A 56,115-nucleotide genomic window follows, 5' to 3' on the forward strand; every position below is an offset into this window, starting at 1 on the left:
GTGTCCGGTCCGGGAGCAACGGCTCGATCCGCGCCCACTGCGCATCAGTCAACGGCACACCCAGACCAACGACCAACCGATCCAAACGAAACTGCCTAGGGCGCCAGGATGTCCAGTTCCTGGAGGGCGCCCACGGTGATCTGCCGGGTCAGTTCCTCCGCGCGGGACGCGTCGCCCGCGCGGACCGCCTCGGCCACCCGCACGTGCAGGGTGACGGCCGCCGGGTCGGGGTCCTCGAACATGACCTCGTGATGGGTGCGGCCGGCCAGCACCTCCGCGACGACGTCGCCGAGACGGGCGAACATCTCGTTGCCCGAGGCGGTGAGGACGACCCGGTGGAAGGCGATGTCGTGGACCAGGTACTCCTCCAGCTTGTGGCCGCGTGAGTGGGCCACCATGCCGAGCGCGCACTCGGTGAGTTCGGCGCACTGCTCGGCCGTGGCGTGCTGTGCGGCGAGGCCGGCGGCGACGGGTTCGATCGCGGAGCGCAGCACGGTGAGGGAGCGCAGTTGGTGCGGGCGGTCGGCCCCGGCCAGGCGCCAGCGGATGACCTGTGGGTCGTAGACGTTCCACTCGGCCTTGGGGCGGACCGTGACGCCCACCCGGCGGCGGGACTCGACCAGATGCATGGATTCGAGCACGCGGACCGCCTCGCGCATCACGGAGCGCGACACCTCGAAGTGCTGTGCCAGCTCATCGGTGCGCAGGACGCTGCCCGGCGGGTACTCGCCCGCAGTGATCGCGGGGCCGAGGGTGTCCAGTACACGGCCGTGCAGCCCCCGGCCCGGTGTGGTCATGCACTCAGCGTACGGCGTGGATCACAGGCGCAAAAAGTCAGACTTATATGTCACAGACTCTTGAATTCGTCGTACCTAATGGGTTTCAGTGTGGCGACGCCGCAGTGGCGTCGATGTCGAGGAAGACAGCGAGGCAGTGATGCGAACCCCCCAGGTCGTCGTCGTGATGGGCGTCGCGGGGACGGGCAAGACCACGATCGGTCCCTTGCTCGCCGCGCGGCTGGGCGTCCCGTACGCCGAGGGCGACGACTTCCACCCCCAGGCCAACATCGACAAGATGTCGGCCGGGATCCCGCTCGACGACGCCGACCGGTGGCCGTGGCTGGAGGCCATCGGGCACTGGGCGCACGGCCGGGCCGGACTGGGCGGGGTGGTCAGCAGCTCGGCGCTGAAGCGGTCGTACCGCGACCGGCTTCGGGCCGTGGCCCCCGGGATCGTGTTCCTGCACCTCACGGGCGACCGGAAGCTGATCGAGGAACGGATGTCGCAGCGTCAGGGGCACTTCATGCCCACCGCGCTGCTGGACTCCCAGTTCGCCACGCTCCAGCCCCTGGAGCCGGACGAGGCGGGAGTCGCCGTGGACGTCAGCGGCAGCCCTCAGGAGATCACCGAGCGCGCCGTACAGGCCCTCGACGTGCTTCCCGACACCGCGGGCAGCGCTCAGTAGCGCCCGTCAGAACACCCCCGTCACCGCAAGGGAACCCCCGTGACCAGACTCAGCGTCGAGATGCTGGCAGCGGACGCGCCTCCGCCGATCACCTCCGCCGGACACGCCCAGTTGGGCATAGCCGTCCTGGTGGGCATCGCGGTCATCGTCCTGCTCATCACCAAGTTCAAGCTCCATGCCTTCCTGGCGCTGACCATCGGGTCGCTGGCGCTCGGGGCGGTCGCCGGCGCGCCGCTCGACAAGGCCATCATCAGCTTCACCACCGGGCTCGGCTCCACCGTGGCCGGCGTCGGCGTCCTGATCGCGCTCGGGGCGATCCTGGGCAAGCTGCTCGCCGACTCCGGCGGCGCGGACGAGATCGTGGACACGATCCTCGCCAAGGCCGGCGGGCGCGCCATGCCCTGGGCGATGGTGCTGATCGCGTCCGTGATCGGCCTGCCGCTGTTCTTCGAGGTCGGCATCGTGCTGCTGATCCCGGTCGTGCTGATGGTCGCCAAGCGGGGCAACTACTCCCTGATGCGCATCGGCATCCCGGCGCTCGCCGGTCTGTCCGTGATGCACGGTCTGATCCCGCCGCACCCCGGCCCGCTGGTCGCCATCGACGCGGTCAAGGCCAACCTGGGCGTGACCCTGGCGCTCGGCATCCTGGTCGCCATCCCGACGGTGATCATCGCCGGTCCGCTGTTCTCGAAGGTCGCCGCCCGCTGGGTGGACGTGCCGGCGCCCGACCGGATGCTGCCGCAGCGCGCCTCGGAGGAGCTCCAGCGCCGTCCGGGCTTCGGCGCGACGCTCGCCACCGTGCTGCTGCCGGTGGTGCTGATGCTGGCCAAGGCGCTGGTGGACATCGTCATCGACGACCCCGCGAACACGACCCAGCGTGTCTTCGACGTCGTCGGCTCCCCGCTGATCGCGCTGCTCGCCGCCGTGATCGTCGGCTTCTTCACGCTGGGCCGGCCCGCCGGGTTCACCAAGGACCGGCTCCAGCAGACCGTCGAGAAGGGCCTCATGCCCATCGCCGGCATCCTGCTGATCGTGGGCGCGGGCGGCGGCTTCAAGCAGACGCTGATCGACTCGGGCGTCGGCCAGATGGTCCTGGACGTCTCCAAGGACTGGTCGATCCCGGCGCTGCTGCTGGCCTGGCTGATCGCGGTGGCGATCCGGCTGGCGACCGGCTCGGCGACGGTGGCGACGGTCTCGGCGGCCGGTCTGGTCGCGCCGCTCGCGGCCGACATGTCGACCACCCACGCGGCCCTGCTCGTCCTGGCCGTCGGCGCGGGCTCGCTGTTCTTCAGCCATGTCAACGACGCCGGTTTCTGGCTGGTGAAGGAGTACTTCGGGCTGAGCGTCGGGCAGACCGTGAAGACCTGGTCGGTGATGGAGACGATCATCTCGGTGGTCGCCGGCGGCCTGGTCCTGCTCCTCTCCCTGGTCATCTAGGGGTACGACGGTGACGGCCCATCCCCTCTTCGACATCAGCGGCCGTACGGCGCTGGTCACCGGGTCCAGCCGGGGCATCGGCCTCGCGCTGGCCCGGGGCCTGGCCGAGGCCGGCTGCACGGTGGTCCTCAACGGGCGCGACGCCGGCCGGCTGGCCGAGGCCGCGGCGGACCTTCCCGGTGAAGTGCGTACGGCGGTGTTCGACGTGACCGACGGTCCGGCCGTGGCCGCCGGGATCGCCGACGTCGAGGAGCGGGTGGGCCCGCTCGACATCCTGGTGAACAACGCGGGCATGCAACTGCGCGCCCCCCTGCTGGAGTTCGCCGACGCCGACTGGCACCGCATCCTGGACACCAACCTCACCAGCGCGTTTCTCGTCGGCCGGGAGGCCGCCCGGCGGATGACGGCACGCGGCCACGGAAAGATCGTCAACATCTGCTCGTTGCAGAGCGAGGTCGTCCGGCCCGGCATCGCGCCGTACGCGGCGACCAAGGGCGCGCTGAAGATGCTCACCAAGGGCATGTGCGCCGACTGGGGGCCGTACGGCGTCCAGGTCAACGGCCTCGGGCCGGGCTACATCGAGACCGAGTTGACCCGGCCCCTGGTGGAGGACGAGGAGTTCAGCGCGTGGGTGCGCCGCCGCACCCCGGCCGGGCGCTGGGGCCGTACCGAGGACCTGGTGGGCGGGCTGCTCTTCCTGGCCTCGCCCGCGGCGGACTTCGTCGGCGGGCAGGTGCTGTACGTCGACGGCGGCATGACGAGCGTGCTGTGAAGGGGGCGGCGGGCGTGCTGGGATGCGTGATCCACGGGGCCGGCGATCTGCGGGTGGAGGAACTGGCATCCCCTCAGCCGGGGCCCGGCGAGGCGCTGGTGGCCGTCCGGTACGGCGGGGTGTGCGGGTCCGACCTGCACTACTGGCGGCACGGCGGGGTCGGGGACTTCCGGCTCCGCGAGCCGATGGTGCTCGGGCACGAGGTGGTCGGCACGGTGGTGTCCTACGGCCCCGGGGCCACCGGTCCCGCCCCGGGTACGGCGGTCGCCGTGCACCCGGCCACGCCGTGCGGGGTGTGCCCGGAGTGCGCCGGCGGACGGGCGAACGTGTGCCGCGACACGCGGTACCTGGGCAGTGCGGCGCGCTTTCCGCACGTGCAGGGCGGGTTCGCGGGTCGAGTGGTGGTTCCTTCCGCTCAGGTGCGGGCGTTGCCGGACGGGCTCGGGCTGCGCCGGGCCGCGCTGGCCGAGCCGCTGTCGGTGGCGCTGCACGCGGTGCGGCGGGCCGGGGCGGTGGCCGGGCGGCATGTCCTGGTCACCGGGGCCGGGCCGATCGGGTGCCTGGTCGTCGCGGCGGCGAAGGCTGCGGGCGCGGCACGGGTGACATCGACCGACCTGGTGCCCGAGGCACTGGGCTACGCGGCCGTCGCCGGCGCCGACACGCTTCTGCGGGCCGACGATCCGGACGATCCCGGGTGGCCGGCCGAGGTGGACGTGGCCGTGGAGGCGTCGGGGGTGGCCGCCGGTCTGGACACCTGTCTGCGGCTGGTGCGGCGCGGCGGTGTGGTCGTCCAGCTCGGGATGCTGCCGGCCGGACGGACGCCGTTCGCCGGGAACCTGGTGGTGAGCCGGGAGATCGAACTGCGGGGCGCGTTCCGGTTCGACGCCGAGTTCGACGACGCGCTGGAACTGCTGGCGGCCCGTGGGGAGTTCGACGGACTGGTCAGCGCGGTGGTCCCGGTACGGGAGGCCGAATCTGCGTTCGCGCTGGCCTCCGACCGGGAGCGGTCGTGCAAGGTGCTGCTGGAGTTCTGAGGGCGCCGGAGCGTCGCCGGCGGGTTGTGCGCGGTCGACGAAGGCCGGCGGGAAGGTGAGCGGGCGTCACGGGCGCCACAGTGGGTGTTCCCTCTCCGCCCACTCTCTCGCCACCGTTCCCGTCCGCAGCCCCCGCCTCGCCTCCGGGTCGCCCAGGGCCATCCCGATGTGGCCGGCCAGGACCACGCCGATCGTCAGGGCCAGCCAGTCGTGGACGAAGGTCGCCGAGGTGCGCCACATCAGCGGGGTGAGATGGGTGAACCACATCATCAGGCCGGTGCCGAGCATGACCAGGGTCGCGCCGCCGATCCACGCGGCGTAGATCTTCTGGCCGGCGTTGAACTTCCCGGCGGGGCGCGAGTCGTGGCGTCGGTCGCGGCGCAGCGCGGCGTGCAGCCAGACCCGGTCGTGCGGGCCGAAGCGGTTCAGGAAGCGCAGGTCGGCGCGGAAGGCGCGGGAGGCCAGGCCCAGCAGGACGGGCACCGGCAGCGCGAGTCCCGCGCACTCGTGCACCCGGACGACCAGTTCCCGGCGGCCGACCAGTACCGCCAGTTGCGGGATGTAGAGAACGGCCGCGGTCAGCACGCACACGCCCATCAGCGCGGCCGTGGTGCGGTGCACCCAGCGCTCGGCGCGGGTGAAGCGGTGGACGCGGGCGCGCGGCGGGGCGGGGGTCTCAGCTCGTAGGCTCATCGTCGCGTCCGTTCGAGCGGCCGACCCAGGCGTCGACGTCGTAGCCGAGGTTCTCCCAGTAGCCCGGCCTCACCCGGTCGGTGACGGTGATGCCGGAGAGCCACTTGGCGGACTTGTAGAAGTACATGGGGGCGACGTAGAGGCGGACCGGGCCGCCGTGGTCGTGGCCGATGTCCTTGTCCTGCATGCGCAGGGCGACCAGCACGTCCGGGCGGCGCGCCTGGCCGAGGGTGAGGCTCTCGGTGTAGGTGCCGTCGAAGCAGGTGAAGCGGAGGGCCTTGGCGGAGGAGCGGACGCCCGCCGCGTCGAGCAGGTGGGACAGGCGTACGCCCTCGAAGGGGGTGCCGGGGACCCGCCAGCCGGTGACGCACTGGACGTCCTTGACCAGCCGGGTCTGCGGCAGGGCGCGCAGCTCGTCGAGGGTGTAGGCGCGCGGGTGGTCGACCAGGCCGTCGATGGTGAGGCGGTAGTCGGCCGCGGTCTTGTGCGGGACGGACGCGGCGACGGAGTAGTAGCGGAAGCCGCCGCCGTTGGGCAGCAGACCGGTGAGGCCGGTGGGGTCCTTGCCGGCGACGTCGCCGAGGAGGCCTTCGACGCCGCGTTGCAGCGCGGGTGCCGCGATCACGCCGAGCGCGCCCAGGCCGAGGGTGCCGAGGAAGAGGCGGCGGCCGATGGGCCGGCCGTCCTGCTCGTACGCGTGTTCCTCGGATTGTTCGGAGTTCACCTGTTCATTCGAGCACTCGGGGCCACACGGGGCCAGACGATCGGGCCCCTGGTCAGATTTCCGTAATCACTTCTTACGGTCACGGCTCACGGCCACTTCCTACGATCACTTCTTGCGCATGACGTCCGGGCCGGCGCGTCTCAGTGACCGAGCGCGCGGGCGCGGGCCGCGCGGAAGGCCGCCAGGGGGTCGGGGTGCGCGTACGACCAGGGCGCCGGGGTGGCGTGTGCGCCGATGCGCCGGAAGAGGGCCGCCGCCTCGGCCGGGCGGCCTGCGCTGGACAGGGCGAACGCGAGATGGTTGAGGTCGATGTGACGGCGCGGGTGTTCGTCGTGCTCCCACTCCAGCCACCAGTCGAAGCAGGCGCGCAGGATGCGCCGGGCCCGCGGACCGGACCAGTGCCCGGAGGCGGCCGGGTCGGCGGGGGCGAGGCCGGTGGCGGCGAGGACCCGGTACCGCTCGGCGTAGGCGACGACCGGCAGGACGGCCAGCGGCGAGTCGGCGGGGGCCTCGGCGGCGGCCAGCTCGGCGAGGTCGTACACCTCGTGGGCCTCGGCCCGGCCGCCCGCGGGCCGTTCGGCGAGGCGGGCGATCAGCAGGTGGTGGGCGTGGTGGTGTTCGGGGTGGCGGCGGCGCAGCTCGGCGAAGGCTGCGAGCACCTCGCGCTCCGGGCCGAGGGCGCGGGCGAGCAGCAGCCGGCCCAGCCAGGGGGTGGGGTCGGCGGGGGCGAGCGCGGCGGCCGTGTCACAGGCCTCGCGGGCCCGGCCGGGTTCCCCCTCGCCGCGTAAGGCGCGGTGCACCAGGGCGAGGGCGAGCAGCGCGGTGGCGTCGGCGGAACCGGGCTCGGCGGCCAGCCAGTCGGTCGCCCAGGCGGCGGCGCGGGGATCCCGGGCGAGCGCGGTGAGGCGGTGGCCGCGGCGGTCCCAGTCGTCGCCGGTGTGCACCAGCAGGGAGCGGGCGGCCTGCCGCCGGCCCTGGGCCAACGCGGTCCGGGCGGTGCGGAGTTCCGCGTCGTCGAGGGCGGCGTCGAAGGCCCCGGAGACGTCCTCGGCGGTTTCACCGGACGGTTCCGTGGGGGCCCGGCGAGCGCCGAGCAGAGGCGGGAGAGGGGGCACCGCGGGACTTCCTGTTTCTCGGGCTGCCATCGACCGATCACGCACAGCAAACCCTCAGCCAAGAGTTGCGTCAAGCGGAACGGCGGTGATACGAGCTTCAACTTCCTTGCGCGAAACGGAACTTGATCGTTCCGGTGCAGGTGGGCCGGGCCGTGACCGCCCGGGCCCGGGAACGCTCCTGTGGCGTATGCCATCACGTTTTCGGGGCGTACGCCCCGGCTTCTGTGGCGTACGCCATGGCGCCGCGCGTCCCGGCCCCCGACCATGGCCAGTCAGGCCCCGGACCATGGTGACTCAATCGCCCGGTTCCGGGTACTTCCGGGGCAATGCCGTCCTGGGAGCGCTAAGGTCGGCCACTACCGCCCGTGGTACGGCCGGACGATCGAGGTACACAGCGTGTCGGTTCTGGTTCTCCTTCTCGCCGTGAGCGCGGCTTGCTGTCTGGGTTTCGGATTCGTGCTCCAGCAGAACGCGGCGCAGAAGGCACCGCTCAGCGACTTCCTCTCCTTCCGCCTGCTGCTCGACCTGATGCGGATACCACGCTGGCTGGGCGGCCTCGGGCTGATGGTGGCCGGCATGGTGCTGGGCGCGATCGCCCTCGGCAAGGGCGAGATCTCCCTGGTGGAGCCACTGCTCGCGACCAATCTGCTGTTCGCCCTCGCCCTCTCCCGGCACCAGACCGGGCAACCGCTCGGCCGCCAGGGCTGGGCCGGGCTGCTGCTGCTCGCGGGCGGGGTGAGCGCGTTCATCGTCGCGGGCGAGCCGCGCGGCGGCACGGCGGTCACCGATCCGCTGCGGCACTGGCTGATCATCGGAGCGGTGGTGGGCGTGGCCCTGGTACTGACGACGTACGCCAAGCGCTCGCGGCTGAGCTGGGGTCCGGTGCTGCTGGCCCTGGCGGCCGGGCTGCTCTACGGCGTCCAGGACGCGCTGACCCGGGTGAGCGGCACCCGCTTCTCCGACGGCGGCCTCACCGAACTGTTCTCCGGCTGGCAGCCGTACGGCGTGGTGGCCTGCGGGGTCACCGGTCTCGTCCTGGTGCAGAGCGCGTTCGAGACGGCCCCGCTGCGCATGTCGCTGCCCGCGCTCACGGCGGCCGAGCCGCTCGCCGGGATCCTGTGCGGCGTGGGCTTCATGGGCGACCGGCTGCGCACCGACACCGGGGCGCTGGCCGGGGAGGCGGCCGGGCTCGCGGCGGTGGTGGCGGGCATCGTGCTGCTCGGACTGCATCCGGCGATGCCGTGCGGCACGGCGGAGACGGAGCCGGGAGCCCGGGACCTCCAGCGCCGCTGAGCCGGCCCCTGCCTGGACGGGGGCCCTGAGCACGGGCGGGGGTGAGGCGACCGTGAGCACGGGCGAGGCAGCCCTCGCCCACATGTGACAACCCCGCTTGGACGGGGACAGGGCCGCCCCCATCAGGCGGCCCTTGCCCGCATGAGGCAGCCCCGCTCAAACGGGAACAGGCCCGCCCGCATGAGGCAACCCCGCTCGGACGGGAACAGCCCCCACCCACATCAGGCAGCCCTCGCCCACATCAGGCATCCCCGCTCGGACGGGAACAGGCCCGACCCCATGGGGCAGCCCCGCTCAATGGGGGGAGCCCCGCCCGCATGAGGCGGCCCTGCTTGGATGACGGGCATGAATCCTGCTGACGAGATCCTCGACATCGTCGACGAGCACGACCGGGTCGTCGCCCAGTACCCGCGGGGCGAGGCCTACGCGCGCGGGCTGCGCCACCGCTGTGTGTTCATCGAGGCCCGGGACGCGGCCGGCCGGCTCTTCGTGCACCGGCGCACGGCGACCAAGCTGGTGTTCCCCTCCCTGTACGACCTGTTCGTCGGCGGGGTCGTCGGCGCGGGCGAGTCCTACGACGAGGCGGCGCTGCGGGAGGCCGAGGAGGAGCTGGGTGTGACCGGGCTGCCCCGGCCGGAGTTCCTCTTCAAGTTCCTCTACGAAGACGCCGCCGGGAACAGCTGGTGGTCGGCGGTGTACGAGGTCCGCTGCGAGCTGCCCGTGCGACCGCAGGCGGAGGAGGTCCAGTGGCACGCCTTCCTGCCCGAGGAGGAGGTCGAGCGGCGGCTCGGCGAGTGGGAGTGGGTGCCGGACGGACTGGCGGCGTACGAGCGGCTTCGGGCGTTCCGGGCGGGCCGGTGACCGCCGGGTAGGGTCGGCCGCGTGAGCGAATTCGTACGGAACATCCGGCTGTGGTTCGCGCCGGAGCGGGTGCGGGACGAGGGCGGGACGCCCGACTACCGGTTCTCGCTGGCCAACGAGCGCACCTTCCTCGCCTGGCTGCGGACCGCGCTGGCGCTGATCGGCGGCGGATTCGCGGTGGACCAGTTCCTCCCGGACCTGCGCTGGGCCTGGCGGGTCGGTCTCGCGCTCGCCCTGCTCGCGGCCGGTGTCCTCTGCTCCCTGCGCGCGGTGAACCACTGGGTGCGCTGCGAGCGGGCGATGCGCCGCGGCGAGGACCTGCCCGCGTCCCGCTTCCCCGCGCTGCTGAGCCTGGTCGTGGCGGTGGTGGCCGTCGCGATGGTGGTGGTCGTCCTCGTCGGGTGGGAGGGGTGAGCGCCGGGGAGGCGGACGCCGGGCGGGATCCCGGGCTCCAGCCCGAGCGGACCCGGCTGGCCTGGCGGCGTACGACCCTGTCGGCGACCGTGGCCACCGTGCTCGCGGTGAAGACGGCGCTGCACGACCGGCCGCCGGCCGCCGGGATCGTCGCGTGCGCGGTCTGCGCCGTGCTCTGGCTGGGCTTCCTCCGGGTGGCCCACCACCGGATCCGCGCCCTGACGGCCGGCCCCCGCCCACCCGCGCTCGCGCCCCGGCTCGCGACGGCGGCGGCGCTGTGCGCGGTGGCGCTGGCGGTGTGCGCGGCCGTGCTGGTGACCTAGAGGGCTTTCGCCTTCGTGCCGGACTGCTCGGCCACCGCCTCAATCCCGCCGCGTCGTACGAAGTGGCGGTCAGGCGCCGCCGCCCCCGACCTCCCGGTCCACCGTCACCACGATTTTCCCCCGGACGTGACCCTCCTGGCTCAGACGGTGGGCGTCCGCCGTTCGTTCCAGGGGGAAGGTGTGCTGGACGTGGACGGAGACGACGCCCTGTTCGGCCAGGTCCGACAGGCGGCGCAGGTCCTCGGGGTCCGGGCGGACGAAGCAGTACCGGCCGCCGTGGTCCAGGACCTCGTGGTCGGCGATCGACGCCAGCCGGCCCTCCGGGGCGAGCAGGTGGGCCGAGGTCCGCAGGGTGTCGCCGCCGATGGTGTCGAAGACCGCGTCCACACCCTCGGGGGCGAGCCCGCGCACCCGTTCCGCCAGGCCCTCGCCGTAACGCACCGGCTCGCCGCCCAGGGTGCGGACGTAGTCGTGGTTCGACTCGCCCGCGGTGCCGATGACCCGGGCACCGAGGTGGGCGGCGATCTGGACGGCCAGCGAGCCGACCCCGCCGGCCGCCGCGTGCACCAGCACGGTCTCGCCCCGCTTCACCTCCAGTGCCTTGACCAGCACCTGATAGGCGGTGAGCCCGGCGAGCGGGAGCCCGGCAGCCTCCTCGAAGGACAGGTTGCGCGGCTTGCGGGCCAGGGCGCGGACGGGCGCGGCCACGTACTCGGCGAAGGTGCCGCGGGAGAGGAAATCCTCGCGGGCGTAGCCGATGACCTCGTCGCCGGCCTCGAACTCGGTGACGGCGGCACCGGGCCGTACGACCACCCCGCTGACGTCCCACCCGGGGATCACCGGGAAGACGGCGTCGAGGGCCGGGTCGAGGTAGCCCTCGCGGCACTTCCAGTCCACCGGGTTGACGGCCGCCGCGCGCACCTCGACCAGGACCTGGTCGGGACCGACCTTGGGGTCGCGCAGCTCGCCGTACTCCAGCACCTCCGGCCCGCCGTAGCGGCGGTAGCTGATGCCCTTCATGCCGTCGACCCTCCGGGGTACTCGTGCGCCACGCAACCGGGATGTCCTGATACACGGCTTTCGCGTGGCAGTCTTCCGACGTCAGGCATCCCGTACCCCCCGAAGGTGAGCACCATGACCACCCTTCACCAGGAACACACCGAGCACACGGCACACCGCCACGGACCGGACTGCGGGCACAACGCCGTACCGCACGGCGACCACGTCGACTACGTCCACGACGGACATCTGCACCGGGAGCACGAGGGTCACTGGGACGAGTGCGAGCCGGCCGGGCACGCCGTCCACGAGGGTCATGAGCACGTGCACCACGACGAGTGCGGGCACGCGCAGGTGCCGCACGGCGACCACGTGGACTATCTGCACGACGGGCACCGGCACGCCGAGCACGGGGACCACTGGGACGACCACTGATCCGCCGGACACGAAGACCGACGGCTCCCCGGACAGCGCACCGGGGGGCCGTCGGCCTATCGTGGCCCGGGTCACGTTCCGCCTGATCTTCACCGCGCGCACTGGACGGCATACCGACCGGTCGGCATCATGAGTCCAGACTTGTTCGCCCGTTCGTAGGAGTGATGTATGAGCGCCGACCACCCGCCCGGTCTCGACCTGGACCGGCTGAGCGCCCTGCTCGACCGCGAGCGCCCCGGTCTGGTGAACGGCCCGCTGACCGGACGGCTGATCGAGGGCGGACGGTCGAACCTCACCTACGCGCTCTCGGACGGCACCTCGAAGTGGGTCGTCCGCCGGCCGCCGCTCGGCCATGTGCTGGCCACCGCACACGACATGAAGCGCGAGCACCGGGTGATCAGCGCGCTGCACCCGACCCGGGTGCCGGTCCCGCGCCCGCTGCTGCTGTGCGAGGACGAGGAGGTGCTCGGGGCGCCCTTCTACGTCATGGAGTTCGTGGAGGGCACGCCGTACCGCACCGCCGACCAGCTCGCCCCGCTCGGCGCGGAGCGCACGCGGAACGCGGTCCTGTCCCTGGTGGACACGCTGGTCGAGCTGCACGCCGTGGACCCCGCCGAGGTGGGCCTCGCCGACTTCGGCCGCCCGGAGGGCTTCCTGGACCGGCAGCTGCGCCGCTGGGGGAAGCAGCTGGACGCCTCCCGCAACCGCGAACTGGCGGGCATCGACGAGCTGCACGCGGCCCTCGGCCGAGAGCTGCCCGCCTCCCCCGCCCCGGCGGTCGTCCACGGCGACTACCGCCTGGACAACGTCCTGATCGGGGACGACGACACGATCAAGGCGATCCTCGACTGGGAGATGTCCACGCTCGGCGACCCGCTCACCGACCTGGGTCTGCTGGTCATGTACAGCCTGCCGCTCGGCATGCCGGACTCCCCCGTCTCCACCACCGCCGAGGCGCCGGGGCACCCCGACCCGCGGGAGCTGGTCGAGCGGTACGCCGCCCGCTCCGGCCGGGACGTCTCGGCCGTCTCCTGGTACACGGCGTTCGCCTGGTTCAAGCTCGCCGTGATCCTGGAGGGCATCCACTACCGGTACACGCTCGGCCAGACGGTCGGCCGCGGCTTCGACCGCATCGGCGACCTCGTGCCCGTCTTCATCGACCACGGACTGACCACTCTTCAGGAAGGCTGACCGGCATGGACTTCGCGTTCGACGCGCGCACCGAGGAGCTGCGCGACAGGCTCCTCGCCTTCATGGACGAGCACGTCTACCCGGCCGAGGCGGTCGCCGAGGAGCAGCGGGCGCGGCTGGCGTCCCCCTGGGACACGCCGGCCGTGGTCGAGGAGCTGAAGGCCGAGGCCCGCGCTCAGGGCCTGTGGAACCTGTTCCTGCCCGACGCCGGGTACGGCGCCGGGCTGACCAACCTCCAGTACGCGCCGCTCGCCGAGATCACCGGCCGTTCCCCGCACCTCGCGCCGACCGCGACCAACTGCGCCGCGCCCGACACCGGGAACATGGAGGTGCTGGCGCAGTTCGGCACCGAGGAGCAGAAGAAGCAGTGGCTGGAGCCGCTGCTGGCCGGTGAGATCCGCTCGGCGTTCGCGATGACGGAGCCGGAGGTGGCGTCCTCGGACGCCACGAACATCACCACGCACATGGAGCGGGACGGCGACGAGTACGTCGTCACCGGCCGCAAGTGGTACATCTCCGGGGCGATGAACCCGGACTGCAAGATCTTCATCGTGATGGGCAAGACGGACCCGGACGGGGCGGACATCCGCCGCCAGCAGTCCATGGTCCTGGTCCCGCGCGACACGCCCGGTGTCACGGTCGAGCGCGCGATGCGGGTCTTCGGCTACGAGGACCACTCGCACGGCGGCCACGCCGAAGTGGTCTTCGACCACGCGCGCGTGCCCGTGTCGAACCTCGTCGGCGAGGAGGGCGGCGGCTTCGCCATCGCCCAGGCCCGGCTCGGGCCCGGCCGGATCCACCACTGCATGCGGCTGATCGGGATGGCCGAGCGGGCGATCGAGCTGATGTGCCGGCGGGCCGTGAGCCGTACCGCGTTCGGCAAGGCGCTGGCCCAGCAAGGAGTGGTCCAGAACTGGATCGCCGACGCCCGGGTCACCGTCGAGCAGCTGCGGCTGCTGGTGCTGAAGACGGCCTGGCTGATGGACACCGTCGGCAACAAGGGCGCCCACACCGAGATCCAGGCCATCAAGATCGCCACCCCGCGCGCGGTGGTCGGCATCCTGGACCGGGCGATCCAGCTCCACGGCGCGGGCGGGGTGAGCCAGGACTTCCCGCTGGCCGAGCTGTACGCGAGCGCCCGGACGCTGATGCTCGCCGACGGCCCGGACGAGGTCCACCAGCGGTCGCTGGCCCGCCGGGAGCTGAAGAAGTATCTCTGACGTCCCCGGCCCCCGCACCCCTCGGGTGCTTCCGGGGTCCTTACGGCCGCAGGGCCCGCAGGAGCAGGTCGGCCAGGTGGTCGGCCACCTCCTGCGGGCTCATCGGGCCGTCCGGCCGGTACCACGTCGACAGATGGTGGACCGAGCCGAAGTGGTAGTCCACGACCAGGTCGGCCGGGGTCGCCGTGGAGAAGACGCCCGCCTTCTGGCCCTCCTCCACGAGCGCGCGGAAACGCTCGTGGTAGCGCCGGCGCTCGGCGCGGACCTGCTTGTTCTTCTCCGGGCTCAGGTGGTGCATGGACCGGAAGAAGATCATCGCGTCGTCGAGGTTCTCGATCGTCGTGACGACGACGTCCGCCGCCGCGTCCCTGAGCCGCTTCTCCACCGGCTCGTCGGCGTTCGCGAACGTGTCCAGCCGCTCCTGCTGGAGGCGCAGCACACGCGCGTACACCTCGTGCAGCAGGTCGTCCTTGGAGCCGAAGTAGTGGTACAGCGCCCCCTTGGTGACGCCGGCCGCCTCCACGATCTCCTGCACGGAGGTGCGGTCGTAACCCTGCTCGGCGAAGAGCCGGGTGGCGGCGGCCAGCAGCCGCTGCGGGACGGGCGTCCCGTCTCCGTCCGTCGTCCTGGGCACTGCCGCCACCTGCCTTTCCGTGAGGTCACTCGCTGCTGCGGGAACGCAGTTCCCGCCGGAGGATCTTCCCACTCGCCGTCTTGGGCAAGTCGGGCAGGATCTCCACCTGCCGCGGGTACTTGTAGGCGGCCAGTCTCTCCTTGCAGTACACCGCGAATTCATCCGGGTCCGCCTCGGCCCCCGGACGGAGGCTGACGTAGGCCTTGACGGTCTCGCCACGGTACCCGTCGGGGACGCCGACGACGGCCGCCTCGCGCACCGCCGGGTGGGTGTACAGGACGTCCTCGACCTCGCGCGGCCACACCTTGAAGCCGGACGCGTTGATCATGTCCTTCTTGCGGTCCACGACGTACAGCCACCCCTGCTCGTCCATGAACCCGATGTCGCCGGTGCGCAGCTCGCCGTCCGGGAAGGTCTCGGCGGTGGCGTCCGGCCGCCGCCAGTACCCCGGCACCACCTGCGGCCCGCGTACGACGATCTCGCCCTGCTCCCCGAGGGGCACCTCGGCGCCGTACTCGTCCACGATCCGCACGACCGTGTCGGCGCCCGGCAGGCCGACGGACAGCGTCCCGGAGACCGGGTCCACGGGCGCCTCCAGGTGGGGCGGGACGGAGGCGCAGGGGGCGGTGCACTCGGTGAGGCCGTAGCCGACGCGGATGTACGGCCCGAAGCGCTCCCGGAACGTCTCCACCAGGGCCGGCGGCACGGGGGCGCCGCCGGACGACAGGTTCACGAAGGAGGCGAAGTGCTCACGGGTGACGTCCGGGTGGGCGGCGAGCGCCATGTAGGCGGTGGAGGGGCCGACGGTGTAGTGCGGGCGGTGCTCGGCGAACGCGTCCAGGACGACGCCGGACTCGAAGCGGTAGGTGAGCACGAGGGTGCCGGCGCCGACCAGGCAGGCGCCGAACTGGCAGACCATGCCGGTGATGTGGAACAGCGGCGCGAGCGCGTAGTACACGGGCGCCTCGGGCAGGCCGAGCCCGGCGGCCTGCCGCTCGGCGTTGTGCATGACGTTCGCGTGCGTGTTGGTGGCGCCCTTGGGCGTGCCGCTGGTGCCGGAGGTGTAGCTGATCAGCGCGATGTCGTCCGGGCGCGGCGAGCGGCCCTCGGGGGCCCGGCCGCCCTGCCGGGCGACGGCCACCAGGTCGTCGGCGTCCGGGGCCTGGGGCAGCCGCTCGAAGGCCAGCACGCGCGGGTCGTCGCGGGTCTGGAAGTCCCGTTCGCAGGCGGTGAGCACGATCCGGACCGGCGAGCCGGCGGCCGTCTCCCTCAGATACGCCTCCCAGGCCCGGTCTGAGCAGATCAGCGCGGCCACCTCGCCGTCCCGCAGGACGTGCGCCACCTCCCCCGCCTTGTACATCGGGTTGACCGGGACGACGGTCGCGCCCGCCTTCCAGGCGCCGAGCACGGCGAGCACGAAGTGCGGGGAGTTCTGCAGCAGGACGGCCACCCGGTCGCCGCGCTCCAGGCCGCGCGCGGCGAGGTGGGCGGCGACGGCGTCCGTCAGCTCGTCGACCTCCCGGTAGCCGAGCCGGGCGTCGAAGTAGGCGAGGAAGGTGCGGTCGGGGGCCTGGGCGACGGCCTCGCGCAGGGCGTGCACGAGCGAGTCGGCGGGGTCGAGCGGGGCGCGCTGGGCCTCGGTCAGCAGTGCCAGCCAGGGGCGGGCCGCGTACGGGGAGGCGGTCACCGGGCGGCCTCCCACTTCTGCTGGAGGTGGTTCATGTTCGTGAGCCAGCGGTCGGGCTCGCCGGCCCGCGCCTGGTAGAAGGCGGCGACCTCGGGGTGCGGCAGGATCAGGAAGCGGTCCTCGGCGATGCCCTGGAACAGGGCGTCGGCGACGGCCTCCGGCGCGATCGCGGTCGGCTGGAGCACCAGGTCGCCCGCGCTGCCGGTGGCGGCCAGCATGTCGGTGCGGACGCCCTGCGGACAGATGGCGTGGACCTTGATCCCCCGGTGCCGGTACGTCAGGGACAGCCACTCGGCGAAGGCGTGGGCGCCGTGCTTGGTCACGCTGTAGGAGGGCGCGCCGATCATGGTGAGCAGTCCGGCGGCGGAGACGGTGGAGACGAACCGCCCGCCGCCCCGCTCCAGCCAGTCGGGCAGCAGCGCGTGCGCGGCCCGGACGTGGGCCATCAGGTTGACGTCCCAGGAGGTGGCCCAGGTCTTCTCGTCCAGGCTCCCGTCGAGGTCACCGTCCTCGAAGGCGACGCCCGCGTTGGCGCAGTAGACGTCCACCGTGCCGCCGAGCGCGTCGCGGGCCTCGGCGACGATCGCGGAGGCGTCACCGGGCACGGCGGTCCCGCCGATCTCCTCGGCCACCGCCTCGGCCTTCGCGGCGTCCAGGTCGTTCACCACGACCCGCGCCCCCTCGGCGGCGAACCGCCGGGCCAGCGCCGCCCCGATCCCCCCGCCGGCTCCGGTGACGACTACTCCCGCATCCTGCACGGCTTCCACCATCGGTCTCCTTCGACACGGTGCGACTCGGCTCAGCGATCGTCAGACTAACCGGTCGGTATGTGTAAAAGAAAGGGTGACTGCACCAACCTCTAGGGGCGCGGTGCGTTGCCGATCCGGCTCCGCCGCGCGTGCGCGAAAACCCCGAACGGTCCGCACGTGCCCACTCACCGGAGGACCCCATGCACCTGTCCCGACGGACCCTTCTCGCCTCGGCGACGACAGCAGCCCTTCCAGCCACGCCCCCGCACCAGGAACATCTCCGGACCGGCTTCGAAAGACTCGCGGCCGACGGTTACTCACTCCTCTCCGGCCAAAAAGTGGGTGTCGTCACCAACCCCACCGGCATCACCCGGGACGCGCAGCACATCGTCGACGTCATGCACCGGGACCCCCGCGTCGAGCTGACGGCGGTCTTCGGCCCCGAACACGGCTTCCGGGGCACCGCGCAGGCGGGCGGCTCCGAGGGACGCTACGACGACCCCGCGACCGGCCTCCCGGTGTACGACACGTACCTGAAGAGCGGACGCCCGCTCGCCGACGTCTTCACCGCCTCCGGCGTCGACACCGTCGTCTTCGACATCCAGGACGCCGGCGCCCGCTTCTACACGTACATCTGGACCCTCTACGACTGCATGGAGGCGGCCCAGCTCGCCCGCAAGCGGTTCGTCGTGCTGGACCGCCCGAACCCGGTGACCGGCCGCGAGGCGCAGGGCCCGGTGCTGCACAAGGAGTTCGCCACCTTCGTCGGCCGGCAGCCGATCGCCCAGGCGCACGGGATGACCGTGGCGGAGCTGGCCCGCCTGTTCAACGGGGAGTTCCTGGCCACACCCGTCCCGCTGGAGACCGTCCGCATGTCGGGCTGGAAGCGCTCAGCGTTCTACGACGCCTCCGGACTGCCCTGGGTGCCGCCGAGCCCCAACATGCCGACGCCGGACACCGCGTTGGTGTACTCGGGCACCTGCATGTTCGAGGGCACCAACCTCTCCGAGGGGCGCGGCACGACCCGGCCCTTCGAACTCCTCGGCGCCGAGGGCGTCGACGGCCGCTGGGCCGCCGCGGCGAACGAGGCGGGCCTGCCGGGTGTGCGGTTCAGGGAGGCGTACTTCTCGCCCACGTTCTCCAAGTTCCAGGGCAAGACCGTCGGCGGGGTGCAGATCCACGTGACCGACCGGGCCGCCTACGACCCCGTACGCACCGGGATCGCGCTGCTGGTGACCGCCAGGAAGGCGTGGAGCGGATTCGCGTGGCGGTCCGACAACTGGATCGACAAGCTCACCGGTTCCGCCCGGGTGCGCACGATGATCGACGCGGGCGCCGGCACCGACGAGGTGGCGGGCGCCTGGCAGGAGGAGCTGGCCGCGTTCCGGCGGGTCCGGAAGGGGTATCTCCTGTACAAATAGCGCTCCTTACGGGGATGTGGGGGTCTGGCATGGCGGATCCTGGGACGGGTGTGGCTCCCTACTGGGAGCTGACCTTCGACGCGGACGGGGACGCCGACGGCCCCGAACGCGACCGGCTGCTGACGCAGGTCACGGAGCACGGCGTCCGTGACCTGATCGTCTTCTCGCACGGCTGGAACAACGACCGCTCGGGCGCGACCGCGCTGTACCGCCGCTTCTTCGCGCCGGTCCCGAAGCTGGCGCCGAAGGCCCGGCTGGGGTACGTCGGCGTGATCTGGCCGTCGATGCGGTTCAGCGACGAGCCGATCCCCGACTTCCCGAGGTCCGTGGCGGCCGTCGAGGCGGGGGCGGCACCGCGCCCGGCGCTGGACAAGGACACCCGGCGCGCCCTGCTGGAGGCGTTTCCGGGCCGCACGACCGTGCTGGACCAGTTGGCCCGGATGCTGGACGACCGGCCGGGCGGCACGGAGGGGCTTACCGAGTTCGGGCGGCTGGTGCGGCTGCTGCTGGACGACGACCGGCCGGGGGTGGTGGCCGACACGGACGAGGACGGCGAACCCGCCGTGTTCGGCGACGACCCGGTGACCGCGTGCGAGCAGTTCGCCGAGGCCCTGGCCGCGCTCGACGCGTCCGGCGGCGCCGCCCGGTTCTCCCTCCCGAACCCGTGGGACGGCGCGAAGGAGTTGCTGCGGCAGGCGACGTACCACCAGATGAAACGGCGGGCCGGGACGGTCGGCGAGCGGGGACTCGGACCGCTGCTGGGGCGGTTGGCGGGGGCGGCGCCCGGGGTGCGGGTGCATCTGGTCGGGCACAGCTTCGGCAGCCGGCTGGTGGCGTTCGCGCTGCGCGGGCTGCCCGGCGGGGTGCGCACGGTGAAGTCGGTGACCCTGCTCCAGGGTGCCTTCTCGCACTACGCGTTCACGGCCCGGCTGCCGCACGCCCCGGACCGGTCGGGCGCGCTCAAGGACCTCCAGCGGCGCGTCGACGGCCCGCTGGTGTGCTGCTACTCGCACTTCGACACGGCCCTCGGCACGTTCTATCCGCTGGCCTCCCGGCTTGCCGGGGACGACCGCGGCTGCGCGGGCAACGAGATCGCCGCGGTGCTCGGACCCCGGTGGGGCGCCATGGGGCACGACGGGGTGCAGGCGGTTCCGGGCACCGCCCGGCTCGACCTGGCGGCGGCCCTCGCCGGCCGGCTGCCCGCGTCGGGGTGCGTGAACGTGGACGCGGCGGCCGTGGTCCGGCGCGGGGGCGCGCCGTCCGGGGCGCACAGCGACATCGTGCACCCCGAACTGGCGCGGGTGGTGCTGGCGGCGGGCCGTATCGCCTGACCCGCCGCCCGTGGCACCTCAGCGGTGCGAGCTGTACTCCACGACCTGCTGGAAGGTCGGCCGGTTCTGCCAGCTGATCCTGCCGTGCTTGATGCCGCCCAGCGTGCGCTGGACGATCGAGTCGGCACACCACTGGTCGCCCGCCGAGCACTGGTCGTCGCCCGGGTAGACCTGGGCGGCGGTCAGGCCGGCGGCCTGCTTCAGGGTGCTGATCAGGGTGTCCCGGCAGGCGGTGAGGGTGCCGCCGCCGCAGTACTTCCGGGCGAGGCCGCCCTGCACGGACTCCCCGAGCACCGCCCGGATGTCCTTGTCGACGTAGGACCACCAGCCGTACTGGAAGGAGCTGCCGGCGTGCGAGCCGGTCGGGCCGTGACCGGCGGAGGGTGCCTCGTCGACCGGCAGGTTCCCGGTGATGGCGGTGTAGAGGTCGCTGCCGAGACCGGGCTCGAACTCGGCCTTGACCAGCAGCGGCCACCAGGCGTCCAGGATGCGGATCGCGTCGGCGTCGGCGTACTTCCTGGAACCGGCCGACGTCTCGGTGCGCTTGGCACCGGCGGTCACCCACGCCTGGAGCTTGCTCACCGCCGCGGCGGCCGTGGAGTCGGTCACCGGTGAGGAGGTGACCACCTTCAGCAGCTTGGGCAGCACGTCCTCGGCACGCAGGTCGGCGAGGCCCGCGTCCGCCATGGCCTGCACCAGCTTGGTCCGGGTCACCCCGCCGGCCGCGACCAGCTTCTTCACCCGGTCGTCCAGCAGGTTCCCGCGGTGCACGGAGCCATTGCCCCAGGGGGCGGCCGTGTAGTCCTTGGCCTGCTTGTTGTTCCAGGAGATGTAGTAGTCCTGGTCGACGGAGTTGGGGTGCGCGGAGGGCGGGGTGTAGTCGGCGGTGTTGGTGGCCGGGTCCCAGTTCCGCCACTCGTACGCCGGCTGCGCCCACACCGGGAACTCGCTGTCGACACCGCTCGCCCGGACGGGGTTGTCACCGCTGTTGTAGTAGGCGGTGTGCCGGGAGTCGGCGTAGAACCAGTTGAAGGTGAAGTTGATGTGCTGCGCCGCGCTCTGGAAGTCCTCCGGCCCCTTGACGTAGTCGGGGTCGTTGAGCATCTGGAAGCCGATGATCGAGTCGGCCTCGTGCAGGTAGGAGGAGCGCAGGGTGGTGTAGGCGACCTTCTTGCCGCCGACGGTCGCCCGGTACTCCACCGGACCGTACTTGGTCCGCCACGCGCGCATGGTGTACGACCCCGCGGCCGTGCCGTCGGCCGTGGTCGGCTTCCAGGCGTTCTTCTGCTCGATCTTCTCCATGGCCGTGCAGGTGCCGTGGTACAGGTAGTGGTAGTCGTCCTGGCACAGCTCGACGGCGTAGGTGTCGATGATGTCCTGGCCGGAGGTGGTGGCGCTCCAGGAGTAGTCCTGGCCGCGGCCGAGTTCGACGTACATGCTCAGGCCGGCGAAGGAGGCGCCGCGGGCGCTGATGCCCGGGCCCTGGATCTCCTGGAGCATGAGCAGCTGCGGGGCGAAGTAGCCGGTCTGCGGCCCGAAGACGGCGATGGGGTGGCCGCTGGCGGTGTGCTTGCCGCTGACCACGAGGGCATTGGACATGCCGCGCCGGGCGGAGCCGAGGGCGGACTTGGCGGCGGAGGCCGAGGCGCCGGTGGCGCCGGCGGTGGCCGCGCTGCCGGTACGGTCGTAGACCAGCGGTTCCTGGGTCACCGAGCCGGCGTCCGGCAGGGCCTCGCCCTGGGCGTCGGCGGGCTTGGCGCCGTAGGGGAAGCTCTGGCCGTCGTGGACGGTGAGGACGGCCTCGGGGTCGTTGCGTTCGCGGAAGGACTCCCAGACCTTGGTGCCCTCCTCCACGCCGTACTTGGCCTGGGCGGCGAGCAGGGAGAGGGCGTTGTTGACCTCCCCGCCACCGCCGGAGCCGAACAGCGAGCCGATCACGGAGGCGAGCGCCACGAGGTCCGTGACCTTGAAGTGTTCTATGGTGCCGGCGTTGGTGATCGAGTCCTTGTGACCGGTCAGCACGTATTCGCCGGGGAAGTAACGGCCGCTGTCGGAGGCGTCGATGTAGGCGTTGACGCCGTCCAGGTAGGCCTTGACGTCGGCGAGGGCCTGCTGGCCGCGGGCGCCGTTCTTCGCGATCGCGTTGTCGATCTGCGCCTGGAGGTCGGCCTCGGTGTAGGGCGCGTTGCGGTAGAACTGCTGCTCGAGGCCCTGGTTGGCGGGGGCGCCGCCGGCGAAGGAGGTGAGCTGGCCGCGGCCCACGTGCCGGAAGACGTCCATCAGCCACAGCCGGTCCTGGGCCGCCGCGTATCCGGCGCCGAACTCGGTGCCGTAGCGGGTGGTGCCCGTGATGTGCGGCACACCGGTCTTCTTGTCGCGGACGATGGTCACGTCGCCGCGGCCGGCCGGCTTCTCGGTGGAGGCGACCTGGTCGGCGGGGACGCCGAACGAGGCGTCGTTGAAGAAGGTGTTGATCGTGGCGTCGCTCAGGCCCTTGTAGCCGGTGGCCAGGTTGGCGTACGGGCCGAGCTGGTCCTCGGCGTGCGCGGGCTGGGTGCCGAAGGCCTGGTTGAGCAGGATCTGGGCGAGCGTGGCGTTGCCGTTCTCGCCGGGCGGCAGGATGTCCGAACACCGGCCGCCGCAGTAGTCGTTGGCGGCCGTGGTGTCGGCCGCCGCCACCCCCGCCTGGGTGAGGGGGGAGAGAAGACCTGCGACGAGGACGCATACGGACGCGGTCTTCAGGAACCCGGGGAGTCGGCGGGACGTTCTCAGTCTGTCAAGGGCGGTACGTGGGGTTCGCCGTGGCATGGCAGCTCCTAGCGACAGAGGTGGCCGAACGTTACCGCCGGTATCCCCAGCTTTAAAGATGAACATGCGTCACTTTCTGGAGTCTGGAAGCAGATCCCGAGAAGAGATGGAGCCGAATCGCCTGTCGATACGTCTATTCGACGACGTCCGTGCGACGACGCCGAAGTGACCGAAGTACAGGTGCAGGTGTGACGGAGGTGCAGGGCGATGGCAGGTTTCCGGAGTCTGGCGAGACAGGTACGCGATCCGGGCTGTGATCTGGCGCTGCGGCGGTACTCGCTGCGCAAGTGCCTGGAGAAGTTCGCCCCTTACGGGCATCGGGCGACCTGGGACCATCTGTGCTCCCGGGCGGGGTTCGGACCCGAGGACCGCTCCCCCGATCCGGCGCGGCTCGTGGCCGCGCTGGAGGAGCTGGAGGAGGCCCGTGACGTCTGGCTCGCCTACGAGACCGACTTCACCGAACGACGCAGGAAGGAGAAGCACGACGGGCTGCGCCGGCCGGGCAGCGTGGACGACTGGCACCGGCTGACCTGGGGCGGCTTCGGGGTCGCCTGGTGCGACGACCCGCGGGTGCACCCCGACGAGCCGCTGGCGGTGGTGCTGCGCCGGCTGATCGCCGCGCTGGAGCGGGAACCGGGCTCGTCGTGCCCGGTGTGCGACGGCGAGCGCCTGGTGTGGAAGTACGGCCTGGACCACGAGCCGTCGTCCGGCCCCGTCTGCACGGACTGCGGGATCCTGGTGCCGCGTCCGGTCCTCAGTCCGCGGGCTCTTGAGCACGCCCGCCGGGGACGCGTGCTGATGTCGGCCTGAGCGGTGGTGTTCCCAGGGGCGTGGTGACGGGGGCGCGCAGGGGATGCCGCGCCCTCCGCTGCGGGGTGTGCGGCACCATTGAGGCATGGTGCAGGTGTGTCTCAACGGGCGTCGTACGGCCTGCGACGGTGTCGCGGTGCCGATGTCCCCGCAGGATCTGGCGCGTTCCGCCGCCGAAGCGGTGGCGGCCGGCGCCACCTCGGTCCACGTCCACCCGAAGACGCCCTGCGGCCACGACAGTCTCTCCCCGCGCGTCCTGGCCCCGGCCCTGGAGGCGATCCGGGCGCGGGTGCCGGTGCCGGTCGGCGTGAGCACCGGTGCCTGGGCGGAGCCCGATCCGTCCGCGCGGCTCGCCCGGGTGCGGTCCTGGTCGGTGCTGCCCGACTTCGCCTCGGTCAACTGGCATGAGCCGGGCGCCGAGGAGGTCGCCGAAGCACTCCTGTCGATGGGTGTGGCCGTGGAGGCGGGCATCTGGTCCGGCACCGAGGGCGCGCACCGGTTCGCGGTCTCGTCGCTCGGTCCAAGGGTGCTGCGGGTGCTGGCCGAGGTGACCGACCCGGACCCGGCGACGGCCGAGGCGTCGGCGCGGGCGCTGCTGGCCGAGCTGGGCACGGCACACGGCCGCCCGGTGCTGCTGCACGGCGAGGAGGGCGGGACCTGGCCGGTGCTCCGGCTGGCGGGCCGGCTGGGCCTCGCCACCCGGATCGGCCTGGAGGACACCCTGTTCCTGCCGGACGGCCGACGGGCCGTGTCCAACGCCCGGTTGGTGGCGGAGGCGCGGGCACGGTACGCAGCCGGTGAACACGGTGCCGACGCGGGTGAGGTCGGCGACAACAGCGCTGGAGCGCAAGGGGGTTAGCCCCGCCCAGACTCCTGGTGCGAGGCATCGCCCCCGCCCGGCCCGGGCTGGTCCGCCACGGCCGCGGTGAAGAGCGCCCCCAGCTCCGCCACCGCGGCGCGCAGTTCCTCCCCGCCCTCGACGCGGAAGGCGAACGGCACGCGCGCCAGCCATTCCCGCGCGTACGCGGCCGGGTTGCGCGTGCTGCCGACGAGCACGCAGCCGTCCCCCGAGGATTCGAGCCGTCCCATGGGCGGCTGGATCCAGGGGGCCACCTCGGTGAGGGGGGCGGCGAACACCACGCGGGTGGGGAAGACCCATCCCAGGCCCAGGTTCTCCTCCAGCACCGCCACCGGGTCGAGGTCCTCGGGCGGTGCGAATCCGTGCGCGGTCGGCCGGACCGCACGGACCCGGTCGACCCGGTAGGTGCGGATCGCCCCCGCGCGGTGGGAGTGGCACAGCAGGTACCAGCGTCCGTGGCGGACGACGACGGACCAGGGATCCACCTCCGCCTCCCACTCGTCACCGGCCTCGGCGCGATAGGCGACCGACACCCGGCGCCGGGCCGCGACGGCGGCGACGAGTTCGCTGGTGACGGCCGGATCCGGGCGGACCGCGTACGGGTCGGGTGCGGCCGCCGCGTACTCCCGCAGCAGGGCCGCCTGCCGGCCGACGCCCTCCGGCAGCGCCTTGACGACCTTGCCCAGGGCGGTGCCGACCAGGTCCTCGGCGTCGGCCGCGGCCGGCCGGCCGCCGAGGACCGCCATCACCAGTCCGAGGGCCTCGGACTGCGTGAAGTGCACGGGCGGCAGCCGCGTCCCGCGCCCCAGCCGGTACCCGCCGTACGGCCCCCGGGCCGACTCCACGGGGATGCCGGCCTCGCGGAGGATGCCGACGTACCGGCGGGCGGCCCGCTCCGTGACGCCCAGCCGCACGGCGAGTTCACCGGCCGTCGTACCGGGGCGGGCCTGGAGGATCTCCAGGGCGCGCAGCGCTCGCGCGGTGGGGCTGAGATCGTTCGGCACCCGTGCAGGCTAGTCCGCTGCGCCGGTGTCACGGTGGTCGCGGGACAAACCGGCAGCGGATCGTCCGGAACTGCTCCTACGGTGACGTCCACGACCTGGAAGAAGTCCTGGAAGAAGGGGAACCCACCATGGACATCCTGCTCATCGGCGGCCTGTGGCTGAACGGATCCGTGTGGGACCGCGTGGCGTCCACGCTGGAGTCGCTCGGCCACCGCCCGGTACCGCTCACCCTGCCGGGCCAGGGGGACGGCTCCGCGTCCGCCACGCTGGAGGACCAGGTGGCGGCGGTGCTCGCCGCGGTGGACGCTGCGCCGGAGGGGCCCATGGTGGTGGGGCACTCGGCCGCGTGCACGCTGGCCTGGCTGGCCGCCGACCGGCGGCCCGAGCGGCTGGCCAAGGTCGCCCTCATCGGTGGCTTCCCGTTCTCCGACGGCCACACGTACGCCGACTTCTTCGAGGTGCGCGACGGCGTCGTGCCCTTCCCCGGCTGGGGCCCCTTCGAAGGTCCGGAGATCGCCGACCTCGACGACGAGGCGAGGGACGAGGTGGCGGCCGCCGCGATCCCCGTGCCCGCGGCCGTGGCCAAGGGCGTGGTCCGGCTGGCGGACGAACGGCGCTTCGACGTCCCGGTCGTGGTCGTGTGCCCCGAGTTCACACCCGCACAGGCCGTGGCCAAGGGCGTGGTCCGGCTGGCGGACGAACGGCGCTTCGACGTCCCGGTCGTGGTCGTGTGCCCCGAGTTCACACCCGCACAGGCCGGAGCTCGCCCGGGCCAAGCACGTCGACCTCGCCGACATCGACGCGGGCCACTGGCCGATGGTCTCCAGGCCCGCCGAACTGGCCCGGATCCTGGCCGCGGCGGCCGACGCGACCTGACGGGCACACCGCCGGGCCCGGGCAGGATCGTCCGGGTTGGACAGCACGCACGTCTCCATCGACAGGCAGCCGCATCCGATGCAGTCGGTGAGATGGTCGCGCAGGCGGTTCAGCTGCTGGATGCGCTCGTCCAGTTCCGAGCGCCACTTCTCGGACAGGCGCGCCCAGTCCTCCCTGGTCGGCGTCCGTTCCTCCGGCAGTTCGGCCAGGGCCTCCCGGATCGTGGCGAGCGGGATGCCCACCCGCTGGGCCGCCCGGACGAAGGCGACCCGGCGCAGCGTGTCCCGGCTGTACCGGCGCTGGTTGCCGGGGGTGCGCCGGCTGGAGATCAGTCCCTTGGACTCGTAGAAGTGCAGGGCGGACACCGCGGCTCCGCTGCGGGCGGACAACTGGCCGACGGTCAGCTCGTGGATCTTCTCGGGAATCTGGGGCACTCCTCAGAGATTACCCACCCGGCCGGTCCGCGGTCCGTTGACATCGCTCCCCCACCCGACCATGCTAAGCAGTTGCTTAGAGACGCGAGCGAGAGGCCGGGAACATGGCGGAACCGAGGACCTTCACCTCCCCCGACGAGCTGCGGGCGGCCGTCGGCGAGGAGCTGGGCCCCACCGACTGGGTGGAGATCGACCAGAAGCGGATCGACCTGTTCGCCGAGGCGACCGGGGACCACCAGTGGATCCACGTGGACCCGGAGAAGGCCGCGGCCGGACCGTTCGGGACCACCATCGCCCACGGCTACCTCACCCTGTCCCTGCTCCCGCTGTTCGGGCCGCGGCTCATCCGGGTCGAAGGCGTGAAGATGGGCGTCAACTACGGGACGAACAAGGTCCGTTTCCCCGCTCCCGTCCCCGTCGGCTCCCGGCTGCGCGCCACCGGGAAGATCACGGGCGTCGAGGACGTCACCGGCGGTGTGCAGGTGACGGTCGCGTTCACCGTGGAGCGCGAGGGCGGCGACAAGCCGGTGTGCGTCGCCGAGTCGGTGTCCCGCTACTACCTGTAGACCCGGGGGTCACCCGGCCCCGACCATGCGCAGCACGAGGTCGGCGTAGAGCGCGCCGACCTCCTCGGGGGTGCGCGGGCCGTTCACGTTGAACCAGCGGGCCACGTCGATGCACAGCGACAGCACGGCGAGCGTGGTGCCCTGCACGTCCAGCACGTGGAACTCGCCCGAGGCCACGCCGTCCTCGATGATCCCGCGCACCTCCGCGTCGACCTGGCGGCGCAGCGCGACGATCTCCGCGCGGGCCTCGGGGCCGAGGGCGTCGAGTTCGTACTGCACGACCCGCGCGGTGGTGCGCCGGCCCGCGTGCCAGCGGACGAAGGAGCCGACCGCGTCGGCCAGCCGCTCGGCCGCGGTGCCCTCCCGCCGGGCCGCGGTGCGCAGGATGTCGAGGGCCTTGTCGTGGCCGATGCGGCTGATCCGGTGGAGCAGCTCTTCCTTGGTCTTGTAGTGGATGTAGAGCGCGGCCGGGCTCATGCCGGCGCGGCCCGCGATGTCACGGGTCGTCGTCGCGTGGTAGCCACGCTCGGCGAAGGCCTCCACGGCCGCGACGAGCAGCCGCCGGGCCGCGTCAGGGGTGACCTCTTCCCACGGCTCCACTTCGCCGCCGGTCGTCTCCTGCGCCGTACTCATCGCTCGCTCGCCCCTCTCGGTGACAGGAGCACCACCATACCGCCGACGGTGAGCGGGCGCTTAGCGGAGCCGCTCAGAGCTTTTCGAAGGGGTCGTGCTCGGCGAGCAGCTTCTCCAGCCGGGCCTGGTCGACACGGCTGACGATCTGCCCGGCCTCCTGCCGGTCCCGGATCACCTTGGCGAGGGTGAAGGCGGAGGTGACGAGGTACAGGACGGCGATCGCCAGGAAGCCGCGGACCCAGGCGCTGGCCTCGAGCCGGGCGATGCCGATGGCGGTGGCCGCCATGGCGACCGTGAAGGAGGCGACGGCCTGGCCGTAGAACGCGGCCGTGCTCTGCTGCTTGACCGGTGTGTCACTCATGGCCCCAGCATCGGCGGACGTGGCCCGCGCCACATCCGCCGGGATACTCAGAAACGGGTGCGGCACGTACTCAGAAGGCCGAGACCCCGGTCAGCGAGCGGCCGATGAGCAGCTTCTGGATCTGGCTGGTGCCCTCGTAGAGGGTCATCACACGGGCGTCGCGCAGGAGCTTGCCGGCCGGGTACTCGTCGATGTAGCCGTAACCGCCGAAGACCTGGAGGGCGTTGTTGGCGGCGCGCACCGCGGCCTCGGAGGCGAACAGCTTGGCCTTGGAGGACTCCACGGCGAACGGCTCGCCGCGGTCGACGAGGTCGGCGACCCGCCAGGTCAGCAGCCGGGCCGCGTCCACGTCGACGGCGATGTCGCTGATCAGCTCCTGCACGAGCTGGTGGCGGGCGATCGGCTTGCCGAACTGCTCCCGCTCGCCGGCGTACTTCACGGCCGCGTCCAGCGCGGCCTGGGCTATCCCCACGCAGCCGGCGGCCACCGACATCCGCCCCTTGGCGAGCGCGGACATGGCGACGGAGAAGCCCTTGCCCTCCGCGCCGAGCATCGCCGAGGCGGGCACGCGCACGTCCTCCAGGACGAGTTCGGCGGTGGCCTGGCCGCGCAGGCCGAGCTTGCCGTGAACGGCACGGCGGGTCAGGCCGGGGGTGTCGGTGGGCACGAGGAACGCGGACACGCCCTTGTGACCGGGGGCGTCGGTGGAGCGGGCGAAGAGCAGGACGACGTCGGCCCAGGTGCCGTTGGTGATGAACATCTTGGTGCCGTTCACGACGTAGTCGTCGCCGTCGCGCACCGCCCGGGTGGTGAGGTTGCCCGCGTCGGAGCCGGTGCCCGGCTCGGTGAGGCCGAAGCAGCCGACGTACTCGCCCGCGGTCAGGCCAGGCAGCCAGCGTCGCTTCTGCTCCTCGCTCCCCCAGGCGGCGATCGTCTTGGCGACGAGCCCCAGGGAGACGGAGACGATCCCGCGGACCGAGGAGTCGCCGCGTCCCAGTTCCTCGGTGACCAGGCAGTAGGAGAGGTGGTCGCCGCCGGAGCCGCCGTACTCCTCGGGCACGGTCAGGCCGAGGAAGCCGACCTCGCCGAGCTTCTTCACGATGCCCCGGTCGACCTCCTCGGCGCGGTCCCAGGCGACCACGTGCGGGGCGATCTCGCGCTCCACGAAGTCCCGGGCGAGTCGCCGTACGGCCGTCTGCTCCTCGCTGAGCCCCAGGTTCACCACGAGATCACCTCTCACACCGATGGATCTTGAAAGCCGTACATTTAAATTAGCACTGCTAGTTTCCGGTCGCAGCCCTACTATGTGCGCCATGGCCCGACCGCGCAAGCCCCTCCTCAGCCCCGACCGGATCGTCGAGACGGCCCGGGACCTCGTGGACCGGGAGGGTCTGGCGGCCGTCTCCACGCGCCGGCTCGCCGCCGAGCTGGGAGTGAGCGGACCCTCGCTCTACAACCACTTCCGCACCAAGGACGAGATCCTGGAGGCGGTCGCGGACTCGGTGAGCGCACAGGTCGACCTGTCGATGTTCGAGGACGGCCGGGACTGGCGGACCGCGCTGCACGACTGGGCCGTCTCCTACCGGGCCGCCCTGCGCGACCACCCGAACATCGTCCCGGTCCTCGCCCGGGGCCCCGGCCGCCGCCCGGCCGCGCTCCGGCTGGCCGACGCGGTCTACGGCGCGATGGTCGACGCGGGCTGGCCGCCGGCGCAGGCCACCTCCATCGGCGCGCTGATGCGGTATTTCATCATGGGCTCCGCGCTCGGTTCCTTCGCCGGCGGCTTCGTGGACGACGCGAGCGCGTACGACCCCGCCGACTACCCCCACCTCGGACAGGCCCATCTGCTCGCCGAGCAGCAGGAGAAGATCGACGAGCGGGCCTTCGAGGCGGGGCTCACCGCGCTGCTGGACGGGCTGGCGCACCAGTACGAGCACGTACGGGTGTGAGGACGCTTCGGCCACTGCCGAACCGACGGTCCCGCATGCTGGAGGCATGAGCACCGAGAACCCCCAGGCGGCGGCGCTGGCGGCGCTGGCCGGGCTGATCGCCGACCGGACCCGGGCCGCGTGCCTGCTGGCGCTGCTGGACGGGCGGGCGTGGACGGCCGGCGAGCTGGCCCGGCACGCCGGGGTGGCGGCCTCCACCCTGAGCGAGCACCTCGGCAAGCTGGTGGCCGGCGGGCTGCTCGCGGAGGAACGGCAGGGGCGGCACCGGTATGTGCGGCTGGCCGACGCCCGGGTGGCGCAGGTGGTCGAGGACCTCGCCGCGCAGGTGCCGGCTGCGGCGGTACGGCGCCCTGCGCGCACCCTGCGCGAGGCGAGCGCCGGGGCCGCCATGGCCCGGGGGCGGACCTGTTACGACCATTTCGCCGGGCGGCTCGGGATCGTGCTCACCGACGCGCTGACCCGGCGGGGGCTGCTGCGGCAGGACACCGGGTTCGCGCTGACGGACGCGGGGGTGGAGTGGTTCGGCACGGCGGGTGTCCCCCTGGACCTCGGCGGCCGCCGCCCCCTGGCCCGCGCGTGCCTCGACTGGACCGAACGGCGACCGCATCTGGCCGGGGCGGCGGGAGCGGCGTTGTGCCGACGGGCGTTGGAGGCCGGGTGGTGCGTGCGGGTGGGGTCGGGGCGGGCGGTGACGGTGACCCCGTCGGGGGAGCGGGTGTTCTCCGACCTGCTCGGCATCTCCGGCCGGCCCTGGCTGGAGACCGGCTGAGGGGGCGGAGGTTCCGCCACGGGGCCGCGTGCGGAGGCGCCGTGGCCGATCGCGCGGCTCCCCGCGCCCGCTCGGGGTGCCCGTTCTCAGAACACCACGAGCGCCCGTCCCCCCTTCCCCGCCAGCATGTTCTCGAAGGCCGCCGGGATGTCCTCCAGGGTGATCCGGTCGGTGACCAGGGTGGAGAGGTCCAGGCGGCCCGCCCTCACGTGGTCGGCGAGCACAGGCACGTCGCGGGACGGGTCGGTGTTGCCGTAGACGCAGCCGGAGAGGGTGCGGCCCCAGTGGAAGAGCTCCAGGGCGTTGAAGGTGACCTGCTGGTCCTTGCCGCCGATGCCGACGACCGTCGTACGGCCGCCCCGGCGCGTGGACTCCCAGGCCGCGCGGATGGAGACCGCGCGGCCCACGCACTCCACGGAGACGTCGACGCCCTGCTTGCCGGTGAGGCCGCGGATCTCGCGGGGGGTGTTCTCGGAGGCGAGGACGTAGTCCGTGGCGCCGGCGGCGCGGGCCAGGTCCTCCTTCTCGGGGGAGACGTCGACGGCGATGATCCGGGACGCCCCCGCGATGCGGGCCGACTGAAGCGTGGCCAGGCCGACTCCGCCGACGCCGAACACGGCGACGGTCTCGCCGGTTCGGACCCGCGCCGAGTGGTGGATCGCGCCGTATCCGGTGAGGACGGCGCAGCCCAGCAGGGCGGCGTCCACCAGCGGCACCCCGTCCGGCAGCGGCAGCACGCAGGACGCCGCGACCACCGTCTCCTCGGCGAACGCGGCCACGTTCAGCCCCGGGTGCAGGTCGGTGCCGTCGGCGGTGCGGGCGTGGACGTCGGCCGCGCCGTTCAGCGCGTTGGCGCACAGCCAGACCTCGCCCAGCGAGCATGCGTGGCAACTGCCGCAGGACGGAGCCCAGTTGAGGACGACCGGGGATCCGGGTGAGACATGGGTGACGCCCTCCCCGACGGCGACGACCGTGCCCGCGCCCTCGTGGCCGAGGACGGCCGGGACCGGCACCCGCATGGTGCCGTCGGACAGGGAGAGGTCGGAGTGGCAGACGCCGGCGGCGGCGAGGCGGACCCGGACCCGTCCGGGGCCCGGGTCGGGCAGCTCGATCCCGGTGATCTCCAGCGGGGCGCCGATGGCGGGCAGGACGGCGGCTCGTACGGCCATGGGTGACGGAACTCCTCAGAACTGGAGGGACTTGGTCTGCAGGTACTCGGCGAGTCCGTGCGCGCCGAGTTCCCGGCCGACGCCGGACTGCTTGTAACCGCCGAAGGGCGCGAGGGGGTTGAACCGGCCGCCGTTGATGTCGACCTGGCCGGTGTCCATGCGGCGCGCGAAGGCCACCGCCTCGGCCTCCTCGGCGGCCCAGACGGCGCCCGCGAGGCCGTACACCGTGCCGTTGGCGATGCGCAGGGCGTCGTCCTCGTCGTCGTACCGCAGGATCGACAGGACCGGGCCGAAGATCTCCTCCTGGGCGATCGTCATGTCGGGGGTGACGTCCGCGAAGACCGTCGGGCTGACGAAGTAGCCGCGCTCGCGCGGGGATTCGGGGCCGCCCGCGACGAGGCGGGCGCCCTCGGCGACGCCCTTCTCGATGTAACCGCGCACCCGGTCCCGCTGCTTGGCGTTGACCAGCGGTCCGATGCGGTCGCCGTACTTGGCGGCGGCGGTCGCGGCGAGTTCGACGGCCTCGGCGTAGCGGTCGCGGTGGACCAGCATGCGGGTCCAGGCGCTGCACGTCTGGCCGGAGTTGGACATCACGTTGGCGACACCGACGTTGACGGCCCTGGCGAGGTCGGCGCTCGGCAGGATGACGTTGGCGGACTTGCCGCCGAGTTCCAGGGCGGCCTTCTTCACGGCCGCGCCGGCCACCGCGCCGATCCGCCGGCCGACCGCCGTGGAGCCGGTGAAGGAGACCAGGTCGACGCCCGGGTGCTCGGCGAGCGCCTGCCCGGCGACCGGGCCGAGGCCGGTGACCAGGTTGAACACGCCCGCGGGCACGCCCGCCTCGTGCACCGCCTCGGCGAACAGCTGGGCGGTGAGCGGGGTGTCCTCGGCGGGCTTGAGGACGATCGCGCAGCCGGCGGCGAGGGCCGGGGCGACCTTGGCGACGATCTGGTGCAGGGGGTAGTTCCAGGGGGTGATGGCGCCGACCACGCCGATCGGCTCGTGCAGGACCGTGGAGTTGCCGACCTTCTCCTCGAAGGAGTGGCCGGCGGCCAGCTCGGCGTAGGAACCCGCGACCGCGATCGGCACGGCCGCGTGCACGGCCTGGGAGAACGGCAGGGGCGAGCCGAGTTCCGCGGTGACCGTCTCGGCGATCTCGTCCTTGCGGGCCACGAGGACGTCCCGGAGGGCGGCGAGGTGCGCGGCGCGTTCGGCCGGGGGCGTGGCGGCCCAGGCGGGGAGCGCGGCCCGTGCGGCGCGTACGGCGGTGTCGACGTCCAGGGCCGACGCGGCCGGGACCCGGGCGATGACCTGCTCGTCGGCGGGGTTGACGACCTCGGTCTCGTCCCTGCTCTCGGCGGGGCGCCAGGCGCCGTAGATGTACAGGCCGTCGTGTGCCTTCATTGCTGTGTCCTCCCGGCGGGTCCGCGTCGTCCGGCACACAAACTAGCGATGATAGTTTTCTTGCGCCAGACGTTCCCGGGCCGCGGACGTTCCGGGACATCATCGCGAAGGGACCGGCCGGTGCGGGCGCGGGCGTCCGCACCGGCCGGTCCACCGGTCACCTGGTCGCGGTCAGATGGGCGAAGACCACCACGTTGCTGGTGTAGCCGGTCCGCCGGCTGAACAGGCCGCCGCAGGTGAGCACCCGCAGCTCCGGGCGCCCGGTCGGGCCGTAGACCTCGTCGTCGGGGAAGCCGGTCTTGTCGTAGACCTTCACGCGGTCCACGGAGTAGACGGCGGTACGGCCGTCCGCCCGCGCGACCTCGATGGGCTTGCCGGGCTTGACCTGGGCGAGCCCGGCGAACACGGCGGGTCCGGTCCGGGTGTCGCGGTGGCCGACGGCGACGGCGGTGCCGGCCTCGCCGGGCGTGGGGCCGCCCTGGTACCAGCCGACCAACTGGGGCCGGTCGACGGGCGGTGTCTCCAGTTCCCGGTTCCGGTCGAGGCGGAGCGGGGTGATCGGGGCGTCGACGCCCAGGGAGGGGACGCGGAAGGACGTCGGCCGGGACCGGGGCAGCGGGCGGGGCGGCGGCCCCGGAGGGGCGGAGGGCGACTCGGCGCTCCCGGAGTCCGCGCCGGCCGCCACGGCGTGCGGGCCCGGCCCCGCCGCTCCCCCGCCCGCCCCGCAGCGCGACCCCACCGTCACCAGGACGAACACCAGCAGGGCCGTCCTGGCGAGACGGTAGGCGCGGGTGCGGTACCAGGGCCTGCGTCGGTACCTACGCGGCGCCATGGGGCCGCCGGCGGACCAGCCGGATGTACACGACACCACAGACGGCGATCAGACCCACGGCACCCGCGGCGACCACCGGGGAGTAGGCGGCGGCCGTGTCGATGAGACCGCCGCCGCCCGCGTGCACCCCGCCCTTGGGGCCGTTCTGGTCGCCCTTGCCCCAGGACGCGTCGTTGTTGTTGTGGCCGTCGGAGTTGTCGTGCTGACCGTCGGAGATCTGCCCGCCCGGGCCGTGCTCCCCCTCGTGGCGCCCGTCCTTGCAGTTGACCCGGAAGACCTTCTCCTTCAGGGCGGCGGGGGTACCCACGATCCAGCTGATCTTGTACTGACCGTCCGCGAGGCCCAGCGGGTCGGTGTGCCCGGCACCCCCGGCGAGCTGGATGGTGCCGGCGACGGTGGCGGCAGTGGGCAGCGGGGGCTGCGGGGTGATGGTGTAGGCGATGCTGGTGAGCGTGTCGAAGTTGACGGCCTCCAGATAGAACCGGCACACCACGGGATCGTCCTTGGCCGACCCCACGAGCGGCGTGCCGTGCAGGTGACGCTCGTCGTGGATCCTGATGTCGCCGTTCTCCCCCTGGGCCACCGCGCTCGGCGCCGCCACCCATGACGCGCCCGCCGCGGCGAGGGCGGTGAGGACGACTGTGGCGCCCGCGCGGGGGCCGACGGCACGTGGGGTCATGGTGGGCATGCGCGATCCTCCGAGTTCAGACGATTTTCATACAAATCGCTCTTTCGCCTGGACTCTCCTTCATGGGCCGCGCGGCCCACGGCACTGACGCCCGACGCGCCGTCAGAGATCGCTCGTGCGGCGCAATCCCGGGCGCCTCGGCCGCTTCCCGGTCACCCGCCCGGACGACACCTCCGGCCGGCCCGGCGAGCGCAGCGCCACCCCCGACGACACCAGCAGCAGCGCCCCCAGCATCACGAACGGAGCAGCCACACCCGCCAGACCGGCGACCAGGCCCGCGGCGGCCGGGGCGGCGACCTGGCCCAGCCGGTTGCCGGTCAGCCGCAGGGCGAGCGCGGTGGAGCGGGCCTCGGCCGGCGCGGCCTGCACCACCGTCGTCATCGACAGCGGCTGGCCCACGCCCAGGCAGAAGCCGAGGACCGTGAGCATCGCGCCGAGCGCCCACACCGGCACCGGCAGCGCCACCCCCGCGCACAGCAGGGCGGCCAGCAGGCAGGTCACGGTGAGCAGCGCGGGCCGGCCGAGCAGCCGCAGCAGCGGGGTGAGGACGAGCCGGCAGGCGATGGTGGCGCCGGCCCGGAGACCGAGCAGGACGCCGATCACCGAGGGGGCGATGCCCCGGTGTTCGCCGACCACCGGCAGGTAGGCGGTGAGGATGTCGGTCGCGGACAGCACCGACAGGCTGATGAGCATGCCCGCGGGCACGCCCCGGGCGCGCAGGATGCCGCCGACCGGCACCCGTCCGCCGCCGCGGGCAGCCGAGTTGACGGCCGTACGGTCCTCGATGCGCCACAGCGAGGTGCACGCGACCGCCGCGCCCGCGCCCGCCACCACGAGGGCGAGCGCGCTGCTGCGGGCCATGTCGGGGCCGCCGATGAGGGCGCCCGCGGCGACGGGACCGATGAGCTGGCCGAGGGAGGCGCCGATGGTGAAGTGCCCGAAGTTGCGGTCCTGTTCGTGCGGTGCGGACTGGCGGGCCACCAGCGACTGGGCGCCGATCACGAAGCAGAGGTGGCCGAGTCCCATCACCCCGCTCCACAGGGCCATCGCCCACAGCGAGCCGGCGAGCCCGCTGAGCGCGCAGCCCGCGGCGATGAGGACGACACCGGCCGGCAGCAGGGGCGCGCAGCGGCCGTGGTCGGTGCGGCGGCCGAGCGGTACGGCGGCGAACAGCGGCAGCAGCGCGTAGACACCGGCGATGACACCGACCGCCCGTTCGTCGGCGCCCAGCGCGAGGGCCCGGTAGGAGACGGCGGGCCGGGCCATCGACACCGCCCCCTGCGCGCAGCCGAAGGCGATGACGAGGCGGAGCAGCCAGCCGCGGTTCCCACCGGGCCCCATGTGTCCTCCTGGAGAGATCAGATGATGCCGAACAGGACGCCCGCGCCCAGGACCACGAGCGAGGTGAGCGCGGCCCACTTGACCACGAACCGGGTGTGGTCGCCGAACTCCACCTTGGCCATGCCGACCAGGACGTACACGGCCGGCACGAGCGGGCTGGACATGTGCAGGGGCTGGCCGATGATCGAGGCGCGGGCGATCTCCACCGCGGAGACGCCGTGCGCCTGGCCCGCCTCGGCGAGCACCGGCAGGACACCGAAGTAGAAGCCGTCGTTGGACATGAAGTAGGTGAGCGGGATGCTCAGCACGCCGGTGACGAGGGCCATGTGCGGGCCCATGCCGTCGGGGATGTTGTCCACCAGCCACGTGGCCATGTGGTCGACCATGCCGGTGCCCTGCAGCACGCCGGTGAAGACGGCGGCGGCGAAGACCATGCCGGAGACGTTGAGGACGTTCTCGGCGTGGGCGGCGATCCGGGCCTTCTGGTCCGGCATGTGCGGGAAGTTGACGGTCAGGGCGAGGGCGGCGCCGAGCAGGAACAGCACCGGGATCGGCAGCCACTCCATGATCATGGCGGTGAGCAGGACGACCGTGAGCAGCGCGTTGAACCAGTACAGCTTGGGGCGCAGGGTGGGGCGGTGGGGGTCCAGGCCCTGGAAGCTCTCGTCCTCGGGCTCGTCGGGCAGGTCCACGCCCGGGCCGGAACCGCCGGCGTGCTTCACGTCCTTGCCGGCACCGGCGCCGACGAGCACCGTCTCGGTCTCCTCCACCAGCACCTCGTCCAGCGTGAGCACGCCGAGCCGCTTGCGCTCGCGGCGGCCGAGGACGTAGGCGAGGGCGAAGACGAACAGCAGGCCCATGGCGAGGGCCGGGATCATCGGCACGAAGATGTCGCTGGCGTCGAGCTTCAGCGCGGTGGCGGCGCGGGCGGTGGGGCCGCCCCACGGCAGCGTGTTCATCACGCCGTTGGCCATGGCGGCGACGCCGGTCATCACGACCATGGACATCTTCAGGCGCTTGTACAGCGGGTACATCGCCGAGACGGTGATCATGAAGGTGGTGGAGCCGTCGCCGTCCAGGGAGACGATCGCGGCGAGGACCGCGGTGCCGACCACGATCCGCAGCGGGTCGGCCTTGCAGAACTTGAGAATGCCCCGCACGACCGGGTCGAAGAGGCCGACGTCGATCATCACACCGAAGTAGACGATCGCGAACATGAGCATCGCCGCGGTGGGGGCGAGGCCGGTGACGCCGTCGATGACGTAGTCGCCGAGCTTGGCGCCCTTGCCCACGAACACGCAGAAGAGCGCGGGTATGAGCACGAGCGCCGCGATCGGCGACATCTTCTTCAGCATGATCAGGACCAGGAAGGTCGCGATCATGGCGAAGCCGAGGATGGTCAGCATGAGTGGATACCTAACGTTCGCCCTTGAACATCCCACCTGGGGGTCGGCGGTGCGATGACGTTAGGTCCGTTCAAACGGCGTTAACAAGACGTTGACGTGCGAGCAATAAGCGCGAAAGTCCAGGTCACGGCAGTGCTACGACCGCTGTGAGCTCGACGGGTACGCCGTTGAGGACCGCGTTGCCCGACAGCGGGTCGAGCCGGCTGCCGTCGAGCAGCTGGTTGACGTTGACGCCGGGGTCGGTGGAGGCGTGGCTCAGCCGGGTGCCCGGCCGGTCGTGGCCCCAGCCGTGCGGCAGGCTCACCACGCCGGGCCGGACGCCGTCGGTGACCTCGGCGGGGACCGTCACCTCTCCCCCGGCGCCCTTGACGCGGACGTCCGCGCCGTCCCGGACACCGAGGCGGGCCGCGTCCTCGGGGTGGATGTGCACGGTGCAGCGGTTGCTGCCGCCGGTGAGCGCGGGCACGTTGTGCATCCAGCTGTTGTTGGAGCGCAGATGGCGGCGGCCGACGAGGACCAGGCCAACGGGCCGCTCGCGCAGGGCCGCGCGGAGCCGGGGGAGGTCGCCGGCGATGGGCTCGGGCAGCAGCTCGACCTTGCCGCTGCGGGTCTTCAGCGGCTGCGGCAGGCGCGGGCGCAGCGGGCCGAGGTCGATGCCGTGTGGGTGGGCGAGCAGCTTCTCCAGGGTCAGCCCGTCGGGGCGGGCGCCGAAGCCGTCGCCGTACGGGCCGAGGCGCAGCATCATGTCGAGCCGTCGCTCGGGGCCGTTGTCGCCGGTCAGCCGGGCGGCGAGGTCGTGCGGGTCGCGGCCGTGCACCGGCCCGTGCGCGTCCTGGACGGCCTTGCCGAGGGTCTGGTCGACGACCATCGCGTCGACGGCACCGGGGTCGGCGCCGTGCATCCCCGTGGCGGCCAGGATCAGCCGGGCGAGGATCTCGGTCTCCGCCATGCGGCCGGGCTCCAGCGGGACGGCGGGGCGGGTGTAGCGGACCTGGTTGCGCACGGCCAGGGCGTTGAAGGCGAAGTCGTGGTGCGGGCTCTGGGAGGGCGGGGGCGGGGGCAGGACGACGTGGGCGTGGCGCGAGGTCTCGTTGAGGTACGGATCGACGCTGACCATGAAGTCCAGGGAGTCCAGGGCCTTGTCGAGCCGGTCGCCGTCGGGTGCGGAGAGCACGGGGTTGGCGGCGACGGCGATCAGCGCGCGGACCGGCGTCCCCTCGTCGGTCGCGGTGTCGATCTCCTCGGCGAGCGCGGAGAGCGGCAACTCTCCCTTCGCCTCCGGGTGTCCGCTCACCCGGGAGTGCCAGCGGCCGAGCGCGAAGCCACGGCCGGGGCCCGCCGGGCGGGGCGTCCTGTCGGTGGCGGCCTGCGGGAAGAGCGCGCCGCCGGGCCGGTCCAGGTTGCCGGTGAGGATGTTCAGGACGTCGACCAGCCAGCTGGCCAGGGTGCCGTGCGGGACGGTGCAGCTGCCGATGCGGGCGTAGACGGCGGCGGCCGGGGCGGCGGCCAGCTCGCGGGCGAGGGTCCGGATGACACCGGCGTCCAGATCGCAGGCGGGCGACACGGCTTCGGGGCTGAAGTCGGCGATGGCGTCCCGGAGTTCCTCCAGGCCCTGGACGTGCGGGGCGAGGTGCTGGAGGTCGGTCAGGTCCTCCGCGAAGAGGGTGTGGGCCAGTGCGGCGAGCAGCAGGGCGTCGGTGCCGGGGCGTATCGCGAGGTGGCGGTCGGCGAGCCTCGCGGTGCGGGTGCGGCGCGGGTCCACGACGGTGAGCCGGCCGCCGCGCGCCTTGAGGGCCTTGAGCCTGCCGGGGAAGTCGGGGGCGGTGCACAGACTGCCGTTGGACTCCAGGGGGTTGGCGCCGATGAGCAGCAGGTGGTCGGTGTGGTCGAGGTCCGGCACGGGGATGGCGCCCGCGTCGCCGAACAGCAGTCCGCTGGAGACGTGCTTGGGCATCTGGTCGACCGTGGAGGCGGTGAAGAGGCTGCGGGTGCGCAGGGCGCCGAGCAGGACCGGGGGGTAGAGGGCGCCCGCCATGGTGTGCACGTTGGGGTTGCCGAGGACCACGCCCACGGCGTCGGGGCCGTCACGCTCCACGACCGGGCGCAGGCCCGCGGCGACCGCGTCGAAGGCCTCCTCCCAGGTGGCCTCGCGCAGGCTGCCGTTCTCCCGGACGAGCGGGGCGCGCAGCCGGTCGGGGTCGCCGTCGACGGCGCCGAAGGCGGCGCCCTTGGGGCAGATGAACCCCTTGCTGAAGACGTCGTCCCGGTCACCGCGGGCTCCGGTGACGCGAGTGCCCTCGATGGTGAGGGTCAGCCCGCAGGTGGCCTCGCACAGGGGGCAGATTCGCAGGGCGGTGCGGGACACGGGTCCTCCCGGAGGGGTCGGCGGCGGAGTCGCCCGCGCACGAGCGGGCGGACCGGCTGGGGCGAGCATACCGACCGGTAGGCATGGAGGGGAGGCCCTGCGGGTTGTCGGTGACACTTCGACCGTCTCGGGGGGCCGTAGGGTGACGGCTCGGTCGGTCCACGCCGGCCTTGGGGCGATGCTTCGGTCGGCCCACGCCGGCCCTGGGGCGACACTCCGGACTGCCCACGCGGACCTCCGGGATGACACCCCGGCCGGCCCACGACAGCCCTCGGGTGCCACCCGCGCACGGCTCGCGCCGACCCTGGGGTGACCCCTTGGCCGGCCCGCGCCACCACGCCGGACGCCACTCCGCCGACCCGCCGGCCTTGGGGCGACACTGCGGTCCACCCACCGGCCCTGGGGCGACACTCCGGACCACCCGCGCGCGGACCTCCGGGATGACACCCCGGGCCGACCCACGGCAACCCTCGGGTGACACCCCGCGCACGGCCCGCGCCGCCCCTCGAGCGACCCCTCGGACGGCCTGCGCCACCACGCCGGACGCCACTCCGCCGACCCGCCGGCCCTGGGGCGACACTGCGATCCGCCCACACCGACCCCGGGGCGACACTCCAGACCACCCACGCCGACCTCCGGGATGACACCCCGGGCCGACCCACGACAGCCCTCGGATGACAACCCACGCGGCCCGCGCCCGACCCTGGAGCGACCCCTCGGCCGGCCCCGCGCCACCACGCCGGATACCACTCCGCCGACCCGCCGGCCCTGGGGCGACACTGCGGTCGGGCCGCGCCGACTCCGGGGCGACGGTCCAGACCGCCCGCGCCAGCCGTAGGACGACACCCTGGTCGGCCCACGACAGCCGTCGGGAGACAGCCGGCCAGCCCACGACAGCCCTCGGGCGACACCCCGCGCCGGCCCCCCGGGCGACGGTCCAGACCGCCCGCGCCAGCCGTAGGTTGACACCCCGGTCGGCCCACGACAACCACCGGGTGCCCCCCGGTCGGCCCGTGTCTCAGTCCAGTACGCGGCCCAGGTACGCCCGGAGCAGTTCCCGGGTCTCCGTGATGATCGCCTCGTCGCCCTGCGGGTCGACCCGGAAGGCCAGTTGGACGAGGGTGTCCGCGCTCTCCACCGCGACCAGGAACACCCGGCGCAGGTCCGCGTCCGGGGTGCGGCCGAGGTAGCCGGCGAGCAGTTCGGTGAGCCGGTCGGAGACCCTGGTGTTGGGCTCGCCGTGGCGGGAGCCGACCGGGATCTGGTTGCCGAAGTCCACCAGGGAGAAGCCGGGCGCCGTGCGCTTCATGCCCAGGTACTCGTCCAGGACGGCGTCCATGGCGGCCCGCCAGTCCCCCTTGCCGGCCTTCTTCAGCCGCTCGGTGACACGCTCGACGTACCGCCCCAGGTTGCGCTGGGCGAGGGCGTCGGCCATCTGCCGCTTGTTGCCGAAGAAGCGGTAGACGGAGCCGATGGGCACGCCGGCGCGCTGGGCGACCGCGCGCGTGCTCAGGGCGTCGTAGCCGACCTCGTCGAGGAGTTCGGCGCAGGCGTCCAGGATCCTGGTCAGCCGTTCGGCGCTGCGCCGCTGGACGGGCGCGCGGCGGAGCGATGTCGCGTGGGGCACGGGCTTCATGATGCCTTTCCGCCGGGGTCCGGTGAACCTCCCCCCACAGTACGAAGACAGGTGGCCCTTGCACTCATTCCCGGCCGCCGATGGCGCGGGAGACCCCTGCCCTCAACCGCCGGTGGCGGGCGACCGCGTTCCGGCCGGTGCTTCCCCCGTGCCCGTCTCCGCGTCGGACACCGTGATGTCGGCGGTGCTCTGGACCGGCTTGCCGCGGACGGCCCACACCGTGCCGTCGTCGGCGTACAGACGGGCGGTGACCTGGTGGGTGCCGTGCGGGACGAGACCGGGGGCCAGGTGGTACGTGGGTGTGCGCAGCCGGGCGACCCGGTGACCGTCGACGAACAGGTGGGCGAGCCCTCGGCCGATGGCCGCCGCCGGCCGGGTACCGGGCGCGGAGAGCCGGAAGTGGCGGAGGGTCAGCCGGACGTCCCAGCCGCCGGCCGAGTCCGGGGTGACCTCGACGGCGACCTCGGGGGCGTTCCGCTGGGGCACCTCGCGCAGGTTCCGGCCGGTCTCGTCGGTGCCGTCCAGGACCTTCCCCACGGGCGACGGCGAGACGGTCGTCCCCCCGTGCGCCTCACCGCTGGTGCAGGCCGCCGCTCCGAGCGGCAGCAGGACGCACGCCGCGAGCGCGGCAAGGGGCCCACGCGTCCACTTCGTCCACGACATGACCGGGAGCGTAGAGCAGCACCGCGGCGCTCCGGATCCCCCTGAAGTCTGGTTCCGGCCCTACCCCGGAGGGAGGACCACGATCCCTCTTGCGCGGCCCCCCACTCATTCCTACGGTGATGCATAGGAATCGGGAGCGCAAGGAGCGATCATGAGCGGGGACACACGGAAGACCGCCGAGGGGCTGTCGTATCTGACCGGGTTCGGCAACGAACACGCCTCGGAGGCGGTCCCGGGCGCCCTGCCCGAGGGCCGCAACTCGCCCCAGCGCGCGCCGCTGGGCCTGTACGCCGAGCAGCTGAGCGGTACCGCGTTCACCGAGCCGCGGGCGCACAACCGGCGCTCCTGGCTCTACCGCATCCGCCCCTCGGCCGCCCATCCGGCGTTCACCCGCACCGGCAACGGCGCGATCCGCACGGCCCCGTTCACCGAGACGGTGCCCGACCCCAACCGGCTGCGCTGGAACCCGTTGCCGGAGCCGCCGGCCGGCACCGACTTCCTCGCGGGCCTGTGGACGCTGGGCGGCAACGGCGACGCGACCCAGCGCACCGGCATGGCGGTGCACCTGTACCACGCCAACGCCTCGATGGAGCGGGTCTTCTCCGACGCCGACGGCGAGCTGCTGATCGTGCCCGAGCACGGCGGGCTGCTGCTGCACACCGAGTTCGGCCGGTTGCATGTGGAGCCGGGCCATGTGGCGCTGATCCCCCGTGGGGTGCGCTTCCGTGTGGAGTTGCTCGATGAGTCGGCCCGAGGCTATGTGTGCGAGAACTATGGGGCGCCCTTCCGGCTGCCCGACCTCGGCCCGATCGGCGCCAACGGACTGGCCAATCCCCGCGACTTCCGGGCGCCGGTGGCGGCGTACGAGGACGTCGAGGGGCCGGTGGAGGTGGTGAACAAGTTCTGCGGCAACCTCTGGACGGCGACCTACGACCACAGCCCTCTGGATGTGGTCGCCTGGCACGGCAACCATGTGCCGTACGTCTACGAGCTGCGCCGGTTCAATGTGATCGGCACCATCTCCTACGACCACCCGGACCCCTCCGTCTTCACGGTCCTCACCTCCCCGTCGGACACCCCGGGCCTGGCCGGCGTGGACTTCGTCGTCTTCGCGCCGCGCTGGCTGGTGGGCGAGGACACCTTCCGGCCGCCGTACTTCCACCGGAACGTGATGAGCGAGTACATGGGCCTGATCGAGGGCGCCTACGACGCCAAGGCGGAGGGCTTCGTGCCCGGCGGCGGCTCGCTGCACAACATGATGTCGGCACACGGCCCGGACCGGGAGACGTTCGACCGGGCGAGCGCGGCCGAACTGAAGCCGCAGAAGCTCGACGACGGGCTGGCGTTCATGTTCGAGACCCGCTGGCCGGTGACCCTCACCCCGCAGGCGGCGGGCGCCGACCACCTCCAGCAGCGCTACGACGACGTGTGGCAGGGACTGGAGCGGCACTTCAGGGGCTGACAGCCGCCGTTGCGCCGAACGTTCTCCGCCAGGTACGGATAGCCGCGTGACCTCCTTCGCCCCGGATTCGATCGTCCTGAACCGCAAGCTGCCGCTGTGGTACCAGGTGTCGCAGTCGCTGCGCGCCTCGATACTGGGCCGCTCCCCCGAGGACCCGCTGCGCCTGCCCACCGAGGAGCGGCTGGCGGAGCACTACGGGGTGAGCGTGCTGACCATGCGGCAGGCACTCAAGGAGCTGGAGGACGAGGGCCTGATCAGCCGGCACCGGCGGCGCGGCACGTTCATCGAGCCGGGGGTGCGGCGCGGGGCCCCGGTCCGGCTGCTGGGCTCGGTGGACGCGATCGTGGCCCAGCAGTCCGGGATGACGACCGAGCTGCTCGGCCACGGTCGCGTGCCGGTGCCGGCCGGGCTCGCCGAGTACTTCCCGGATCTTCCGGAGGTGGCGGCGTACCACCGGCTGCGCAGCGACGAGAAGACCGGCGAGCCGACGAACCACGCCGTCAACCACATCCGCCCCGAACTGGCCGAGGGCATCGACCCGGAGGACCTGGTCCGCTGGCCGATGACCAAGGTGCTGCGGGACGTGGTGAAGGCGGACATCAGCAGGATCACGGACACCGTGGAGGCCCGGCTCGCCGACCCGGAGACGGCCCGGCTGCTCGAAGTGCCGCTGCTCAGCCCGATCCTGCACTACACCGGGGTGACCTACGACAGCGACGGCCGGGTGCTGGACGTGGCGGTCATCCACTACCGGGGCGACCGCTTCTCCTTCACCGTCACGCTCGACGCGTGAGCGCTCGGCCAGGTCCGGCCGCGATGCGAGGTGCCACGACGGGCCGCTGGGCGACTGCGGGTCCGCCGTGGCCGGTCACGCGGTTCCTCGCGCCCCTTCGGGGGCGCCACCCGCTGTCGTAGCATGCCCTGCGTGACGCACGACGACGCTCCGCTGCTGGCGGACCTCATGCCGTGGTCCGTCGCACCGCTGCGACCGGGCCGCGCCTGGCCGACGGCACCGGACCCGGCCTCGCTGAGGGCCCGCTGGGACGCGCTGCTGAAGGCCGAAGGCCCGGACCGGGAGGCCCTGTTCGAGCCCACCCGCGCCCGCACGCTCCAGTCGGCGGTGGGCCAGTTGCCCGGTTCGCCCGCCGGCACCGAGCGGCTCGTGCGCGCCGAGGGACCCTGCCCGGAGCCGGTGCGGGTGCTGGCCGCCCCCTTCGACGAGCAGTGGCTGATCCCCGACCACCGGCTGCTCGACACGGCCCGCCCGGAGCTGTGGCGGGTGGCGGACGCGCAGCAGGTGTTCACGGTCGAGACGGGTGACGCCGGCGCCCCGCTGCTGGCGACCGCGCTGCTGCCCACCCTGCGCCCGGGCCGCGTCCGCCCGCTCTACCGTCGCCCCGGCGGCACGGAACCGAACCTCGCCCCCGGCCTGCTGGACCATCTGGCGGCCCGGCTGGGTACGCGGCCCTCGGCGCCGGACGTGCTGGCCTGGATCCTGATGACGGCCGGCCCCGGCCTCACCGTCCCGCTCACCGACGACCCCGGGCTGTGGGCGTCCGGCGTGGACGCGGGCCGCCGGGCGCTGTGGCTGATGTGCCGGGACGGCGAGCGCCCCAAGCTGCCGGGCGGGCGGCGCCCGTACGTCCGCGCGCCCCTGCCGAGTCGTCCGCTCACCCTCCACTACGACCGCGACGAGGAGACCCTGCACCTGGACGAGGGCCGTATCTCGCCCGTCCCGCCCGAGGCCTGGGACCACGAGGTGGCCGGAGTCCGGGTCCTGGAGAGCTGGTTCGCGGTGCGCACGGCGCCGGCGGAGCCGGGAACGCTCGCCGCGATCCGTCCGGCGACGTGGCGGCAGAACTGGACGTCGGAGCTGCTGGAGCTGATCACGGTCCTTGCCCTGCTGGCGGAACTGCGGCCGTTGCGCGACGAGTTGAAGGTGACGTCACCGGTCACGGCGGCAGAGCTGCGGGAGGCGGGCGTCCTGCCGGTGCCGGAGTCCTCCCGCCGCCCCGCCTCGGTCCTCGACCATCACGAGGAGGGCCCGGACGGGCAGGTCCCGTTGCTCTAGCCGCCGTCCGTCCGTACGTCCGGATCGACGACCGGCGCCTCCCGCCACACCCTGGGTCCACCCTGCGGCCGGCCGCTCGCGCCCCGCACCCCGCCGCGCCCCGGCTAGCGCGGCGTGAACGCGTCCAGGACCCGCTCCACCATCCGCTCGAACACCGCTTCCAGATCGATCGGCCCCGCGTCCTCCATGAACGCCGCCGCCATGCGCGGATAGGCGCCGGAGGCGATCTGACGGCCGAGGTAGGCGATGCGGACCGCGTTCTCCTCGTCCTCCGACCACGGCAGGGCCCGCACCCGCTCGGCGGTGTCGAGTTCGTTGCGGACGTAGGTCGTGACCATGCCGTTCAGCATCGCGATGAACTCCAGCTTGGTGCCGTACGCCGCCTCCAGCGGGTCCAGGCAGGCCAGGCAGTGCTCCAGATAGCGCAGGGCGTGCGGGCTGAAGCCGTAGACCGGGGACATCAGGCGCGGCAGCCACGGGTGCCGGCGCATCAGCTCACGGGTCTGGTGGGCCACCCGGCGCATGTCACCGCGCCAGTCGCCGCTCGGCTCCCACAGCTCGTGCTCCGCGCCCACCGCGTCCACCATCAGCTCGTACAGGTCCTCCTTGCGGGGGACGTAGTTGTACAGCGACATGGTGCCGCAGCCCAGTTCGGCCGCGACGTGGCGCATCGACACCGCGTCGAGCCCTCGCGCGTCGGCGATCCGGACGGCGGCGGCGGCGATGTCGTCGCGCGTGTACGCCGGTTTCGGGCCTCGGCCGGTGCGCTCGGGGCGCGCCCAGATCACTTCGGGGACGGCCCCTCGGACTGCCATCGCTCATCACCTCGCCCACCATCCTAGTTACGTACAGCGTACGTAGTGCGGTATGGTCATGGCATGACTACTACGTACGCTGTACTTAGTGAAGGTCTGGAGAAGCGCTTCGGCGCTGTGCGGGCCGTGCGCGGGCTCGATCTGGCCGTGGCCGAGGGCACGGTCTGCGGACTGCTGGGGCCGAACGGGGCGGGGAAGACGACGGCGGTGCGGCTGCTGACGACACTGCTGCGCCCGGAGGGGGGCTCGGCGCGCGTCGCCGGGCACGACCTCGTGCGGGAGGCGGCGGCCGTGCGGCGCCGGATCGCGGTCACCGGGCAGTACGCCTCGGTCGACGGGGACCTCACCGGCCGGGAGAACCTGCGGCTGTTCGCCCGGCTGCACCGGGTGCGCGGGCCGGCCGCCCGCGCCGACGAGCTGCTGGAGCGCTTCGGACTGACCGAGGCGGCGGACCGCAAGGCGGCGACGTACTCGGGCGGCATGCGACGCCGGCTGGACCTCACCGCGAGCCTGCTGCGCCGTCCCGACGTGCTCTTCCTGGACGAGCCGACCACCGGACTCGACCCGGCCAGCCGCGCCCGCATCTGGCAGGCGGTGCGCGAGCTGAAGGCGGACGGCACGACCGTGCTGCTGACCACCCAGTACCTGGAGGAGGCCGACCAGCTCGCCGACGACATCGCCCTGGTGGACCGGGGCAGGGTCGCGCACACCGGCTCGCCCGCCACGCTCAAGGCGCTCATCGGCTCGCACGTGGAGGCGGTGGTCGCGGACGCCGACGCGCTGACCCGGGCGGCGGCCGTGCTCGACCGGCTGACCGGCAGGGAGCCCGTGTTCGACCGTGAGCGCGGCGCGGTCGCCGCGGTCACCACCGATCCGACGCTGACCCTGCCCCGCCTGGTCCGCGAACTCGACGCGGCCGGTGTGCCGCTGCTGGACGCCGGCATCCGGCCGCCCACCCTCGACGACGTCTTCCTGCGGCTCACCGGTGAGTCCGCCGACAGTGAGGAGCGTGCCGCGTGAGCGCGTTGGCGTACGACGGACTGGCGATGACGGGCCGGCAGTTGCGCCGGGTCCGCAACAGCCCGGGCCTGGCGGTCCTGACCCAGTTGATGCCGGTCAACATGCTGCTGTTCTTCGGCTACGTGTTCGGCAGCGCCCTGGCGGTGCCCGGCCGCGAGTACCGGTCCTTCCTGGTGCCCGGACTGCTCGTGGCGACGGCCGCCGGCGGGCTGATGACCGGCATGTTCCAGGCCGCCCAGGACACCCACCGCGGGGTGATGGACCGGTTCCGCACGATGCCGGTGAGCCGGGCCGCCGTACCGCTCGGACAAGCCGTGGCGGACCTCCTCGTCACGACCGTCGGGACGGTGCCGCTGCTGCTCACCGGGCTCGCCGTGGGCTGGCGGATCGAGGGGTCCGCGGCCGGGGCGGCCGGTGCCGTGGGGCTGCTGCTGCTCTTCCGCTTCGCCTGCACCTGCGCCGGGATCCTGCTGGGCCTGCTGTCCCGCAGCGAGGAAGCCGCCGGGCAGCTCGGCGCCGCGTCCTTCGTGCTGCCGCTGCTGTCGAACGCGTACATCCCGACCGGCAACCTGCCCGGCTGGCTGCGCACGCTCGCCGAGTGGAACCCGATCAGCGCGGTGACCACCGCCCTGCGGGACCTCTTCGGCAACGCGCCCGTCCCGGAGGGCGCCGCCTGGCCGGTGGCCCACCCGGTCGCCGGGTCGCTGGCCTGGAGCCTCGCCTTGACCGCGGTGTTCCTGCCGCTCGCCGTGCGCAGGTACGCACGGCCCGAGTGAGCCCGCACTGCTGACAAGGCCGCCGGTCAGGGGAGATCATCCACCCCATGGATCATCTCCCGCTGCCCCTGGACGGCATCACCGTCGTCGCCGTCGAACAGGCCGTGTCCGCGCCCTTCGCGACCCGGCAGCTCGCCGACCTGGGGGCCAGGGTCGTCAAGGTGGAGCGGGTCGACGGCGGCGACTTCGCGCGCGGCTACGACACGGCGGCCCGCGGTCTCGCCTCGCACTTCGTGTGGTGCAACCGCGGCAAGGAGTCCATCGCGCTGGACCTCAAGGACCCGCGCGGCCTGGACGTCGTACGACGGCTGGTCGCGGACGCGGACGTGTTCGTGCAGAACCTTGCGCACGGCGCGGCGGCCCGGCTCGGCCTGGACGCGGCCACGCTGTGCGCCGCGCACCCCCGGCTGGTCGCCGTGGACGTCTCGGGCTACGGCGGCTCGGGGCCGTACTCGGACAAGCGGGCCTACGACATGCTCGTGCAGTGCGAGGCGGGGCTGGTGTCGGTGACCGGGACGCCCGAGCAGCCGGTGAAGGCGGGCATCCCGGCCGCGGACATCGCCGCGGCCATGTACGCGTTCTCCGGTGTGCTGGCCGCGCTCGTACGGCGCGGGACGACCGGTCGCGGCGGGCCGGTGGAGGTGTCCATGCTGGAGGCGCTCGCCGAGTGGATGGGCCATCCGCTGCACCACGCGCTGCACGGCGGGGAGCCGCCGGCCCGCACCGGGCTGGCGCACGCCGTGATCGCGCCGTACGACGCCTATCCGACGGCGGACGGCGGACGGGTGCTGCTGTCGGTGCAGAACGACCGGGAGTGGCGACGGCTCGCCGAGCAGGTCATAGGGCGCCCGGAACTGGCCACCGATCCGGTGTACGCGACCAATGCCGCGCGGGTGGCGCACCGGGAGCGGACCGACGCGCTGGTCGCGGGGGCGCTGGCGGTGCTGGACGCCGAGGAGGCGCTGGCCCGGCTGGAGAAGGCGGGCATCGCCTGTGCCCGGTTGCGCGACGTGCGCGAGCTGGCGGAGCATCCGCAGCTCGCGGCCCGGGAGCGGTGGCGTCAGGTGGGTTCGCCGGCCGGGCCGCTGCAGGCACTGCTGCCCCCCATCACGCTGCCGGGCGGGGACGAGGCACGGATGGGTGACGTGCCCGCACTCGGACAGCACACCGGAGCGCTGCTGCGTGCCGTGGGGATGACGGACGACGAGATCGCAGCGCTGCGCCGGGACGGTGTGGTGGCCTGAGCGCGGGCACCCCTGCTCGGGTCAGGGGCCCTGCGGTGCGGTCAGTGACCGCCGAACAGCGAACGGCGCAGCCGGCGCAGCGGCGCGAAGAGGGAGACGCGGCCGATCCGTGTGCCCCGGTCACTGCGCTGGTGCACGGAGTCACGTGCCGTCAGCTCACGCATCAGCGACGTCGCCTCGACCGTCTCCCGCTGCGGTATGGCGGGACCCGCCAGCACCGACAGATGGCGGTCGAGCCGCGAACTGGTCGCGCTGCTCCCGCAGGTGATCGCAGGGACCCTGGCCCTGCTGCGCACTGTTATCTGCTCCATGTCACTCCCCACCCGTACGAGTCCACCCGGCCCGGGCAGGGTAACCCTATCGCCCCAGTGGGGCACGCGTGTATCTCGGCCACAGGATTCACCTTCCCCGTAAGGTGGTTGATCACCCACCGTTGACTACTCTCCGAATCCGACCGATTTCAGGGTGAGTTGGACAATGGGCTGACCGGTGGGCCGCACTGATCCGCCGTCAGGCTCGACGGTTACGGCGAGTGATGTCGAGGAGGCGTCGAGACCCTTGGCGACCAAGGGCGTGTCGCCCGCGAGGAGCCCCAGGGAGCGCGGCTGCACCCGGGGGCGCATGAGCCAGAGCTGGTGCACGCGTCCGCCGGACGGGGTGCCGTACCCGCTGAGGGTGACGACGGCTTCCCGCTCGGAGGCGGAAGCGATTACTCCGATACTGCGGCCGCGCGCGTCCTCGCTGCTCACCGCGCGGGCGTCCGGTGCGGCCAGAACGTGGGCGATCTCACGTGCCCGGACCCGCTCGGCGGCGAGCCGGTCCTCGGTGCGGTGCGCCTGGACCGCGAAGAGGGAGGCGACGACGAGCGCCGCGGCGGCCGTGACCGTGGCGAACGGGACGAAGAGCGGCCGCGTCCGGGGCGTACGGGTGCGGCCCGGCGGGGGCTGGGTGCCCCAGACGTGCGGCGGCAGCTTGGGCGCGCGCTCCCGGGCCGACGCCCGGTCCCGCGCTCCCGCGCGGCTGCGCGCCGGCTCCTGCGGGGTGCTGCGGACGGCGGTCAGGACTCGCTCGCGCAGGGCGGGGGGCGCCGGGGCCGCCGCGGACCAGGCGAGGCGGACCGCGTCCTCGGCCAGCTCCCGCACCTCGGCGGCGCAGCGGTCGCAGCCCGCCAGGTGCTTCTCGAAGCGGCGCCGCTCGCCCGGTTCCAGCGCGTCGAGCGCGTAGGGCGCGGCGAGGGAGTGGGGGTCCTCGCGGCGCACCAGCTTGCCGAGGATGCTCATGCGGCGCCTCCCAGGCACTGGCGCAGCCGGGTGAGTCCGTCGCGCATCCGCGTCTTGACGGTGCCGAGCGGCAGCGAGAGCCGCTCGGCCACCTCACGGTAGGTGTACCCGTCGTAGTAGGCCAGGGTCACCGACTGGCGTTGCAGAGCCGTCAGCCGGTTCAGGCAGCGGCGCACCCACTCGCGTTCCAGGCCGGCCTCGACCTCCTCGGCGACCTGGTCGAACGCGACCTCCCCGGCGCGCAAGGCCTCGCGCTGCTCGCGTTCGCCGGCCGCGCGGGCGCTGCGCACCCGGTCGACCGCGCGGCGGTGGGCGAGGGTGAGGATCCAGGACAGGGCGCTGCCCCGGCCGGGGTCGAACCGGGCGGCGGAGCGCCACAGTTCGAGCAGCACCTCCTGGGCGACCTCCTCGGACTGGGCGGGGTCGCGCACCACTCGTCGCACCAGCCCGTACACCGGCCCGGACACCAGTCCGTACAACTCCTCGAACGCCCTTTGATCGCCGCCGGCCACGAGCACCAGCAGCTCGTCCGCCTGCACACGGGCCCCCTCTCCGTGGCCGCAGCCGGCTCTTCCTCGCGCACCGCGCATCCGCACCGTGACACACCTCCCCGAGGGGGTACGGATCAGCGGGCCGAAAACGCGGGTCCGGGAACGGTGAAAAGTTTTTCCCGTCCGACCAATCCGATCGGCGTCCCCGCTCCGTATACCCGTCCGTCAAAGGCAAGTCGGCACTGAGGACGGACGGCATGACACCTCTCTTCTCCAGGGGCGCCCTCGCCAGGAGGGCGTATTCCGGGCGCGGCACCGGACGCACGGGCCTGGTCACGCTCATCTGCGGGGCGCTGGCCGCCGGGGGGCTCACGGCCGCCGGCGTCGCCACGCTGGTACCCGGGACGGCCTCCGCCTCCTCCCACCGGGAGGCCCCGCTGATCTCGGGCACGCCGCAGTACGACAACACCGACCTGTACGCGTTCGTCAGCCCGGACAAGCCCGACACGACGACGATCGTGGCGAACTGGATACCGTTCGAGGAGCCGGCCGGCGGACCGAACTTCTACACCTTCGCCGACGACGCCCAGTACGACCTGCACATCGACAACAACGGTGACGCGCAGGGCGAGTTGGTGTTCCGCTACACCTTCAAGACCCGCACGAAGAACGGCAACACGTTCCTGTACAACACCGGTCCGGTCACCGGCCTGGACGACCCCGACCTCAACGTCACCCAGTCGTACGACATCGATCTGATCAAGCTCCGCGACGGGCACGAGATGTCGAAGACCAAGCTGGCCGACGACGTGCCGGTGGCACCGTCGAACGTCGGCAAGGCGTCCATGCCGGACTACGGCAAGCTGCGCGCGCAGGCGGTGTACAAGACGGCGGGCGGCGCCGCGACCTTCGCCGGGCAGGCGGACGACCCGTTCTTCGCGGACCTGCGCGTCTTCGACCTGCTGTACGGCGGGAACCTCACCGAGGTCGGCCGGGACACCCTCAAGGGCTACAACGTCAACACCATCGCCCTCCAGGTGCCGAACGAGCTGATCCGCGAGTCCGCCCACCAGCCGGTCGTCGGGATCTGGTCGACCACCCAGCGCCGTAACGCGCAGGGCTACTACAGCCAGGTCTCGCGCCTCGGCAATCCCCTGGTCAACGAGGTCGTCAACCCGCAGAAGGACAAGGACAGGTTCAACGCCTCGCAGCCCGCGTACGACGCGCAGTTCCTGAAGAACGTCACCAACCCGGAGCTGCCGAAGCTCATCGAGTCGATCTACAAGATCAAGGCACCCGCCGAGCCGCGCAACGACCTGGTCGACGTGTTCCTCAAGGGCGTCAAGGGCCTCAACCAGCCGCCGAACGTGCGGGCTTCGGAGGAGCTGCGGCTGAACACCTCCGTCAAGCCGAGCATGCACCCGAAGCGGCTAGGCGTGCTGGATGGCGACAACGCGGGCTTCCCGAACGGCCGTCGGCTCACCGACGACGTGATCGACGCGTCCCTCCAGGTGGTCGAGGGCGAACTGGTCGGCTCCAAGAACGACTTGGGTGACGCGGTCGACAAGAACGACAAGAAGTTCGAGAACTACTTCCCGTACGTCGCCCAGCCCACGTCCGGTTCGCGCGGCTCGCTCGCCAAGGGCACGACGGCGGGGACGGACGTGCGCAGCCAGCTCGGGGACGCCCTCCAGCCGGCCGGGACTTCCGGCGGCTCCGGCAACACCGTGCTGATCGCCGCGTCGGCGGCCTCCGGTGCGGCCGGGATCCTGCTCATCGGCGCCGCCCTCGCCTGGTGGCGCCGGCGCCTGCAGCGCCCGTACTGACCCCGCACCCACCGAGACCGGCGCGGCCCGTTTTCCTCTCCCCCACGGCGGGCCGCGCCTCCCACACGACCGACGGAGGAGAAGGCATGGGCCCGCGCGGGCAGGACGACGAGCAGGACGGGCAGAGGGTGACGGAGCCGGAGGACGGGCGGAGCGTGGTCGGTGACGAGGCGGACCGGCGCGGGACGGGCGCGGCCGAGGGCGAGCCGCCGGAACCGTCCGTGCCGACGCCCTCGCCTCCCACACCGACGCCGTCACCTTCCGGAAGGACGCCCGCGCCGTCCGGGACGGCGCCCGAACCTTCCGGGGCGGCCTCCTCGTGCGGCGACGAGCGGGTCGCCGCCGTGCGGCGGGTCGGTGCTCTCGGGCGGCTGTGGCGCGGGCGGGCACAACTCGCGTTCACCTCGGCCCTGTTGGCGGTCGCACTGACCGGCGGCGCGATCGCGCTCGGTGCGGACCGGGTGCCGGCGTCCGCGCCGGTCTCCGTCGGCGCCGTCGACCCCGGTGTCCTCGACGGCGGCGATCTGGACGCGAGCGTCGCCGCGCTCCAGACGCATCTGCGGGCCCAGCCGAAGGACGCCGGCGGCTGGGCCACCCTCGGTCTGGCCTACGTCGAGCAGGCGCGGACCAAGGGCGACCCGTCCCGGTACCCGCGGGCGGAACAGGCGCTGCGGCGGTCCCTGTCTCTGGTGCCGGACGGCGACCAGGCCCTGGCCGGCCGCGCCGCCCTCGCCGCCGCCCGGCACGACTTCAAGGACGCCCTGACCTTCGCGGACGCGGCCCTGCGCCGAAACCCGTACAGCGAGCGCGCGCTGTCCTCCCGGATCGACGCCCTGGTCGAACTCGGCCGGTACGCCGACGCGGCCGAGGCGGCCAGGACGGCCGACGCGCGCAAGCCGGGCGTACCGGTCTTCACCCGGTACGCGTACGTGCACGAGCTGCGCGGGGACGTCACCACGGCACGCCGGGTCCTGACGCAGGCGCTGTCCGCCGCCGGTTCGCCGGGCGACACGGCGTACGTGGCCGCACAGCTCGGCCAACTCGCCTGGAACCAGGGGGACTACACGGCGGCGCTCAGCTTCTACGCACGTGCCCTGGCCGCCGACGACGGCTACCTGCCGGCGCTGGAGGGCCGGGCCCGCGCGCGGGCGGCGAGCGGTGACCGTGCCGGGGCGATCACGGACATGGAGACGGTGGTCGCCCGCTCCCCGCTGCCCGGCCCGCTGGTCGAGCTCGGCGAGCTGTACGAGGCGCGGGGCGGGGCCGGCGACCGGGCGCGGGCCCGGCGCCAGTACGCGCTGGTCGACGCCTGGACGGCGCTGGCCCGCGCCAACGGCGTCAACGCCGACCTGGACACCGCGCTGGCCGCCGCCGACCACGGTGACAAGCGGGCCGCCCTGCGCGCGGCCCGCGCCGAATGGGCCCGCCGGCACACCGTGCACACCGCCGACGCCCTCGCCTGGGCGCTGCACGTGGGCGGCCGCGACGCCGAGGCCCTGCCCTACGCCCGCCGGGCCACCGCCACCGGCTACCGCAGCGCCGCCTTCCGCTACCACCGGGGCGTGATCGAGCTGGCCACCGGCCATCGGGCGGCCGGCCGCGCCTCGCTCGCCTCGGCCCTGGAGCTGAACCCCGGCTTCTCCCCGCTGGGCGCGGCGCGGGCCCGCGAGGCGCTGGAGGGAGCCGAGTGACACCGCGTCCACGCCCGGTGGAACCGCGTCCGCGCCGGGTGACCCCGCGTCTGCTGTGCGTCCTGGTCGCCGTGTGCGCCCTGGCGCTCCTCCCGGCCGGCACCGCGAACGCGCACCCCCTCGGCAACTTCACCGTCAACCGCTACGACGGCCTGGTCGCCGCTCCCGGACAGCTCCGCGTCGACCACGTGGAGGACCTCGCCGAGATCCCGGCGACCCAGGCCAGGGCCGACATCGACCGGCTGGGGCTGAGCGCGTGGGCCCGGCAGCGGTGCGCACGGGCCGCCGCCGACAGCGGCCTGAGGGTCGACGGGCGTACGACCGCCCTGACGGCCGCCCGTGGCAGCGCGCGCACGCGTCCCGGCCAGGCCGGCCTCGACACCCTGCGCCTGGAGTGCCGGCTGACCGCCCCGCTGCCCCGCGCGAGCACCGTCAGCCTCGACTTCCGGGGCGCGGGCGCCGACGGCGGGCCCGGCTGGCGGGAGATCACGGCGCGGGGCGACCGCATGACACTCACCGCGACCGACGTGCCGAAGGAGTCGGTGTCCCGGGAGCTGACCGTGTACCCGCGGGACTTGCTGTCCTCCCCCGCCGACACCGGGACGGCCTCGCTGCGGGTGCGGCCCGGTGGCCCGGCGCTCGCGGCGGACGCGGAGCGGCAGGCGGCCCCGGGTGCCGGTGTGCTCCCCCGGGGTGCCGACCGCTGGACCCGGGCCCTGGACGACCTCGTGGCCCGGCACGACCTCACCGTCGGCTTCGCCGGTCTGGCCCTGCTCGTCGCCGTCGCCCTGGGCGCGCTGCACGCGCTCGCGCCGGGCCACGGCAAGACCCTGATGGCCGCGACGGCGGCGGCGCGCGGGGGCCGGGCCCGGCCGCGGGACGTGCTGCCGATGGCCGCCTCGGTCACCGTGACCCACACCCTCGGCGTGGTCGCCCTGGGCCTCCTGGTCACGGCCGGATCCGCCGCCGCGCCGGCGGTGATCTCCTGGCTGGGCGTCGCCGGGGGCGCCCTGGTGCTGACGGCGGGCGTCACACTCGTCCGCCGTGCCTGGCGCGACCGGGTGCGGGC

General features: G+C 73.1%; 53 protein-coding genes and 2 pseudogenes (1 of these 55 only partly in view). 28 read left to right on the forward strand and 27 right to left on the reverse strand.

The annotated features are described in order from the left end of the window. Positions 1–95: 95 nt before the first annotated feature. Positions 96–797 carry a FadR/GntR family transcriptional regulator gene (locus tag OO52_RS31950; protein ID WP_030658140.1) on the reverse strand — a complete coding sequence of 234 codons (702 nt, stop codon included), beginning with the start codon at positions 795–797 and terminating at the stop codon, positions 96–98. Between the two features lie 139 nt (positions 798–936). Here OO52_RS31950 and OO52_RS31955 point away from each other — a divergent pair, with 139 nt between their 5' ends. The 4 genes from OO52_RS31955 to OO52_RS31970 are packed head-to-tail and all read left to right on the forward strand — an operon-like array spanning position 937 to position 4,707. Beyond that, positions 937–1,464 carry a gluconokinase gene (locus OO52_RS31955; protein WP_030658142.1) on the forward strand — a complete coding sequence of 176 codons (528 nt, stop codon included), beginning with the start codon at positions 937–939 and terminating at the stop codon, positions 1,462–1,464. A gap of 39 nt (positions 1,465–1,503) precedes the next feature. After that, positions 1,504–2,901, forward strand: a complete 1,398-nt coding sequence (locus OO52_RS31960) for a GntP family permease (protein ID WP_030658144.1) — start codon at positions 1,504–1,506, stop codon at positions 2,899–2,901. 10 nt (positions 2,902–2,911) lie between these two features. Continuing rightward, a complete protein-coding gene (locus tag OO52_RS31965) occupies positions 2,912–3,673 on the forward strand; it encodes an SDR family oxidoreductase (RefSeq protein WP_030658146.1) in 762 nt (253 codons plus the stop codon). Positions 3,674–3,687: 14 nt separating this feature from the next. Then, entirely contained in the window at positions 3,688–4,707 is a 1,020-nt protein-coding gene (locus tag OO52_RS31970; RefSeq protein ID WP_030658148.1) for an L-idonate 5-dehydrogenase, read from the forward strand. A 66-nt stretch (positions 4,708–4,773) separates the two neighbouring features. On the opposite strand, the gene OO52_RS31975 is transcribed toward OO52_RS31970, so the two are convergent. From OO52_RS31975 to OO52_RS31985, 3 genes are all read right to left on the reverse strand, one after another. Next, positions 4,774–5,400, reverse strand: a complete 627-nt coding sequence (locus OO52_RS31975) for a cytochrome b/b6 domain-containing protein (protein ID WP_030658150.1) — start codon at positions 5,398–5,400, stop codon at positions 4,774–4,776. Beyond that, positions 5,384–6,124: a molybdopterin-dependent oxidoreductase gene (locus tag OO52_RS31980; RefSeq protein ID WP_030658152.1), complete on the reverse strand. Its 741-nt coding sequence runs from the start codon at positions 6,122–6,124 to the stop codon at positions 5,384–5,386. Before OO52_RS31980 ends, OO52_RS31975 begins: the two co-directional genes overlap by 17 nt. A gap of 140 nt (positions 6,125–6,264) precedes the next feature. Further along, positions 6,265–7,239, reverse strand: coding sequence for a hypothetical protein (locus OO52_RS31985; RefSeq protein ID WP_030658154.1), 975 nt, complete (start codon positions 7,237–7,239; stop codon positions 6,265–6,267). 396 nt (positions 7,240–7,635) lie between these two features. Here OO52_RS31985 and OO52_RS31990 point away from each other — a divergent pair, with 396 nt between their 5' ends. The 4 genes from OO52_RS31990 to OO52_RS32005 all read left to right on the forward strand — a co-directional run bounded on the left by OO52_RS31990 (position 7,636) and on the right by OO52_RS32005 (position 10,130). Next, positions 7,636–8,532: a DMT family transporter gene (locus OO52_RS31990; protein ID WP_030658156.1), complete on the forward strand. Its 897-nt coding sequence runs from the start codon at positions 7,636–7,638 to the stop codon at positions 8,530–8,532. Between the two features lie 345 nt (positions 8,533–8,877). Further along, the gene (locus tag OO52_RS31995; protein WP_030658158.1) at positions 8,878–9,393 is read left to right on the forward strand and encodes an NUDIX hydrolase; all 516 of its coding nucleotides are present in this window, start codon (positions 8,878–8,880) and stop codon (positions 9,391–9,393) included. 21 nt (positions 9,394–9,414) lie between these two features. Next, positions 9,415–9,807: a YidH family protein gene (locus OO52_RS32000; RefSeq protein ID WP_030658160.1), complete on the forward strand. Its 393-nt coding sequence runs from the start codon at positions 9,415–9,417 to the stop codon at positions 9,805–9,807. After that, a complete protein-coding gene (locus OO52_RS32005; protein WP_030658162.1) occupies positions 9,804–10,130 on the forward strand; it encodes a DUF202 domain-containing protein in 327 nt (108 codons plus the stop codon). Before OO52_RS32000 ends, OO52_RS32005 begins: the two co-directional genes overlap by 4 nt. A 69-nt stretch (positions 10,131–10,199) precedes the next feature. On the opposite strand, the gene OO52_RS32010 is transcribed toward OO52_RS32005, so the two are convergent. Beyond that, positions 10,200–11,150, reverse strand: a complete 951-nt coding sequence (locus tag OO52_RS32010; RefSeq protein WP_030658164.1) for an NADP-dependent oxidoreductase — start codon at positions 11,148–11,150, stop codon at positions 10,200–10,202. A gap of 114 nt (positions 11,151–11,264) precedes the next feature. Between OO52_RS32010 and OO52_RS32015 the strand changes: the two genes are divergently transcribed. The 3 genes from OO52_RS32015 to OO52_RS32025 all read left to right on the forward strand — a co-directional run bounded on the left by OO52_RS32015 (position 11,265) and on the right by OO52_RS32025 (position 13,975). Beyond that, positions 11,265–11,564: a hypothetical protein gene (locus OO52_RS32015; RefSeq protein WP_030658166.1), complete on the forward strand. Its 300-nt coding sequence runs from the start codon at positions 11,265–11,267 to the stop codon at positions 11,562–11,564. 168 nt (positions 11,565–11,732) lie between these two features. Next, positions 11,733–12,755: a phosphotransferase family protein gene (locus OO52_RS32020; RefSeq protein WP_030658169.1), complete on the forward strand. Its 1,023-nt coding sequence runs from the start codon at positions 11,733–11,735 to the stop codon at positions 12,753–12,755. 5 nt (positions 12,756–12,760) lie between these two features. Further along, positions 12,761–13,975 (forward strand): acyl-CoA dehydrogenase, encoded by a 1,215-nt coding sequence (locus tag OO52_RS32025; protein WP_030658171.1) that lies wholly within the window; start codon positions 12,761–12,763, stop codon positions 13,973–13,975. Positions 13,976–14,015: 40 nt separating this feature from the next. Here the strand turns inward: OO52_RS32025 and OO52_RS32030 are convergent, their stop codons facing one another. From OO52_RS32030 to OO52_RS32040, 3 genes are read right to left on the reverse strand one after another with little or no spacing between them, the layout of a single operon-like run. Beyond that, a complete protein-coding gene (locus tag OO52_RS32030; protein WP_030658172.1) occupies positions 14,016–14,609 on the reverse strand; it encodes a TetR/AcrR family transcriptional regulator in 594 nt (197 codons plus the stop codon). Positions 14,610–14,634: 25 nt separating this feature from the next. Further along, the gene (locus OO52_RS32035; protein WP_030658174.1) at positions 14,635–16,296 is read right to left on the reverse strand and encodes a class I adenylate-forming enzyme family protein; all 1,662 of its coding nucleotides are present in this window, start codon (positions 16,294–16,296) and stop codon (positions 14,635–14,637) included. After that, complete coding sequence (locus OO52_RS32040; protein WP_030658176.1) at positions 16,293–17,066, reverse strand: SDR family oxidoreductase; 774 nt, start codon at positions 17,064–17,066, stop codon at positions 16,293–16,295. Before OO52_RS32040 ends, OO52_RS32035 begins: the two co-directional genes overlap by 4 nt. A 179-nt stretch (positions 17,067–17,245) precedes the next feature. Here OO52_RS32040 and OO52_RS32045 point away from each other — a divergent pair, with 179 nt between their 5' ends. Together OO52_RS32045 and OO52_RS32050 are read left to right on the forward strand one after the other, a co-directional pair. Next, positions 17,246–18,466 carry an exo-beta-N-acetylmuramidase NamZ family protein gene (locus tag OO52_RS32045; RefSeq protein WP_030658178.1) on the forward strand — a complete coding sequence of 407 codons (1,221 nt, stop codon included), beginning with the start codon at positions 17,246–17,248 and terminating at the stop codon, positions 18,464–18,466. Between the two features lie 29 nt (positions 18,467–18,495). Next, complete coding sequence (locus OO52_RS32050) at positions 18,496–19,797, forward strand: hypothetical protein (protein WP_030658181.1); 1,302 nt, start codon at positions 18,496–18,498, stop codon at positions 19,795–19,797. A gap of 18 nt (positions 19,798–19,815) precedes the next feature. On the opposite strand, the gene OO52_RS32055 is transcribed toward OO52_RS32050, so the two are convergent. Continuing rightward, the gene (locus OO52_RS32055) at positions 19,816–22,605 is read right to left on the reverse strand and encodes a penicillin acylase family protein (protein WP_030658183.1); all 2,790 of its coding nucleotides are present in this window, start codon (positions 22,603–22,605) and stop codon (positions 19,816–19,818) included. Positions 22,606–22,812: 207 nt separating this feature from the next. Between OO52_RS32055 and OO52_RS32060 the strand changes: the two genes are divergently transcribed. Beyond that, positions 22,813–23,415 carry a hypothetical protein gene (locus OO52_RS32060; protein ID WP_030658185.1) on the forward strand — a complete coding sequence of 201 codons (603 nt, stop codon included), beginning with the start codon at positions 22,813–22,815 and terminating at the stop codon, positions 23,413–23,415. Between the two features lie 85 nt (positions 23,416–23,500). Then, a complete protein-coding gene (locus tag OO52_RS32065) occupies positions 23,501–24,274 on the forward strand; it encodes a 3-keto-5-aminohexanoate cleavage protein (RefSeq protein WP_030658187.1) in 774 nt (257 codons plus the stop codon). Here OO52_RS32065 and OO52_RS32070 read toward each other — a convergent pair. Beyond that, positions 24,271–25,278, reverse strand: a complete 1,008-nt coding sequence (locus tag OO52_RS32070; RefSeq protein ID WP_051819084.1) for a helix-turn-helix transcriptional regulator — start codon at positions 25,276–25,278, stop codon at positions 24,271–24,273. The two genes, OO52_RS32065 and OO52_RS32070, sit on opposite strands and share 4 nt — an antisense overlap. A gap of 128 nt (positions 25,279–25,406) precedes the next feature. Between OO52_RS32070 and OO52_RS53125 the strand changes: the two are divergent. After that, a pseudogene (locus tag OO52_RS53125) lies at positions 25,407–26,154 on the forward strand (alpha/beta fold hydrolase). Between the two features lie 26 nt (positions 26,155–26,180). On the opposite strand, the pseudogene soxR reads toward OO52_RS53125, so the two are convergent. Next, positions 26,181–26,588 (reverse strand): annotated as a pseudogene (gene soxR / locus OO52_RS48120) (redox-sensitive transcriptional activator SoxR); the annotation flags it as partial. 104 nt (positions 26,589–26,692) lie between these two features. Between soxR and OO52_RS32085 the strand changes: the two are divergent. Next, entirely contained in the window at positions 26,693–27,154 is a 462-nt protein-coding gene (locus OO52_RS32085; RefSeq protein ID WP_030650018.1) for a MaoC family dehydratase, read from the forward strand. Positions 27,155–27,163: 9 nt separating this feature from the next. Here OO52_RS32085 and OO52_RS32090 read toward each other — a convergent pair whose 3' ends face one another. The 3 genes from OO52_RS32090 to OO52_RS32100 form a co-directional block, all read right to left on the reverse strand. Further along, on the reverse strand, positions 27,164–27,787 hold the full coding sequence (locus OO52_RS32090; RefSeq protein ID WP_030650020.1) for a TetR/AcrR family transcriptional regulator: 624 nt from the start codon (positions 27,785–27,787) through the stop codon (positions 27,164–27,166). 73 nt (positions 27,788–27,860) lie between these two features. Continuing rightward, positions 27,861–28,148: a YiaA/YiaB family inner membrane protein gene (locus OO52_RS32095; RefSeq protein ID WP_030650023.1), complete on the reverse strand. Its 288-nt coding sequence runs from the start codon at positions 28,146–28,148 to the stop codon at positions 27,861–27,863. 70 nt (positions 28,149–28,218) lie between these two features. Next, positions 28,219–29,370 carry an acyl-CoA dehydrogenase family protein gene (locus OO52_RS32100; RefSeq protein ID WP_030650026.1) on the reverse strand — a complete coding sequence of 384 codons (1,152 nt, stop codon included), beginning with the start codon at positions 29,368–29,370 and terminating at the stop codon, positions 28,219–28,221. A gap of 91 nt (positions 29,371–29,461) precedes the next feature. Between OO52_RS32100 and OO52_RS32105 the strand changes: the two genes are divergently transcribed. After that, a complete protein-coding gene (locus OO52_RS32105; protein WP_030650029.1) occupies positions 29,462–30,097 on the forward strand; it encodes a TetR/AcrR family transcriptional regulator in 636 nt (211 codons plus the stop codon). 46 nt (positions 30,098–30,143) lie between these two features. Continuing rightward, entirely contained in the window at positions 30,144–30,866 is a 723-nt protein-coding gene (locus tag OO52_RS32110; RefSeq protein ID WP_030650031.1) for an ArsR/SmtB family transcription factor, read from the forward strand. Between the two features lie 86 nt (positions 30,867–30,952). On the opposite strand, the gene OO52_RS32115 is transcribed toward OO52_RS32110, so the two are convergent. The 9 genes from OO52_RS32115 to OO52_RS32155 form a co-directional block, all read right to left on the reverse strand. Beyond that, a complete protein-coding gene (locus tag OO52_RS32115; RefSeq protein ID WP_030650034.1) occupies positions 30,953–32,035 on the reverse strand; it encodes a Zn-dependent alcohol dehydrogenase in 1,083 nt (360 codons plus the stop codon). A gap of 15 nt (positions 32,036–32,050) precedes the next feature. Then, positions 32,051–33,439 (reverse strand): aldehyde dehydrogenase family protein, encoded by a 1,389-nt coding sequence (locus OO52_RS32120; protein WP_030650038.1) that lies wholly within the window; start codon positions 33,437–33,439, stop codon positions 32,051–32,053. A gap of 157 nt (positions 33,440–33,596) precedes the next feature. Beyond that, on the reverse strand, positions 33,597–34,271 hold the full coding sequence (locus OO52_RS32125; RefSeq protein ID WP_030650041.1) for a class F sortase: 675 nt from the start codon (positions 34,269–34,271) through the stop codon (positions 33,597–33,599). Next, positions 34,258–34,959, reverse strand: coding sequence for a hypothetical protein (locus OO52_RS32130; RefSeq protein WP_030650043.1), 702 nt, complete (start codon positions 34,957–34,959; stop codon positions 34,258–34,260). The genes OO52_RS32125 and OO52_RS32130 overlap by 14 nt, the downstream gene beginning before the upstream one ends. A gap of 102 nt (positions 34,960–35,061) precedes the next feature. After that, a complete protein-coding gene (locus OO52_RS32135) occupies positions 35,062–36,300 on the reverse strand; it encodes an MFS transporter (RefSeq protein ID WP_030650046.1) in 1,239 nt (412 codons plus the stop codon). Between the two features lie 17 nt (positions 36,301–36,317). Continuing rightward, positions 36,318–37,706: a CitMHS family transporter gene (locus tag OO52_RS32140; RefSeq protein ID WP_030650049.1), complete on the reverse strand. Its 1,389-nt coding sequence runs from the start codon at positions 37,704–37,706 to the stop codon at positions 36,318–36,320. 124 nt (positions 37,707–37,830) lie between these two features. After that, on the reverse strand, positions 37,831–40,071 hold the full coding sequence (locus OO52_RS32145; protein ID WP_030650052.1) for a molybdopterin oxidoreductase family protein: 2,241 nt from the start codon (positions 40,069–40,071) through the stop codon (positions 37,831–37,833). Between the two features lie 1,018 nt (positions 40,072–41,089). Next, positions 41,090–41,707 carry a TetR/AcrR family transcriptional regulator gene (locus tag OO52_RS32150; protein ID WP_030650056.1) on the reverse strand — a complete coding sequence of 206 codons (618 nt, stop codon included), beginning with the start codon at positions 41,705–41,707 and terminating at the stop codon, positions 41,090–41,092. A 102-nt stretch (positions 41,708–41,809) separates the two neighbouring features. Continuing rightward, positions 41,810–42,370, reverse strand: a complete 561-nt coding sequence (locus OO52_RS32155) for a hypothetical protein (protein WP_030650058.1) — start codon at positions 42,368–42,370, stop codon at positions 41,810–41,812. 151 nt (positions 42,371–42,521) lie between these two features. On the opposite strand from OO52_RS32155, the gene hmgA reads away from it, so the two are divergent. The 3 genes from hmgA to OO52_RS32170 all read left to right on the forward strand — a co-directional run bounded on the left by hmgA (position 42,522) and on the right by OO52_RS32170 (position 45,903). Further along, positions 42,522–43,832, forward strand: coding sequence for a homogentisate 1,2-dioxygenase (gene hmgA, locus OO52_RS32160; RefSeq protein WP_030650074.1), 1,311 nt, complete (start codon positions 42,522–42,524; stop codon positions 43,830–43,832). A 46-nt stretch (positions 43,833–43,878) separates the two neighbouring features. Beyond that, the gene (locus OO52_RS32165; RefSeq protein ID WP_030650077.1) at positions 43,879–44,625 is read left to right on the forward strand and encodes a GntR family transcriptional regulator; all 747 of its coding nucleotides are present in this window, start codon (positions 43,879–43,881) and stop codon (positions 44,623–44,625) included. 123 nt (positions 44,626–44,748) lie between these two features. Beyond that, on the forward strand, positions 44,749–45,903 hold the full coding sequence (locus OO52_RS32170) for a type ISP restriction/modification enzyme (RefSeq protein ID WP_030650080.1): 1,155 nt from the start codon (positions 44,749–44,751) through the stop codon (positions 45,901–45,903). Positions 45,904–46,007: 104 nt separating this feature from the next. Here OO52_RS32170 and OO52_RS32175 read toward each other — a convergent pair whose 3' ends face one another. Continuing rightward, positions 46,008–46,718, reverse strand: coding sequence for a TetR/AcrR family transcriptional regulator (locus tag OO52_RS32175; RefSeq protein WP_030650082.1), 711 nt, complete (start codon positions 46,716–46,718; stop codon positions 46,008–46,010). A 63-nt stretch (positions 46,719–46,781) separates the two neighbouring features. Between OO52_RS32175 and OO52_RS32180 the strand changes: the two genes are divergently transcribed. The 3 genes from OO52_RS32180 to OO52_RS32190 are packed head-to-tail and all read left to right on the forward strand — an operon-like array spanning position 46,782 to position 49,758. After that, positions 46,782–47,738, forward strand: coding sequence for an ATP-binding cassette domain-containing protein (locus OO52_RS32180; RefSeq protein WP_030650085.1), 957 nt, complete (start codon positions 46,782–46,784; stop codon positions 47,736–47,738). Next, the gene (locus OO52_RS32185; protein WP_030650088.1) at positions 47,735–48,514 is read left to right on the forward strand and encodes an ABC transporter permease; all 780 of its coding nucleotides are present in this window, start codon (positions 47,735–47,737) and stop codon (positions 48,512–48,514) included. The genes OO52_RS32180 and OO52_RS32185 overlap by 4 nt, the downstream gene beginning before the upstream one ends. A gap of 47 nt (positions 48,515–48,561) precedes the next feature. Then, positions 48,562–49,758, forward strand: a complete 1,197-nt coding sequence (locus OO52_RS32190) for a CaiB/BaiF CoA transferase family protein (RefSeq protein WP_030650092.1) — start codon at positions 48,562–48,564, stop codon at positions 49,756–49,758. A gap of 41 nt (positions 49,759–49,799) precedes the next feature. Here the strand turns inward: OO52_RS32190 and OO52_RS32195 are convergent, their stop codons facing one another. The 3 genes from OO52_RS32195 to OO52_RS32205 all read right to left on the reverse strand — a co-directional run bounded on the left by OO52_RS32195 (position 49,800) and on the right by OO52_RS32205 (position 51,577). Next, positions 49,800–50,069, reverse strand: a complete 270-nt coding sequence (locus tag OO52_RS32195) for a hypothetical protein (protein ID WP_030650094.1) — start codon at positions 50,067–50,069, stop codon at positions 49,800–49,802. Positions 50,070–50,195: 126 nt separating this feature from the next. Beyond that, positions 50,196–51,038: an anti-sigma factor gene (locus OO52_RS32200; protein WP_030650097.1), complete on the reverse strand. Its 843-nt coding sequence runs from the start codon at positions 51,036–51,038 to the stop codon at positions 50,196–50,198. Then, entirely contained in the window at positions 51,035–51,577 is a 543-nt protein-coding gene (locus tag OO52_RS32205) for a sigma-70 family RNA polymerase sigma factor (RefSeq protein WP_030650100.1), read from the reverse strand. The genes OO52_RS32200 and OO52_RS32205 overlap by 4 nt, the downstream gene beginning before the upstream one ends. Before the next feature lie 209 nt (positions 51,578–51,786). On the opposite strand from OO52_RS32205, the gene OO52_RS32210 reads away from it, so the two are divergent. The 3 genes from OO52_RS32210 to OO52_RS32220 all read left to right on the forward strand — a co-directional run. After that, complete coding sequence (locus tag OO52_RS32210; RefSeq protein WP_030650103.1) at positions 51,787–53,355, forward strand: DUF4331 domain-containing protein; 1,569 nt, start codon at positions 51,787–51,789, stop codon at positions 53,353–53,355. 86 nt (positions 53,356–53,441) lie between these two features. After that, positions 53,442–55,046 (forward strand): tetratricopeptide repeat protein, encoded by a 1,605-nt coding sequence (locus OO52_RS32215; RefSeq protein WP_234339799.1) that lies wholly within the window; start codon positions 53,442–53,444, stop codon positions 55,044–55,046. Positions 55,047–55,084: 38 nt separating this feature from the next. Then, positions 55,085–56,115, forward strand: partial view of a nickel transporter gene (locus OO52_RS32220; RefSeq protein ID WP_030650111.1) — the 5' portion only. 553 nt of this gene lie beyond the right edge of the window; only the first 1,031 of its 1,584 coding nucleotides appear in the window; its start codon is at positions 55,085–55,087; its stop codon lies beyond the right edge, outside the window.

It is taken from the genome of Streptomyces flaveolus, from assembly GCF_000716535.1.
Lineage (GTDB): Bacteria > Actinomycetota > Actinomycetes > Streptomycetales > Streptomycetaceae > Streptomyces > Streptomyces flaveolus_A.

Bases quoted from the DNA above. Each gene is read 5' to 3' on its own strand.
- OO52_RS32190 (WP_030650092.1), top strand. From the start codon at position 48,562: ATGGATCATCTCCCGCTGCCCCTGGACGGCATCACCGTCGTCGCCGTC.
- OO52_RS32180 (WP_030650085.1), top strand. From the start codon at position 46,782: ATGACTACTACGTACGCTGTACTTAGTGAAGGTCTGGAGAAGCGCTTC.
- OO52_RS32135 (WP_030650046.1), bottom strand. From the start codon at position 36,300: ATGGGGCCCGGTGGGAACCGCGGCTGGCTGCTCCGCCTCGTCATCGCC.
- OO52_RS32200 (WP_030650097.1), bottom strand. From the start codon at position 51,038: ATGAGCATCCTCGGCAAGCTGGTGCGCCGCGAGGACCCCCACTCCCTC.
- OO52_RS31955 (WP_030658142.1), top strand. From the start codon at position 937: ATGCGAACCCCCCAGGTCGTCGTCGTGATGGGCGTCGCGGGGACGGGC.
- OO52_RS32060 (WP_030658185.1), top strand. From the start codon at position 22,813: ATGGCAGGTTTCCGGAGTCTGGCGAGACAGGTACGCGATCCGGGCTGT.
- hmgA (WP_030650074.1), top strand. From the start codon at position 42,522: ATGAGCGGGGACACACGGAAGACCGCCGAGGGGCTGTCGTATCTGACC.
- OO52_RS32050 (WP_030658181.1), top strand. From the start codon at position 18,496: ATGGCGGATCCTGGGACGGGTGTGGCTCCCTACTGGGAGCTGACCTTC.
- OO52_RS32095 (WP_030650023.1), bottom strand. From the start codon at position 28,148: ATGAGTGACACACCGGTCAAGCAGCAGAGCACGGCCGCGTTCTACGGC.
- OO52_RS32110 (WP_030650031.1), top strand. From the start codon at position 30,144: ATGAGCACCGAGAACCCCCAGGCGGCGGCGCTGGCGGCGCTGGCCGGG.
- OO52_RS32120 (WP_030650038.1), bottom strand. From the start codon at position 33,439: ATGAAGGCACACGACGGCCTGTACATCTACGGCGCCTGGCGCCCCGCC.
- OO52_RS32130 (WP_030650043.1), bottom strand. From the start codon at position 34,959: ATGCCCACCATGACCCCACGTGCCGTCGGCCCCCGCGCGGGCGCCACA.
- OO52_RS31995 (WP_030658158.1), top strand. From the start codon at position 8,878: ATGAATCCTGCTGACGAGATCCTCGACATCGTCGACGAGCACGACCGG.
- OO52_RS32210 (WP_030650103.1), top strand. From the start codon at position 51,787: ATGACACCTCTCTTCTCCAGGGGCGCCCTCGCCAGGAGGGCGTATTCC.
- OO52_RS32065 (WP_030658187.1), top strand. From the start codon at position 23,501: ATGGTGCAGGTGTGTCTCAACGGGCGTCGTACGGCCTGCGACGGTGTC.
- OO52_RS32175 (WP_030650082.1), bottom strand. From the start codon at position 46,718: ATGGCAGTCCGAGGGGCCGTCCCCGAAGTGATCTGGGCGCGCCCCGAG.
- OO52_RS32195 (WP_030650094.1), bottom strand. From the start codon at position 50,069: ATGGAGCAGATAACAGTGCGCAGCAGGGCCAGGGTCCCTGCGATCACC.
- OO52_RS32115 (WP_030650034.1), bottom strand. From the start codon at position 32,035: ATGGCCGTACGAGCCGCCGTCCTGCCCGCCATCGGCGCCCCGCTGGAG.
- OO52_RS32215 (WP_234339799.1), top strand. From the start codon at position 53,442: ATGGGCCCGCGCGGGCAGGACGACGAGCAGGACGGGCAGAGGGTGACG.
- OO52_RS32015 (WP_030658166.1), top strand. From the start codon at position 11,265: ATGACCACCCTTCACCAGGAACACACCGAGCACACGGCACACCGCCAC.
- OO52_RS32020 (WP_030658169.1), top strand. From the start codon at position 11,733: ATGAGCGCCGACCACCCGCCCGGTCTCGACCTGGACCGGCTGAGCGCC.
- OO52_RS32140 (WP_030650049.1), bottom strand. From the start codon at position 37,706: ATGCTGACCATCCTCGGCTTCGCCATGATCGCGACCTTCCTGGTCCTG.
- OO52_RS32150 (WP_030650056.1), bottom strand. From the start codon at position 41,707: ATGAAGCCCGTGCCCCACGCGACATCGCTCCGCCGCGCGCCCGTCCAG.
- OO52_RS32155 (WP_030650058.1), bottom strand. From the start codon at position 42,370: ATGTCGTGGACGAAGTGGACGCGTGGGCCCCTTGCCGCGCTCGCGGCG.
- OO52_RS32085 (WP_030650018.1), top strand. From the start codon at position 26,693: ATGGCGGAACCGAGGACCTTCACCTCCCCCGACGAGCTGCGGGCGGCC.
- OO52_RS32040 (WP_030658176.1), bottom strand. From the start codon at position 17,066: ATGGTGGAAGCCGTGCAGGATGCGGGAGTAGTCGTCACCGGAGCCGGC.
- OO52_RS32025 (WP_030658171.1), top strand. From the start codon at position 12,761: ATGGACTTCGCGTTCGACGCGCGCACCGAGGAGCTGCGCGACAGGCTC.
- OO52_RS32170 (WP_030650080.1), top strand. From the start codon at position 44,749: ATGCCCTGCGTGACGCACGACGACGCTCCGCTGCTGGCGGACCTCATG.
- OO52_RS32125 (WP_030650041.1), bottom strand. From the start codon at position 34,271: ATGGCGCCGCGTAGGTACCGACGCAGGCCCTGGTACCGCACCCGCGCC.
- OO52_RS32055 (WP_030658183.1), bottom strand. From the start codon at position 22,605: ATGCCACGGCGAACCCCACGTACCGCCCTTGACAGACTGAGAACGTCC.
- OO52_RS31950 (WP_030658140.1), bottom strand. From the start codon at position 797: ATGACCACACCGGGCCGGGGGCTGCACGGCCGTGTACTGGACACCCTC.
- OO52_RS32010 (WP_030658164.1), bottom strand. From the start codon at position 11,150: ATGAAGGGCATCAGCTACCGCCGCTACGGCGGGCCGGAGGTGCTGGAG.
- OO52_RS32045 (WP_030658178.1), top strand. From the start codon at position 17,246: ATGCACCTGTCCCGACGGACCCTTCTCGCCTCGGCGACGACAGCAGCC.
- OO52_RS32090 (WP_030650020.1), bottom strand. From the start codon at position 27,787: ATGAGTACGGCGCAGGAGACGACCGGCGGCGAAGTGGAGCCGTGGGAA.
- OO52_RS32105 (WP_030650029.1), top strand. From the start codon at position 29,462: ATGGCCCGACCGCGCAAGCCCCTCCTCAGCCCCGACCGGATCGTCGAG.
- OO52_RS31975 (WP_030658150.1), bottom strand. From the start codon at position 5,400: ATGAGCCTACGAGCTGAGACCCCCGCCCCGCCGCGCGCCCGCGTCCAC.